General features: G+C 29.1%; 60 protein-coding genes and 1 riboswitch (2 of these 61 running past the window's edge). Of the genes, 4 read left to right on the forward strand and 56 right to left on the reverse strand.

Annotation, left to right across the window (positions count from 1 at the left end; genetic code table 11):
* The 3 genes in view from topA to ACYUEX_RS09320 are tightly spaced (at most 45 nt apart) and all read right to left on the reverse strand, a layout consistent with a single transcriptional unit that may run on beyond the window.
* On the reverse strand, window positions 1–39 hold the 5' end (the start) of the coding sequence (topA, locus tag ACYUEX_RS09310; protein WP_460287795.1) for a type I DNA topoisomerase. 2,052 nt of this gene lie to the left of the window's left edge; only the first 39 of its 2,091 coding nucleotides appear in the window; its start codon is at window positions 37–39; its stop codon lies off the left edge, out of view.
* A 45-nt stretch (window positions 40–84) separates the two neighbouring features.
* Entirely contained in the window at window positions 85–1,122 is a 1,038-nt protein-coding gene (gene dprA / locus ACYUEX_RS09315) for a DNA-processing protein DprA (protein ID WP_460287797.1), read from the reverse strand.
* A 16-nt stretch (window positions 1,123–1,138) separates the two neighbouring features.
* Complete coding sequence (locus ACYUEX_RS09320) at window positions 1,139–2,662, reverse strand: YifB family Mg chelatase-like AAA ATPase (RefSeq protein ID WP_460287799.1); 1,524 nt, start codon at window positions 2,660–2,662, stop codon at window positions 1,139–1,141.
* A gap of 152 nt (window positions 2,663–2,814) precedes the next feature.
* Between ACYUEX_RS09320 and ACYUEX_RS09325 the strand changes: the two genes are divergently transcribed.
* Window positions 2,815–3,186, forward strand: a complete 372-nt coding sequence (locus tag ACYUEX_RS09325; protein WP_460287801.1) for a YraN family protein — start codon at window positions 2,815–2,817, stop codon at window positions 3,184–3,186.
* Here the strand turns inward: ACYUEX_RS09325 and ACYUEX_RS09330 are convergent.
* From ACYUEX_RS09330 to pta, 19 genes are all read right to left on the reverse strand, one after another.
* Entirely contained in the window at window positions 3,173–4,000 is an 828-nt protein-coding gene (locus ACYUEX_RS09330; RefSeq protein WP_460287803.1) for a ribonuclease HII, read from the reverse strand. The two genes, ACYUEX_RS09325 and ACYUEX_RS09330, sit on opposite strands and share 14 nt — an antisense overlap.
* A 4-nt stretch (window positions 4,001–4,004) precedes the next feature.
* Window positions 4,005–4,874, reverse strand: coding sequence for a ribosome biogenesis GTPase YlqF (gene ylqF / locus ACYUEX_RS09335; RefSeq protein WP_460287804.1), 870 nt, complete (start codon window positions 4,872–4,874; stop codon window positions 4,005–4,007).
* Window positions 4,875–5,056: 182 nt separating this feature from the next.
* Window positions 5,057–5,407 carry a 50S ribosomal protein L19 gene (rplS, locus tag ACYUEX_RS09340; protein ID WP_411170519.1) on the reverse strand — a complete coding sequence of 117 codons (351 nt, stop codon included), beginning with the start codon at window positions 5,405–5,407 and terminating at the stop codon, window positions 5,057–5,059.
* A 114-nt stretch (window positions 5,408–5,521) separates the two neighbouring features.
* Complete coding sequence (gene trmD / locus ACYUEX_RS09345) at window positions 5,522–6,235, reverse strand: tRNA (guanosine(37)-N1)-methyltransferase TrmD (RefSeq protein ID WP_460287806.1); 714 nt, start codon at window positions 6,233–6,235, stop codon at window positions 5,522–5,524.
* Complete coding sequence (gene rimM / locus ACYUEX_RS09350; RefSeq protein ID WP_411170517.1) at window positions 6,225–6,722, reverse strand: ribosome maturation factor RimM; 498 nt, start codon at window positions 6,720–6,722, stop codon at window positions 6,225–6,227. Before rimM ends, trmD begins: the two co-directional genes overlap by 11 nt.
* A 232-nt stretch (window positions 6,723–6,954) precedes the next feature.
* Entirely contained in the window at window positions 6,955–7,194 is a 240-nt protein-coding gene (locus ACYUEX_RS09355) for a KH domain-containing protein (RefSeq protein WP_411170516.1), read from the reverse strand.
* A gap of 44 nt (window positions 7,195–7,238) precedes the next feature.
* On the reverse strand, window positions 7,239–7,484 hold the full coding sequence (gene rpsP / locus ACYUEX_RS09360) for a 30S ribosomal protein S16 (protein WP_008678375.1): 246 nt from the start codon (window positions 7,482–7,484) through the stop codon (window positions 7,239–7,241).
* Between the two features lie 34 nt (window positions 7,485–7,518).
* Window positions 7,519–8,871: a signal recognition particle protein gene (ffh, locus tag ACYUEX_RS09365; protein WP_460287808.1), complete on the reverse strand. Its 1,353-nt coding sequence runs from the start codon at window positions 8,869–8,871 to the stop codon at window positions 7,519–7,521.
* A gap of 19 nt (window positions 8,872–8,890) precedes the next feature.
* A complete protein-coding gene (locus ACYUEX_RS09370) occupies window positions 8,891–9,220 on the reverse strand; it encodes a putative DNA-binding protein (RefSeq protein ID WP_411170514.1) in 330 nt (109 codons plus the stop codon).
* A 183-nt stretch (window positions 9,221–9,403) separates the two neighbouring features.
* Window positions 9,404–10,315: a signal recognition particle-docking protein FtsY gene (gene ftsY / locus ACYUEX_RS09375; protein WP_460287809.1), complete on the reverse strand. Its 912-nt coding sequence runs from the start codon at window positions 10,313–10,315 to the stop codon at window positions 9,404–9,406.
* Between the two features lie 10 nt (window positions 10,316–10,325).
* Window positions 10,326–13,889 carry a chromosome segregation protein SMC gene (smc, locus tag ACYUEX_RS09380; protein ID WP_460287810.1) on the reverse strand — a complete coding sequence of 1,188 codons (3,564 nt, stop codon included), beginning with the start codon at window positions 13,887–13,889 and terminating at the stop codon, window positions 10,326–10,328.
* A 189-nt stretch (window positions 13,890–14,078) separates the two neighbouring features.
* Window positions 14,079–15,113 (reverse strand): elongator complex protein 3, encoded by a 1,035-nt coding sequence (locus ACYUEX_RS09385; RefSeq protein ID WP_460287811.1) that lies wholly within the window; start codon window positions 15,111–15,113, stop codon window positions 14,079–14,081.
* The gene (gene rnc / locus ACYUEX_RS09390; RefSeq protein ID WP_460287812.1) at window positions 15,106–15,804 is read right to left on the reverse strand and encodes a ribonuclease III; all 699 of its coding nucleotides are present in this window, start codon (window positions 15,802–15,804) and stop codon (window positions 15,106–15,108) included. Before rnc ends, ACYUEX_RS09385 begins: the two co-directional genes overlap by 8 nt.
* Window positions 15,805–15,934: 130 nt before the next feature.
* Window positions 15,935–16,165 (reverse strand): acyl carrier protein, encoded by a 231-nt coding sequence (gene acpP, locus ACYUEX_RS09395; RefSeq protein WP_322545591.1) that lies wholly within the window; start codon window positions 16,163–16,165, stop codon window positions 15,935–15,937.
* A 76-nt stretch (window positions 16,166–16,241) separates the two neighbouring features.
* Entirely contained in the window at window positions 16,242–17,243 is a 1,002-nt protein-coding gene (plsX, locus tag ACYUEX_RS09400) for a phosphate acyltransferase PlsX (RefSeq protein WP_460287813.1), read from the reverse strand.
* Window positions 17,244–17,300: 57 nt separating this feature from the next.
* A complete protein-coding gene (rpmF, locus tag ACYUEX_RS09405) occupies window positions 17,301–17,486 on the reverse strand; it encodes a 50S ribosomal protein L32 (RefSeq protein ID WP_008678357.1) in 186 nt (61 codons plus the stop codon).
* Window positions 17,487–17,488: 2 nt separating this feature from the next.
* Window positions 17,489–17,998 carry a YceD family protein gene (locus tag ACYUEX_RS09410; RefSeq protein WP_460287814.1) on the reverse strand — a complete coding sequence of 170 codons (510 nt, stop codon included), beginning with the start codon at window positions 17,996–17,998 and terminating at the stop codon, window positions 17,489–17,491.
* A 195-nt stretch (window positions 17,999–18,193) separates the two neighbouring features.
* Window positions 18,194–19,393, reverse strand: coding sequence for an acetate kinase (locus ACYUEX_RS09415; RefSeq protein WP_460287815.1), 1,200 nt, complete (start codon window positions 19,391–19,393; stop codon window positions 18,194–18,196).
* Window positions 19,394–19,419: 26 nt separating this feature from the next.
* Window positions 19,420–20,421, reverse strand: coding sequence for a phosphate acetyltransferase (gene pta, locus ACYUEX_RS09420; RefSeq protein ID WP_460287816.1), 1,002 nt, complete (start codon window positions 20,419–20,421; stop codon window positions 19,420–19,422).
* Window positions 20,422–20,646: 225 nt separating this feature from the next.
* Between pta and ACYUEX_RS09425 the strand changes: the two genes are divergently transcribed.
* A complete protein-coding gene (locus tag ACYUEX_RS09425) occupies window positions 20,647–21,852 on the forward strand; it encodes a nucleotidyltransferase (RefSeq protein WP_460287817.1) in 1,206 nt (401 codons plus the stop codon).
* Window positions 21,853–21,899: 47 nt separating this feature from the next.
* Complete coding sequence (gene ylbJ, locus ACYUEX_RS09430; RefSeq protein WP_460287819.1) at window positions 21,900–23,087, forward strand: sporulation integral membrane protein YlbJ; 1,188 nt, start codon at window positions 21,900–21,902, stop codon at window positions 23,085–23,087.
* On the opposite strand, the gene ACYUEX_RS09435 is transcribed toward ylbJ, so the two are convergent.
* The 6 genes from ACYUEX_RS09435 to ACYUEX_RS09460 all read right to left on the reverse strand — a co-directional run bounded on the left by ACYUEX_RS09435 (window position 23,073) and on the right by ACYUEX_RS09460 (window position 28,853).
* Complete coding sequence (locus ACYUEX_RS09435; protein WP_322458768.1) at window positions 23,073–23,609, reverse strand: ATPase; 537 nt, start codon at window positions 23,607–23,609, stop codon at window positions 23,073–23,075. The two genes, ylbJ and ACYUEX_RS09435, sit on opposite strands and share 15 nt — an antisense overlap.
* A gap of 22 nt (window positions 23,610–23,631) precedes the next feature.
* Entirely contained in the window at window positions 23,632–24,108 is a 477-nt protein-coding gene (gene coaD / locus ACYUEX_RS09440) for a pantetheine-phosphate adenylyltransferase (RefSeq protein ID WP_460288190.1), read from the reverse strand.
* Window positions 24,109–24,125: 17 nt separating this feature from the next.
* On the reverse strand, window positions 24,126–24,680 hold the full coding sequence (gene rsmD / locus ACYUEX_RS09445) for a 16S rRNA (guanine(966)-N(2))-methyltransferase RsmD (protein WP_460287820.1): 555 nt from the start codon (window positions 24,678–24,680) through the stop codon (window positions 24,126–24,128).
* A gap of 64 nt (window positions 24,681–24,744) precedes the next feature.
* Window positions 24,745–26,775, reverse strand: coding sequence for an ATP-dependent DNA helicase RecG (gene recG / locus ACYUEX_RS09450; protein WP_460287821.1), 2,031 nt, complete (start codon window positions 26,773–26,775; stop codon window positions 24,745–24,747).
* Between the two features lie 84 nt (window positions 26,776–26,859).
* Window positions 26,860–28,494, reverse strand: coding sequence for a DAK2 domain-containing protein (locus ACYUEX_RS09455; RefSeq protein ID WP_460287822.1), 1,635 nt, complete (start codon window positions 28,492–28,494; stop codon window positions 26,860–26,862).
* An 11-nt stretch (window positions 28,495–28,505) separates the two neighbouring features.
* Window positions 28,506–28,853, reverse strand: a complete 348-nt coding sequence (locus tag ACYUEX_RS09460) for an Asp23/Gls24 family envelope stress response protein (protein ID WP_411170500.1) — start codon at window positions 28,851–28,853, stop codon at window positions 28,506–28,508.
* A gap of 239 nt (window positions 28,854–29,092) precedes the next feature.
* On the opposite strand from ACYUEX_RS09460, the gene rpmB reads away from it, so the two are divergent.
* Window positions 29,093–29,284 carry a 50S ribosomal protein L28 gene (rpmB, locus tag ACYUEX_RS09465; RefSeq protein WP_008678335.1) on the forward strand — a complete coding sequence of 64 codons (192 nt, stop codon included), beginning with the start codon at window positions 29,093–29,095 and terminating at the stop codon, window positions 29,282–29,284.
* 252 nt (window positions 29,285–29,536) lie between these two features.
* Here rpmB and ACYUEX_RS09470 read toward each other — a convergent pair whose 3' ends face one another.
* The 28 genes from ACYUEX_RS09470 to ACYUEX_RS09605 all read right to left on the reverse strand — a co-directional run.
* Entirely contained in the window at window positions 29,537–30,172 is a 636-nt protein-coding gene (locus ACYUEX_RS09470) for a thiamine diphosphokinase (protein ID WP_460287823.1), read from the reverse strand.
* A 1-nt stretch (window position 30,173) separates the two neighbouring features.
* Complete coding sequence (gene rpe / locus ACYUEX_RS09475) at window positions 30,174–30,821, reverse strand: ribulose-phosphate 3-epimerase (RefSeq protein WP_460287824.1); 648 nt, start codon at window positions 30,819–30,821, stop codon at window positions 30,174–30,176.
* A complete protein-coding gene (gene rsgA, locus ACYUEX_RS09480; protein WP_411170497.1) occupies window positions 30,815–31,684 on the reverse strand; it encodes a ribosome small subunit-dependent GTPase A in 870 nt (289 codons plus the stop codon). The genes rpe and rsgA overlap by 7 nt, the downstream gene beginning before the upstream one ends.
* Window positions 31,685–31,796: 112 nt before the next feature.
* A complete protein-coding gene (gene pknB / locus ACYUEX_RS09485) occupies window positions 31,797–33,761 on the reverse strand; it encodes a Stk1 family PASTA domain-containing Ser/Thr kinase (protein WP_460287826.1) in 1,965 nt (654 codons plus the stop codon).
* 1 nt (window position 33,762) lies between these two features.
* On the reverse strand, window positions 33,763–34,482 hold the full coding sequence (locus ACYUEX_RS09490; RefSeq protein ID WP_460287828.1) for a Stp1/IreP family PP2C-type Ser/Thr phosphatase: 720 nt from the start codon (window positions 34,480–34,482) through the stop codon (window positions 33,763–33,765).
* A gap of 15 nt (window positions 34,483–34,497) precedes the next feature.
* Window positions 34,498–35,529, reverse strand: coding sequence for a dual-specificity RNA methyltransferase RlmN (gene rlmN, locus ACYUEX_RS09495; RefSeq protein ID WP_460287829.1), 1,032 nt, complete (start codon window positions 35,527–35,529; stop codon window positions 34,498–34,500).
* 8 nt (window positions 35,530–35,537) lie between these two features.
* Entirely contained in the window at window positions 35,538–36,857 is a 1,320-nt protein-coding gene (gene rsmB, locus ACYUEX_RS09500; protein ID WP_411170493.1) for a 16S rRNA (cytosine(967)-C(5))-methyltransferase RsmB, read from the reverse strand.
* A 10-nt stretch (window positions 36,858–36,867) separates the two neighbouring features.
* Entirely contained in the window at window positions 36,868–37,566 is a 699-nt protein-coding gene (locus ACYUEX_RS09505; protein ID WP_411170492.1) for a zinc metallopeptidase, read from the reverse strand.
* A 45-nt stretch (window positions 37,567–37,611) separates the two neighbouring features.
* Window positions 37,612–38,538 (reverse strand): methionyl-tRNA formyltransferase, encoded by a 927-nt coding sequence (gene fmt / locus ACYUEX_RS09510; protein ID WP_460287831.1) that lies wholly within the window; start codon window positions 38,536–38,538, stop codon window positions 37,612–37,614.
* A gap of 15 nt (window positions 38,539–38,553) precedes the next feature.
* Window positions 38,554–38,997, reverse strand: coding sequence for a peptide deformylase (gene def, locus ACYUEX_RS09515; RefSeq protein WP_411170490.1), 444 nt, complete (start codon window positions 38,995–38,997; stop codon window positions 38,554–38,556).
* Window positions 38,998–39,008: 11 nt separating this feature from the next.
* Complete coding sequence (priA, locus tag ACYUEX_RS09520; protein WP_460287833.1) at window positions 39,009–41,207, reverse strand: primosomal protein N'; 2,199 nt, start codon at window positions 41,205–41,207, stop codon at window positions 39,009–39,011.
* Between the two features lie 57 nt (window positions 41,208–41,264).
* On the reverse strand, window positions 41,265–42,464 hold the full coding sequence (gene coaBC / locus ACYUEX_RS09525; protein ID WP_460287835.1) for a bifunctional phosphopantothenoylcysteine decarboxylase/phosphopantothenate--cysteine ligase CoaBC: 1,200 nt from the start codon (window positions 42,462–42,464) through the stop codon (window positions 41,265–41,267).
* Between the two features lie 2 nt (window positions 42,465–42,466).
* Window positions 42,467–42,691, reverse strand: a complete 225-nt coding sequence (gene rpoZ, locus ACYUEX_RS09530; protein WP_322546209.1) for a DNA-directed RNA polymerase subunit omega — start codon at window positions 42,689–42,691, stop codon at window positions 42,467–42,469.
* Window positions 42,672–43,310 carry a guanylate kinase gene (gene gmk, locus ACYUEX_RS09535; protein WP_460287836.1) on the reverse strand — a complete coding sequence of 213 codons (639 nt, stop codon included), beginning with the start codon at window positions 43,308–43,310 and terminating at the stop codon, window positions 42,672–42,674. The genes rpoZ and gmk overlap by 20 nt, the downstream gene beginning before the upstream one ends.
* Window positions 43,310–43,579 carry an extracellular matrix/biofilm regulator RemA gene (gene remA, locus ACYUEX_RS09540; protein WP_042396960.1) on the reverse strand — a complete coding sequence of 90 codons (270 nt, stop codon included), beginning with the start codon at window positions 43,577–43,579 and terminating at the stop codon, window positions 43,310–43,312. The genes gmk and remA overlap by 1 nt, the downstream gene beginning before the upstream one ends.
* A gap of 14 nt (window positions 43,580–43,593) precedes the next feature.
* Entirely contained in the window at window positions 43,594–44,475 is an 882-nt protein-coding gene (locus ACYUEX_RS09545) for a YicC/YloC family endoribonuclease (protein ID WP_460287837.1), read from the reverse strand.
* Between the two features lie 307 nt (window positions 44,476–44,782).
* A complete protein-coding gene (locus ACYUEX_RS09550; protein ID WP_460287838.1) occupies window positions 44,783–46,150 on the reverse strand; it encodes an NCS2 family permease in 1,368 nt (455 codons plus the stop codon).
* A gap of 108 nt (window positions 46,151–46,258) precedes the next feature.
* Window positions 46,259–46,360: riboswitch (purine riboswitch) on the reverse strand.
* 72 nt (window positions 46,361–46,432) lie between these two features.
* Window positions 46,433–47,404 carry an asparaginase gene (locus ACYUEX_RS09555; protein WP_460287839.1) on the reverse strand — a complete coding sequence of 324 codons (972 nt, stop codon included), beginning with the start codon at window positions 47,402–47,404 and terminating at the stop codon, window positions 46,433–46,435.
* A gap of 476 nt (window positions 47,405–47,880) precedes the next feature.
* A complete protein-coding gene (locus tag ACYUEX_RS09560; RefSeq protein WP_460287840.1) occupies window positions 47,881–48,276 on the reverse strand; it encodes a PBECR3 domain-containing polyvalent protein in 396 nt (131 codons plus the stop codon).
* A 147-nt stretch (window positions 48,277–48,423) separates the two neighbouring features.
* Entirely contained in the window at window positions 48,424–49,902 is a 1,479-nt protein-coding gene (gene spoIVA / locus ACYUEX_RS09565) for a stage IV sporulation protein A (RefSeq protein WP_460287841.1), read from the reverse strand.
* 175 nt (window positions 49,903–50,077) lie between these two features.
* Window positions 50,078–51,073 carry an NAD(P)H-dependent glycerol-3-phosphate dehydrogenase gene (locus tag ACYUEX_RS09570; RefSeq protein ID WP_460287842.1) on the reverse strand — a complete coding sequence of 332 codons (996 nt, stop codon included), beginning with the start codon at window positions 51,071–51,073 and terminating at the stop codon, window positions 50,078–50,080.
* 2 nt (window positions 51,074–51,075) lie between these two features.
* Window positions 51,076–52,392, reverse strand: a complete 1,317-nt coding sequence (gene der / locus ACYUEX_RS09575; RefSeq protein WP_411170480.1) for a ribosome biogenesis GTPase Der — start codon at window positions 52,390–52,392, stop codon at window positions 51,076–51,078.
* A complete protein-coding gene (locus ACYUEX_RS09580; RefSeq protein WP_460287843.1) occupies window positions 52,392–53,726 on the reverse strand; it encodes a DUF512 domain-containing protein in 1,335 nt (444 codons plus the stop codon). The genes der and ACYUEX_RS09580 overlap by 1 nt, the downstream gene beginning before the upstream one ends.
* 437 nt (window positions 53,727–54,163) lie before the next feature.
* Entirely contained in the window at window positions 54,164–54,820 is a 657-nt protein-coding gene (phoU, locus tag ACYUEX_RS09585; RefSeq protein WP_411170478.1) for a phosphate signaling complex protein PhoU, read from the reverse strand.
* A 23-nt stretch (window positions 54,821–54,843) separates the two neighbouring features.
* Window positions 54,844–55,593, reverse strand: coding sequence for a phosphate ABC transporter ATP-binding protein PstB (pstB, locus tag ACYUEX_RS09590; RefSeq protein ID WP_460288191.1), 750 nt, complete (start codon window positions 55,591–55,593; stop codon window positions 54,844–54,846).
* 44 nt (window positions 55,594–55,637) lie between these two features.
* A complete protein-coding gene (gene pstA / locus ACYUEX_RS09595) occupies window positions 55,638–56,462 on the reverse strand; it encodes a phosphate ABC transporter permease PstA (protein ID WP_411170476.1) in 825 nt (274 codons plus the stop codon).
* 2 nt (window positions 56,463–56,464) lie between these two features.
* Complete coding sequence (gene pstC, locus ACYUEX_RS09600) at window positions 56,465–57,349, reverse strand: phosphate ABC transporter permease subunit PstC (RefSeq protein WP_460287845.1); 885 nt, start codon at window positions 57,347–57,349, stop codon at window positions 56,465–56,467.
* A 61-nt stretch (window positions 57,350–57,410) separates the two neighbouring features.
* On the reverse strand, window positions 57,411–57,671 hold the end of the coding sequence (locus ACYUEX_RS09605) for a phosphate ABC transporter substrate-binding protein (protein ID WP_460287846.1). It continues 588 nt past the right edge of the window; 261 of the gene's 849 nt are visible here — the last part of the coding sequence; its start codon lies beyond the right edge, outside the window — the gene reads right to left on this strand; its stop codon occupies window positions 57,411–57,413.

Here is a 57,671-nt window from a genome sequence, read left to right on the forward strand (position 1 = left end):
CTTTGCAGGTGATTCTACTATTACAAGATTTTGTCCCATACATAAAACTCCAGTAAATTTTATGGAGTTTACACCCCCTTAAATTTATAATGATTTTGCATAATAATTGCCAGGAAGGCAAATAATTTCATTTCTATTTTGCATTTCAAATAATAACTCAAATAATACCTTTCTGTCAACATTTACAGTTTTTATTATATCATCTAAGTGTTTTGGTTCATCATTTATTACCTTTAACAAACTAATTTTATATTCATTTACTTCCATTTTTTTATCTTTTTCTTTATTTATATCAAAAAAATCATATAAATCATCCATTTCAGTAAAAGGTTTTGCTCCGTCTCTTATTAGTTTGTTACATCCTTCACTATTTCCATTTAGGACTGGGCCTGGAATAGCCATTATCTCTTTTCCTATACTTAACGCAAAGTCTACTGTAATTAAAGATCCACTTTTTTTAGTAGCTTCAATTACTATTAATTTTTCACTTATACCACTTATTATTCTATTTCTTCTAGGAAAATTATAAGGCATAGGCGGAGTTCGCGGTAAAAATTCTGAAATTAATAACCCTTCCTTTATAACTTTTTCGTATAAAAACTTATTACTTTTAGGATAAACAATATCTATTCCACAGCCTAAAACCCCTATGGTTTTTCCTCTAAATTCAATAGCGCTCCTTTGTGCCACAGAGTCTATTCCCGATGCTAGCCCACTAACAACAGTGATATTATTTTCACTTAATTCTTTTCCTATTATTTTAGCTACTTCTACACCGTATTGTGTACATTTTCTTGCTCCAATCACTGCTGCTAACCTCTTATTTAATAAATCAATATTCCCTTTATAAAATAATACATATGGAGGATCTGTAATATACCTTAAGCTTTCTGGGTATTCTTTTGACTTAATTGTAATATATCCTATTCCAAAACTATTTATGTAATTCCTAAACTCATTAATTCTTTCATCTGTATTTAGGTCAATTTTAACTTTTTTGAATTCTTTAATTTCATCTTTATATTTTTTAATTGTAGTTTCATCCCCATATTTTTCTATTAATGAAACTTTCTTTTCATTGGATATATTGGCTAAAATAAGCCATAGTTCATCACTGTTCATAAAATCCATCCTTATATTAAATTATTTCTCCCTCTACATTTTTTCTATATCCTAACGCTTCAAAAATATGATGTTCACATACATTTTCAGAGTTTTCTAAATCTGCTATGGTTCTTGAAACCTTTATTATTTTGTCATAACCTCTCATAGTCAAATTAAATTTATCGTAATACATTTTTAATAAGTTTTTTGTTCCTTCAGATATATTAAATAGCCTTTCTATATCTTTCCCCTTTACTTCTGAATTATAATTATACCCGCTATTTTTATATCTAAATTTTTGCACTTCTCTAGCTTCTAATACTTTATCCTTTATTTTACTAGAAGTTAACCTATCTCTTCCTTTAGCTATGTCTTCGTATTTTAATCTAGGTACGTAACTTAATAAATCTATCCTATCTAACAGGGCTCTAGATAATCTATTTAAATACCTCTTTCTTTCACCCTCAGAACATGTACATCCATTTTCATCTATTCCTCCTAAATAAAGTCCACATGGACAAGGATTAAAGGCTCCAACTAATAAAAAATTTGATGGCAACTTATATGTTCCATTTATTCTATTGATATTTATAACTTTTTCTTCTAATGGTTCTCTTAAACTCTCTAATACATCCCTTTTAAATTCTAAAATTTCATCTAAGAAAAGCACTCCATTATGAGCTAAAGTAATTTCCCCTGCTTTTACCTCTTTACCTCCACCAGCTAAAGCTATTCTAGTTATTGTGTGATGCGGATTTCTAAAGGGTCTATTAACCCCATTCTCGCCTGAAAAGATTCCTGAAGCACTATAGATTTTTGCGATTTCTATTTCTTCTTTATACGTAAGAGGTGGTAATATAGATGGTAAGGCCTTTGCAAGCATAGTTTTGCCTGAACCTGGGGAACCAAAAAGCAATATATTATGTATACCAGCAGCGGCTATTTGCATTGCTCTTTTTGATGTATTTTGTCCTATTATATCTGAATAATCTAACAATTCCTTTTTTACACTCTTAATCTCCTTATCAAAAATAAATGGTAATAAATCCTCATTATTAATGAAAGAAATAACCTCTTTTAATGTTTTAAAAGGATAAAAATTACCTATATTAAAGGATCTTAATTCCTTTAAATTATTTAGAGGAAATATAAAATTATTTTTCTTATTACTTTCACCTTCAAAAATTATTGGCAGAATCCCTTTTATTTCTTTTAAATCTCCTCCTAATGAAAGTTCTCCAAAAACTATAAAATCACTTAAATCTTTTTTAGATATTTGATTAGACTCCATTAATATTCCAATAGCTATCGGAAGATCAAGTAATGAACCAATTTTTCTAATATCTGCTGGTGCTAAATTTATAGTTATTCTTCCTAGTGGAAACTCAAATCCACTGTTTATTATTGCTGACCTTACTCTTTCTTTAGATTCCTTTATGGAAACATCAGGAAGACCTACTATATTAAAACTAGGCATCCCTTTATTTATATCTACTTCTACATTTATAAGTATTCCATCAAGTCCATTATGAGTGGCGCTTATTATTTCCATTGACATTATCATCACCTCTTAAACATTATTGACATTATAATTTAATTATTAAACATTAATTTTAAAAAAAATGATTTAAGATATTATTCTTGTCAATATTATAAGATGATGATTATTTAATATTATTTTAAAATAATATAGAATTGTGGTGATATTTTATGAATAGCTATAATAAATGCATAGGTGCATATGGTGAAGACTTAGCTTCATCTTATTTAAAGTCTAAAGGATATTATATATTAAATAGAAACTTTAGAAATAAGCATGGTGAGATTGATTTGATATGCAAGTATAGTGATTTAATTATTTTTGTAGAAGTAAAAAGTAGGTACAATTATTCATACGGAATACCCTCTGAATCTGTTACCTACTCTAAACAAAAACAAATAATTAATTTATGTGAATTTTATATACTTTCTAGAAAATTATTTAACTATAACTGTAGATTTGATGTTATAGAAATATATTTTAATAAAAATAATGAATCTTATTTTTTAAATCATGTAGAAGATGCCTTTAGAGGCTATTAATTGGAAGTATATTTTTTAAAAATGATCTTCTATGTATTTTACATGGTCCAAATTCTTTTAGTCCATCTACGTGCTTATTAGTGCCATATCCAGCATTTTCATCAAAACCATAATAAGGATATTCTTTTGAATATTCCTTCATTAAATTATCTCTATATACCTTTGCTAAAATAGATGCAGCTGCTATTGATGCTGATTTTGCATCTCCTTTAATAACGGATTTATTATGTATATTAATTCCTTTAATTAAATATCCATCTGATAATATAAGCTCCGGTTTTATCTTCATAGATATACATGCCTCTAAAAATATTTTATTATTACAATAAGCTATACCTTTTTCATCAATTTCATTATTTGAACTTTCAGAAATGTAATATGCTAATGCTTTTTCTTTTATTACTTCTGATAAAGATTCTCTTTTCTTTTCTGATAATTTCTTAGAATCATTTAACCAAAGTATCAGTTCATCATCTATTGCATCTAAGTCTAATATTACTGCACATGCTACTATTGGTCCTGCAAGTGGTCCTCTCCCTACTTCATCTACTCCAGCTATATATGAATACTTTCCAAAACCTTTATCAAAATTATACATCGACCTTACTCTTTGGATTTCTTTTTCTATTTTTTCTTTTTCTTTATAAAGCTTTACCCCTAAAGCTTTAACATTTTTTCTCTTATCTGAAGAAAGTAAATTTATTAAATCCATTAAATAAATATTATTTTTTTCTTCACTTACCTTTATATTATCTATATATGATTTTATATCTTTATAACTTAATTTTTGAATATCATTATTTAATAAATCCATTATTTTATTCCTCTAATCCCTCTTCGTCATCTGGGCGCTCAAGTGAAATATTACCTATTTTTCCTCCTCTAAACTCATCTAGAAGAATTACAGATATTCTATTATAATCTATTTCTCCACCTTTAACTAAGCATCCTCTTTTTCTAGCTATACTATTCAAAGTTTCTAGGGGATCCTCATCTATTTTATCGATCTTATATCTTTCCTTTAAATTTTCTCCATAGAAGCTTTGAAGCCTTTTAACTAAATTATAAGAAAGTTCTTCGATGTCCATTATTTCATCTTTTATAGCTCCTGTAAAAGCTAAATTAAGAGCTGTTTTTTCATCCTCAAATTTAGGCCATAAAACTCCAGGTGTATCTAGCATTTCAATGTCCATTTTAGTTTTTATCCATTGTTTGCTCTTTGTAACACCAGGTCTATCACCTGTCTTTGCTATATTATTTTTAGCCATCTTATTTATAAATGTAGACTTTCCTACATTTGGTATACCAACTACCATAACTCTCATTTGTATTTTCACTAAACCTTTAGATTTAAGTCTATCATGTTTTTCTTTTAATAATAAATCTAATGTTGGCTTAATTTGATTTAATCCTTTTCCTGATAAGCAATTTACTTCTATAACTTTTACATTTTCTGAAGATAAATGATTCATCCACATTTTTGTTACTTTAGCTTCTGATAAGTCACTTTTGTTTAAAAGTATTACTCTTGGCTTTCCTTCGCAAAGCTTATCTATATCAGGATTTGCAGAACTTTTTGGTATTCTAGCATCTCTAATTTCAATAATTGCATCTACTAATTTTAAATTTTCTTTTATTTCTCTTTGAGTTTTTTTCATATGCCCTGGAAACCAATTTATTGTAGCCATATTTAAATTCCTCCATATCTAATTAATTATAAGTGTATTATATCCATTTATATTCTCTATATATCAATAATAAACAAATTAACTTTTAATCACATTTTTAATAACTTCATTTTTCAATAAATATATGATCTAAAATAAAGAAAAAGGGACTTATAAAAGTCCCTTACTTAATCATTAGATAATTATCTAACGTTTAATTCTTTAACTTTAGCAGCCTTACCTACTCTGTCTCTTAAGTAGTATAATTTAGCTCTTCTTACTTTACCTTTTCTTACAACTTCCATTTTATCGATAATTGGAGAGTTCATTGGGAAAGTTCTTTCTACTCCAGTTCCGTAAGCAACTCTTCTTACAGTGAAAGTTTCTCTTAATCCACCATTTTGCTTCTTTATAACTGTTCCTTCAAACATTTGTACTCTTTCTCTTGTACCTTCTTTAATTTTAACGTAAACTTTAACGTTATCTCCTACGCTGAAATTTGGAAGATCGTTTCTCATTTGTTCAGCTTCAATAGCTCTTATTATTTCGTTCATTGTGTAGTCCCTCCTTAATATAATATTTAGACGTTCTTAACAAACAATTGACAGAGGACCGCCCGTACTAACACAAAGGTTATTTTAACATAAGTTCTGTTATATTTCAACAATTTATTTATACTTTTCTAGTATTTTTTTATCTTCTTTTGTAAGAGTTATTTTTCTATATAAATCTTCTCTTCTTTCCTTAGTTATTATTAAAGATTGAGCTCTTCTCCATTTCCTTATATTTTCATGATGACCTGAAAGCAATATCTCTGGTACCCTATCTCCTTCAAACTCCTCTGGTCTTGTGTACTGAGGATATTCTAATAATCCATCTGAAAAGGACTCATCCATATAACTTTCTTCTTTCCCTAAAACTCCACTTTTTAGCCTTAAAATGGAATCTATTACAGGAATAGCAGCCATTTCTCCACCAGTTAATACAAAATCGCCCAAGGAAACTTCTGAGTCTATATATTTATATACTCTTTCATCAATTCCCTCATAATGACCACATATAAATATAAGCTCATCTTCTTTAGATAATTCTTTAGCCATCTCTTGATTAAAGGTTTTTCCTCTAGGTCCTAAGAAAACAACTTTCCCTTTATTAGTTTTTTTACAATGTCTTATAGAGTCTACTAATGGCTGAGGAGTCATAACCATTCCAGCCCCACCACCATATGGGTAATCATCTACCTTTTTATGTTTATTTAAAGTAAACTCCCTTATATTTAAAGCTTCTATTTCTACTATATTTTTTTCCTTAGCTTTTCCTATTATACTATGATTAAATATGTCAAACATTTCAGGAAATAATGTAAGAATACTAATCTTCATCTTGCCATTCTCCTACTGGTTTTATTGTAATTTTTCTATTTTCTATATCTATATCTGTAACTATATCTAAAAGTACAGGAATTAATAATTCTTTAGGCTTTCTTATCCAATATACATCATTATTTTTTGTTTGGATTACATCATAAACTTCTCCTAAAGATTTACCTTCTGTATCATAAACATTGCATCCAACAATATCTGCAATAAAATATGTATCTTCTTCTAAAGGAACTGCATATTCTCTTGGAATTTCCATATACTTATTTTTATATTTTTCAGCTTCTTCTATTGTATCTATTCCTTCTAATTTAACTATTATCCTATCTTTTTGATATTTACATCCTTTTATTTTCTTCTCTATTCCATCTATTAATACAAACTTTAAATCATTATATCTTTTGGGATCATCTGTTAAAGCTATAACTTTAACTTCTCCCTTTAACCCATGAGTGTTTACTATTTTTCCAACTCTTAAAATATCTCTCATTTTAGCACCTCTTTTTTAATTAAATTATTTATATTAAATCATTTATTTAACTTAGTATTTTCCATATATACTAAAGTTAAAACACTAACTTTTAATTTAACATATTTAATATTTCTAATACTTCTACAAACATACATAGAAGCATTAGAAATATTATAATTTAAAAATTCAATTTATTTTATTAAACTATCTTTTTATAGTAATTTTATGTTTAAAAAGAGTTAGGATAATCCTAACTCTTTACATCAATAATTTCTACTACTACTTTTTTCTCTTCTTTCATTGCTGCTGCTTTTACAACAGTTCTGATAGCTTTAGCTATCCTTCCCTGTTTACCTATTACTTTTCCCATATCTGCAGGAGCAACCTTTAGTTCCAGAATAATTGATTGCTCTCCTTGGATTTCATTTACATGAACTTCATTTGGATTATCCACAAGGGATTTAGCTATAATTTCAATTAATTCCTTCATAAACACCTGTAATTAAACTAATTACAGAGTTCACCTCCTAAAAATTACTTATTTAATCCTGCTTGAGCAAAAAGTCTCTTTACTACATCTGTAGGTTGAGCACCATTTTGTACCCATTTAGTAGCTTTTTCTTCATTGATTTTAACTTCAGCTGGTTCAGTTAAAGGATTGTAATATCCTATTTCCTCGATGAATCTACCATCTCTTGGAGCTCTTGAATCAGCAACTACTATTCTATAGAAAGGAGCTTTCTTAGCACCCATTCTTCTTAATCTAATTTTTACTGCCATGTATTTCACCTCCTTTTAAAGTGTATCATTTATATTAACTCATAAAAGGTAATTTACCAAAGAATCCTTTTTTAGATTTCTTTTGAAAGGACTTCATTTGTTTCATTTGCTTTCTCATCATATCAAAGCCCTTAATGAGTTTGTTAACTTCTTGTAATGATGTACCTGAACCTTTAGCAATCCTCTTCTTTCTTGAAGATGATCCTGCTATAAGCTTTGGATTTCTTCTTTCCTTTGGAGTCATTGAAAAAATTATAGCTTTAACTCTGCCTAATTGTTTTTCACCAGCATCAAAATCTATATCTTTCATTTCCTTAGGAATTCCAGGCACCATTTCCATTATTTTGCTTAGAGATCCAAGCTTTTTCATTTGTTCCATAGCTGTTAAATAATCTTCATAAGTGAAGTCATTTTCTAACATCTTTGCACTTAATTCTTTAGCTTCTTTATCATCGAAGGCTTCCTGAGCTTTTTCAATTAATGAAAGAACATCTCCCATTCCTAGTATTCTTGAAGCCATTCTATCTGGATAGAAAACTTCAAAATCGCTCATTTTCTCACCTACACCAATGAATTTAATTGGCTTTTCAGTAATATGTCTAATTGATAAAGCAGCTCCACCTCTTGTATCACCATCAAGCTTAGTTAATATAACACCAGAAACATCTAATGTATTATTGAAGCTTTCAGCAACATTTACGGCATCTTGCCCTGTCATAGAATCTACTACAAGTAGTATTTCTTGAGGTTTTACTTCTTCTTTTATAGATTTTAGTTCATCCATAAGATTTTCATCTATATGAAGTCTACCAGCTGTATCTATTATTATAACATTATTACCATTTTCTCTTCCATGAGCTATACCTGCTTTTGCAATATCAACAGGATTAACTTTATCACCCATTTGAAAAACTGGAATATCTATTTGCTTTCCAACTACCTCTAATTGTTTAATAGCTGCTGGTCTATATATATCACAGGCTACTAAAAGAGGTTTTTTATTTTGTTTTCTAAGTTGTAGTGCAAGCTTTCCAGTCATTGTAGTTTTACCTGCCCCTTGTAGTCCAACCATCATTATTACTGTTGGTCCTACAGAGTTAAAGTTTAACTTACTTTCACTACCACCCATAAGATCCGTAAGTTCATCGTTAACAATTTTTATAACTTGTTGAGCTGGAGTTAAACTTTCTAAAACTTCATTTCCAACACACTTTTCACTGACACTTGAAATAAATTTCTTAACTACTTTAAAGTTAACATCAGCTTCAAGTAACGCAAGCTTTACTTCTCTCATAACTTCTTTTATATCTTTTTCAGTTAGCTTTCCCTTGCCCTTAAGTTTTTTGAAAGCTTCCTGCAATTTATCTGATAAACCTTCAAAAGCCACCTTAAACCCTCCTATGATTTTACAAATCTTTTAATATACTTTTATACTTTTTATAATCCTCTTCAGAAATTGAGTATTTATTTTTTAAATCCTCAAGAAGATTTGTAATTATTTTTTCTTGATTAAAACTTTTCTCAAGTAAATTAAGTTTACTTTCATAGGATAGAAATTGTTTATAGCATCTCTTTATTAAATCATGGATAGCCTGACGACTCGTGTTATTCAATTCAGCAATTTCGGCTAAGGATAAATCCTCATTATAATAAAGCTCCATAATTTTATACTGTTTCTCTGTTAGTAATGGACCATATAAATCCATTAATAATGAAATCTCAACCCTATCTTCCATTTCATCACCTTACCCACAAAAGAGATTTTAACAAAACCATCCCAGGCTGTCAAGTATTTTTACTTAACACTTGTAAAAAATTTAATAATCATGAAAAAAGTTAAGAAAACACCTTATTATTAAAACTATTAAAAAGCCTTTCCTTCACTAATTCCTATTTATTTCGGACTTTTTTATTGTTAATTAAAATAATGCTTCTGCAAATCCTTCAGCATCAAACTCTTGTAAATCTTCTATACTTTCTCCAACTCCTATATACTTAACTGGTATATTTAAAGTATTTTTTATAGAAATTACAACTCCACCTTTTGCTGTTCCATCTAACTTCGTTAAAATTATACCATCTATAGGACAAGCCTCCATAAATTGCTTTGCTTGAACTACTGCATTTTGTCCTGTAGTTGCATCCAAGACTAATAAGGTTTCTTTAGCTGCATTACTAAACTCTTTATCTATTATTCTACCTATTTTAGATAACTCATCCATAAGATTCTTTTTGTTATGAAGCCTTCCAGCAGTATCACAAATTAATAAATCAATATTTCTTGATTTAGCTGCACTTACAGCATCAAAAACTACTGCTGCAGGGTCAGAACCTTCCATATGTTTTACTATATCAACTCCAGCTCTTTGGCTCCATACTTCTAGTTGGTCAATGGCCGCAGCTCTAAATGTATCTGCTGCTGCAAGTAAAACCTTTTTGCCTTCTTTTTTATTCTTAGCCGCAAGTTTTCCTATAGATGTAGTTTTTCCAGCTCCATTTACACCTATTACTAATAATACTTTCTTATTATCAGTTTCTTCTTTTTCTTCGGCTCCATCAAGTAGCATATCCTTTATCACCGCTTTTAAAGCAGGATAAACTTCACTTGGATCATTTATTTTTTCTTTTCTAATTTTTGCTTTTAATCTATCTATAATTTCTATTGTTGTATCCATACCTATATCTGACATAACTAAAATTTCTTCTAGTTCCTCATATAAATCATCATCTATAGTTATAGCTAATTTTAATGTTTCGTTAATTTTATCCGTTAACGCGTCCTTAGTTTTTGAAAGTCCTGATTTTAAATTATCAAAAAGTTTTCCAAACATTTTTTACCTCCTAATTATCTTTGCTTAAGTCAACTGAAACTACTTTTGATACTCCTTTTTCTTCCATAGTTATTCCATACATAACATCACTTGCTTCCATAGTCCCTTTTCTGTGTGTAATAACTATAAATTGTATATTGTCTGAAAACTGTTTTAAAAACTCTGCATATCTATATACATTTGCATCATCTAAAGCTGCTTCTATTTCATCTAATATACAAAAAGGTGTAGGCTTCATCTTTAATATTGCAAATAGCAATGCTATAGCTGAAAGCACCTTTTCTCCACCAGACATTAAGTTTATATTTTGAAGCTTTTTACCTGGTGGTTGAACATTTATTTCTATATTAGCTGTTAGCTCATCACCTTCACCTAAAATAAGTTCTGCATTTCCACCCTTAAATAAATCTTTAAAAGTTTCATTAAAGTTTTCATTTAGTATTTTGAAGTTTTCTCTAAATAGTTCTTGCATTTTTGTAGTCATTTCATAAATAACTGTCATTAGCTCGTCTTTTGCTTTATTTAAATCTTCTTCTTGTGCTGACATAAATTCATATTTTTCACAAACCTCTTCATATTCAGCTATTGCTGCTAAATTTACTGTTCCTAATGCTGTTATTTGAGTTTTTAATTTAAATATATCATCTTTAATTTTTGAAATATTTTCTACTTCCAATGCAATTTCCATGGCCTCAGCTAAAGTTAAATCTAATTCTTCATTTAATCGTTTATAGTAATTATCTTTTTCACTTTCTATTTTAGCATATACTATTTCTCTCTTATTTAGCTCACCTTCTAGTGTCCTTAATATCTCTATTAATTCTTTTGCTTCTCCATCTCTTATTTTTAACTTATCTTTTAAAGTTATTCTCTTAACTTCATCAACCTTAAATATATCCTCAAGCTCATTTAATCTTTTATTTATTTCATCTATTAAGTTTACTTTTATTTCTATTTGATTTTTTAAATAGTCTATATTACTTTCTTTTTCATTATTTTCTTCTTTAAGCTTTAATATCTTTTCTTCTTTTTCTTTTTCCTCTTTCTCTTTTCTTTTTATTTCAGACTGCTTTCCATAAACTACTTCATCTAGTGTTGCCTTATTTATTTTCAATTGTATAGCTTCATCTTTTATTTTATCAAACTTATCCTTCTTATCTATCAATAATGCTTGAATTCTCAAAATTTCATTTTTATTTAATAAGCTATCTTCTTTTAATTTGTTTAATAAATCTTCTTTATTTTTTATTTCTTCTTTTAGCTTATTTAAATTTTCATTATTTAAATATAATTCCTTTTTAGAAACTTCAAATGAATTTTTAAGCTTTAACCCCTCATTTTCTAGAGCTTTTATTTCACTTTCATATCTTGTTATATCAATAGTTTTTTCATGAACCTCATCACTTTTATTTAAATTGTCCTCATCAATAGTCTTTATTTCTTCTTTAATATTATTTAGTGAATTATATTCTAATGAATATTTTTCTTTATTTTTTAAGATATTTTCTTCTAATTCTTGAAGTTCTCTTCTTCTACCTAAAATACTAGAGTTATTCTTTTTATAAATACTTCCACCTGTAAGGGCTCCTCCTGGACTAATAACTTCTCCATCTAAAGTTACTATTTTAAGTTTATAGTTTCCAAGTTTTGAAATTTTTAATGCAGAATCCATATCTCTTGCAATTATAGTTTTTCCTAAAGAATAATCCATTATTTCTTTAAATTTAGCATCAAAATCAATTAAATCAGATGCTAAGCCTAAAAAACCTGAAAGATTACTAATTTCATTAGAAATATTTAATCTATTTCCCTTAATAATATTTAAAGGTAAAAAGGTAGCTCTACCTAAAGAATTTTTCTTAAGATAATCTATTAATAATTTAGCTACATTCTCGTCTTTAGTTATTATATTTGAAATAGCTCCACCTAATGCTATTTCTATAGCAGTTTCATATTCCTTATTAACAGTAAATATTTCACCTAGAACCTTAGTACCTTTTCCATAGGATATTTGTCCATTATCTATTCTTTCCATAAGTCTTTTTACTGATAACTGATATCCTTCATAACTTTTTTCTAAGTCTCTTAAGGTAGTAAATTTACCTTCTAAAGTACTAATATTTTTAGATATTTCTCTTATAAGCCCCTCTTTTTTTGCAGAAGAACTACTTAAAAGAGAAAGCTTTTTCTTATTTTCTACTATAGTATTTTTTACTTCTTCTCTTATTCTTTTAGATTCCTGTATACTTTTCTTTAATCCCAATATAGTAGCTAAATTAATACTTATATTTCCTTCTATTGTTTTTAAAGCATTTTTTCCATTTAAGCCTAATTCTTCTTTATTTATTATTTCTTTATTCAGTAAAACTATATTATTGTTTGTTTCTGAAGTCTTTCTCAAAAGCTCAAATTCCTCTTCCTTAAGGTTTTCAACTTCTTTTTCTAAATCTTGAATCTCTTTATTTAAGTGATAAACTTCTTTTTCTAATCTTTTAATATCATTTTCTTTTTGAACTTGTTCTTTTATTTTTTCTTCAAGTTCCTTACCCAACTGATTTTTTTCTTCTAAAGAAATTTTCAAGCTATTTTCTAAAGAATCTTTTTCTAAAGAATCTTTATTTATTATTTCCTCTAAATTTTTAATTCTCTCTTTAAATATCTCTATATTCTTTAGACTTTGGTTTAACTCTTCCTTTTTACTGTAATATTCACTTTTTTCTTTGTTATTCTTGTTTTCTAACTCTTCAATTTTACTTTCTAAAACTAAAAGTTCTTCTTTATCCTTATGTAATTTATTTCTTTTAGTTTCTATATCCTTTTTTCTTTCATTTATATCTTTACTTACATCATTAATTTCATCTTCTATTTTTTTTATATTGTTAACTAATATAGAAACTTCTTTTATTCTTAATTCTTCTGCTAAAGTCTTATATTTTAGAGCTTTTTCTCTTTCAATTTTTAATGGTTCAATTCTTTCTTCATAGGTAGAAATTATATCTCTTATTCTAATTAAATTATTTTCAGTATTAGATAATTTTTTTTCAGCTTCTTCTTTTCTGGATTTAAATTTAACTATACCAGCAGCTTCCTCTAATAATGCTCTTCTATCTTCTGCCTTACCACTTAGTATGGCTTCTATTTTACCTTGTCCAATAAGTGAATACCCTTCTTTACCTATACCTGTATCCATAAATAGACTATTTATGTCTTTTAATCTACATTTTTGATTATTTATTAAATATTCTGTTTCACCTGATCTAAATATTCTTCTTGTAATAGTAACTTCTGAATAATCAGTATCTAATGAGCTATCTGAGTTATCTAATGTAAGTGAAACCTGGGCTAGTCCAACTGGTTTCCTATACTGGGTCCCAGCAAAAATAACATCTTCCATTTTTCCCCCTCTAAGGGTTTTTACACTTTGCTCTCCAAGAACCCATCTTACTGAGTCAGATATATTACTTTTCCCACTACCATTTGGCCCTACTACTGCTGTTACTCCTTTTTTAAATTTTAATTGGGTTTTATCCGCAAAAGATTTAAAACCTCTTATCTCTAGGGATTTTAAAAACATAGATACACTCCTTACCTATATCAATGATACTAATAGACTCATTGAAAACATGATAGCTAAAATTATAGTAATTACATATATCATTTTTTGTCTTGTTTTTTTCTTCATAATTACCACTCCTATTCTTATTTAAGTTTATAGTAAAGATAGTGAAATATCAATAATAAGGTAGGCAAAATCTTGCCTACCTTATATACTAACTTTTTCTATTCTTTTTAGTACAATAACATTAACGCTTCCTCTGCTGATCTTATCCTTGGTAGTTACTAGTATTTTTCCTTTATTATTATCTTTTAAATTATTAAAATAAAGTTTTTTATTCGCATAAAGCTTACTTAGATCCTTTGAGTTTATTTCAATTATTATATCTTCATCACAATTTATAACTGATTTTATTTTATCACAAATTAAGCTTCCCTCTACAAGTTCCCTAAATGCTGGATGAAAAGGTCCATCTATTATATCTTTTCCCCAAGTTATGGTTTCAGTTGGTTGAAGACCAATTCTAATTATGTTAACCTTAGCACTATTATACAACATATATAACTCTTTAGATATTTCAACAGCTTCTTCTAATGAATAAGGCTTATATTGACCTCTCTCATACATATCTGCCATAGGTGTATCTTTAATTACTAGTGAAGGATATATTCTACATATATCTGGTTCCATTTCTATAGATTTTTTCACTGTTTCAATATCTTTTTCAAAAGTATCACCTGGAAGTCCTGGCATTATCTGATGACCTAATGTAATTCCATATTCTTTTATAAGATTAGATGCTTTTTCTACATCTTCTGCACTATGACCTCTTCCTGATAACCTTAATACTTCATCATCTAAAGATTGAACTCCAAGTTCAATTACATCTACTTTATAATCCTTCAAGTAGTCTAATATATATCTATTTATTGCATCAGGTCTTGTTGACATCCTTATTTTATCTATATAGCCTTTTTCTTTATATTCTTTTGCAACTGCTAATAATTCTTTTTGTTTATTTACATCTATAGCTGTAAATGTACCACCAAAAAATGAAATTTCAACAATTGCATTTTTATAATCTATAGTTTTAAGATAATCATCAACTGTATCTTTTACATCTTTATCAGTAACCTCTTCTTGAACAACCTTCGCTATTCTATCCTGATTACAAAATACACACTGATGAGGACATCCTTGATGAGATATAAATATAGGTATAATATAATGCTTTTTACTCATTTAATTCCTCCAAAACTCTTAAAGCTTCTTTTGCTGCATTTTGCTCTGATTCTTTTTTACTATAACCTTCTCCATTCCCAAATTCTTTATCCTCTATTATAACTGACGTGAAAAACTTTCTTCTATGTGGAGGTCCTTCATACTTTAGTAGTTCATAAACTATTGAAACTTCACCTGATTTTTGCATTTCTTCTTGAAGCTTAGTTTTATAATCTAAAACTATATCATTATTTATTGCTTTATCAATTATATCTTTAAAATACCCTATTATAAAATCTTTAGCAAACTCAAGTCCCTTATCTAGATAAATTGCTGCTAATAAAGCTTCAACAGCATCTGCTATTATAGATACTCTTTCCCTTCCTCCTGTTAACTCCTCGCCTCTACTTATTCTTATAAAAAATCCTAGATTTAACTTTTTACCAATTTCATAAAGTGAATTTTCGCAAACTATTAAACTTCTTATTTTTGTTAATTCACCTTCACTCTTGCTTTTATAATTTAAAAATAAATATTCAGTAATACATAATTGAAGAATAGAATCTCCTAAAAATTCAAATCTTTCATTATACTCCTGATCCTTATGTTGATTTGCATAGGAGCTATGAGTCAATGCAGTCTTTAAAAGCTTTGGCTCATTAAATGTTAAACCTATACTCTCCTCAACCTCTTTTATATTAAACTTCGCCATTTTATACACTCCTTGAAGTTTATTCTTCAACTTGCTTTCCAAGAAATTCTTTTTAATAGAGCAAATTCAAGAATAAACCAAATTCTCTGTAAATATTAAATATAAAATCCCGCATTAAAGCGGGATTACATTACTCTTCAACATGACTCTTTAAATACTTAACTACATCTCCAACAGTTTTAAAATTTTCTGCTTCTTCATCTGGAATTTCTGTATCTAACTCATCTTCTAAAGCCATCATAAGTTCAACTAAATCTAATGAATCTGCATTTAAATCGTCAACGAATGAAGAGTCCATTGTTATATCATCTTCGTTAATGCTTAATTTTTCAGCAATTATTTCTCTAACTTTTTCAAACATTTAATTCACCTCCTACATACATCATTTAGATAATATTATATATTATTTATCTAGTCAATATGCATATTGGCATAAATTATATATTATTTTGAAGTTCTGATTTTATTTTTTCTAATACACCCTTATCATAAAAAGTTTTAGTTTGCCTTATAGCATTTTTGAAAGCTTTTCCATCAGAGCTTCCATGTGCTTTTATACAAATACCTTCAACGCCTAAAAATGGTGCTCCACCATATTCTTTATAGTCAAACTTTACTTTTAATGATTTAAATACAGGTTTTAAAAGACCAGCACCTATCTTACTCATTATTCCTGATGATAAAATTTCTTCTTTTATCATTTTTAACAATGTGGATGCTACTCCTTCATACATTTTTAACAATGTATTTCCTACAAACCCGTCACAAACTAAAACATTTACATCACCTTTTGATGTATCCCTTGGTTCTACATTTCCAACAAAATTTAAATTCTTCTCTTCTTTTAATAGCTTATGAACACTTTTAGTTAATTCATTACCTTTTTCTTCTTCTGCTCCTATGTTAACTAGGCCTATAGAAGGATTCTCATTACCTATTACCCCTTGATAATATACTTTTCCCATCTTAGCAAATTGTACTAAGTAATTAGGCTTACAATCAACGTTTGCTCCAGCATCAACTATCATGAAGCTACCATTTTTACCTGGCATAATTGGAGCTAAAGCCGGTCTTTCCACACCTTTTATTCTTCCAACTATAAGTGTGCATCCAGCTAAGAATGCACCTGTACTCCCACCTGATATAACAGCATCACATTCTTTATCTTTAACAAGCTTCAATGCTTTACATATGCTTGAATCCTTTTTCTTCTTTAAAGCCATTACAGGATGCTCATTTGGAGAAATAACCTCTCTTGCATCAACTATATTAACTAGCTTTTCATCATATTGGTATTTCTTAAGCTCTTCTTCTATTTGCTCTTTAGGACCTGTTATATAGTATTCTATTCCTTCGTATTCCTTTAAAGCTTGAATAAGGCCTTCTACTACGGCTTTAGGTGCATTATCCCCACCCATACCATCTATAGCTATCTTCATAATACCATTTCGCCCCTTTTCTTTATATATAAAGAAAAGAAAGTCATTAGACTTTCTTTATTCTTCTACTGAAGCAACTACTTCTTTACCTTTATAGAATCCACAATTCTTGCAAACTCTGTGAGCTAGCTTCATTTCGTGACATTGTGGACACTCAACTATTCCAGGTAAGCTCGCCTTAAAAGTTTGAGCTCTTCTTGAATTTCTCTTTGCTCTATATGTTTTTCTAGCAGGATTTCCCATTACTACACCTCCTTATTTCCAAACAACTCTTGTAACTTTGCCAGTCTTAAGTCTACATCATTTGTCTCACATTGACAAGAACCTTCATTAAGATTTTTACCGCATTGGTAGCAAAGTCCATTACAGTCATCTGTGCAAAGTCTCTTAATAGGTAAGGTTGAAATACTAATACTTTCAACTATTTCAGCAATATCTAATGTATCGCTATCTACAAAAATAATCTCTTCATTATCTTGAAGTTCCTTATTATTTGTAAACCTTTCTTCTATATCAATATCTATTGGATAGATAAAGGTCTCTAGGCATCTTGAACAATTAAGTTTCAATTTTGTCTTTATGGAAGCTCTTAGAGTTAAAACATCTCCAACAGAGGTAACATTTCCAACTACATTTACAGCTTCTACAGCTTCAATTTTTTCTCCATCAAAATAAAGTGGAGCTAATTCATATGTTATATTGATTTCTTTTTTTCTTTTATTTAATGAAATTAAGTCTGAAAATTGTATAATCATATGTATTTGCTCTAGACTATGTCCTCATATCCTTTAGGATACATTATACACATTATGTGTATAGCTTGAGCAAAGCTTCATTTCACTCCTTAGATAAATATTTGCCGAATAAACACAATTTATTATATAAAGTGCACCATTAAAAGTCAAGCAATTTATTGTAAATTACCCAACTAATAATTATGCACCTTAAATCTATTTGCTTATTAATTCAACAGTATCTCTTGCTATTACTAATTCTTCGTTAGTTGGTATAACAAAAGCTTTTACCTTACAACCTTCTTTTGATATTTCTCTTACCTTTCCTCTAACGTTATTTCTTTCAGTATCTACTTCTACACCTAAGAACTCTAGGCCCTTTAAAATTGCCTCTCTAGTTTCTGGACCATTTTCTCCAACTCCAGCTGTAAATACTATAGCATCAACACCACCCATAATAGCAGCATATGATCCAATTGTAGCTCTTACTTTATATTCAAATATAGAAAGTGCTAACTTTGCTCTATGAACGCCTTCTTTAAATGCAGCATCTTCTATATCTCTAAAGTCGGAACTAATTCCTGATATTCCAAGAACACCTGATTTTTTATTTAGCAAATCATTAGCTTCATCAATAGATAAACCTTCTTCTTTCATTAAGAAAGTAACTATAGCTGGATCTATATTCCCACTTCTTGTTCCCATTGCAACACCTTCAAGTGGAGTAAAGCCCATTGATGTATCTATAGAAACCCCATTCTTAATAGCACATAAACTTGCACCATTTCCTAAGTGACATGTAACTATTTTTAATTCTTTTATGTCTTTACCCATAACTTCTGCAACTTTTTGTGATACATATCTATGTGAAGTACCATGGAATCCATATTTTCTTATTCCGTGTTTTTTATATAATTCATATGGTAGTGCATATAAATATGCCTCTTCTGGCATAGTTGAATGGAATGCATTGTCAAAAACTGCTACCATCGGAATATTCGACATTAATTCTTCGCAAGCTTCTATACCAATTACGTGTGCTGGATTGTGAAGTGGAGCTAATTTAAAGCATTCTCTTATGTAATCTTTAACTCCTGCATCTATAACTACTGAACTCTTATACTTTTCTCCTCCGTGAACAACTCTATGTCCAACTGCTGTTATTTCATCCATTGATGAAATAACTCCGTTTTCTCTATCTACTAAAGCATCTAAAACTAGCTTTATAGCAACTTTATGATCTTCCATAGGTTGTTTAACTATATATTTATCTCTGCCTTCAACCTTTTGAGTTAAAACTGATCCTTCAATTCCTATTCTCTCTACTAATCCTTGAGCTAATGATTCTTCAGTAGTCATATCTATTAATTGATATTTAAGTGATGAGCTACCGCAATTAATTACTAAAACTTTCATTTTCTCTTACTCCTTCCTAATAATTATTATTTTTGAGCTTGTGCTTGAACTGCTGTTAATGCAACAACATTAACTATATCATCAGAGCTACATCCTCTTGATAAATCATTTATTGGCTTTGCAAATCCTTGACACATAGGTCCAATGGCTTCTGCATTAGCAAATCTTTGAACTAATTTATATCCTATATTTCCACTTTGTAAATCTGGGAATACAAGAACATTAGCCTTTCCTGCAACACTGCTATTTGGAGCTTTTTGAGATGCTACTTTTTCAACTATAGCTGCATCTAATTGTAATTCTCCATCTATTAATAAATCTGGTCTTAATTCCTTTGCAAGCTCTGTAGCTTTTCTAACCTTATCTACCATTTCATGATCTGCACTTCCCATAGTTGAGAATGAAAGCATAGCCACTTTTGGTTCTATTTTACAAAGTTTTTTAGCAGTATCTGCTGTTGCTATAGCTATTGCTGCTAATTGTTCATAAGTCGGATTTGGATTAACTGCACAGTCTGAGAATAGAAGCATTCCTTCTTCTCCATACTTTGAACCAGGTACCATCATTATAAAGAAGCTTGATACAACTGATACTCCTGGTGCAGTCTTTATTATTTGTAATCCTGGTCTTAGTAAATCTCCGGTTGTATGTACTGCTCCTGAAACCATTCCTTCTGCATCGTTTAATTTAACCATCATAGTTCCAAAATATAATGGATCTCTTACTATTTTATCAGCTTTTTCTAAAGTCATTCCCTTATTTTTTCTTAATTCATAAAACTCATTAACATAAGCTTGTAATCTTTCTGAAGTGTTAGGATCAACTATCTCTACCCCTTCTAAATTTACCCCTAATTCACTAGCTTTTTCTTTAATTTTACTGTTATCTCCAACTAAAATTGGATATGCTAAACCAAGCTCTTGTATTCTTTGAGCTGCTACTAAAGTTCTTTCCTCATCCCCTTCTGGAAGAACTATTTTTTTTCTGTCAGCCTTAGCTGCATCCCATAATTTATTCATAAGTTCCATAATTATTTCTCCTTTCAAAAAGATACTAACTCATCTTCATATACTAATATACTCCTAAATAACTATAGTTTTCAACATAAAAATATCCGAAAGATTTAATTCTTTATATTATAAATATTCAGAATTTTTCTCATTATATAAATAACCTACATATTATACTTTAATCTTTCTATAAAATCTTATTATGATATAATATTTTTATATTTCCCATTAAGGAGTGTATTTATGAATATAACAGGAATAATAACAGAATATAACCCTTTCCACAACGGTCATCTTTATCACTTAAATTCTGCAATAAAAGAAACAAACGCTGATGGAATAGTATGCATAATGAGTGGTAATTTTGTTCAAAGAGGTGAACCAGCATTAATTGATAAATGGAAACGAGCAGAAATGGCTATTTTAAATGGAGTTGATTTAGTTTTAGAATTGCCTACATTTTACGCTTTATCTTCTGCAGAATTTTTTGCAAAGGGCTCAATATCTATTCTTGACTCAATTGGAGTAATCAATAACATATTTTTTGGTAGCGAATGTGGTAATATAGATATTTTAACTAAAATTGCAAAAACTTTAGTTTCTGAATCTAAAGAGCTACAAGATGAAATAAAGGAAAACTTAAAGACTGGAATTACTTATGCAAAAGCTAGAGAAATATCTCTTATAAAAATTTTAAATGATAAATCAATGGAAGAAGTTTTGTCAAGCTCTAATAATATTTTAGCAATAGAATATATAAAATCCTTACTTAAATTAAATAGTGCTATTTCTCCTCTTACATTAAAACGAGAAGGCTCAAATTATAACGATAAAAAGTTAACTGACAAATATGCTTCTGCAACTAGTATAAGAGAGAGTTTTAAAAATAATTTATCTCTAGGGGACCTAAAAAATTATTTACCAAGTAAATCATTAGATATATTATCTTCTCTAAAAGAAAACTCCTACCCTTTTGTTTTCGAAAAAGATATGTATCCGTACATTAAATATAAACTCCTTGCTAATTGTATAAATTTTAACAATCTTTTTGAAATAAGAGAAGGATTAGAAAATAAATTTTTAAAAGAAATTTATTATAGTAATTCTTACGAAGATTTAATACTTAAAATAAAAAGTAAAAGATATACTTACACTAAAATATCTAGATTAATGGCTCAAATATTTTTATCTTTAGATGAGTTTTCCTATGATGATTTAATAGATGAAAATAACCTTTATGCTAGAGTATTAGGATTTAATAGTACTGGAAGATCCATATTAAAAGAAATGAAAAAGAAATCTAGTATTCCAATAATAACTAAGGTACCAAGGAACATATCTAATCCCCTATTAAAATTAGATATTCAAGCTACCAAGGCTTATTCTTTGTTAAATAGCTCCCTTAATCCATTAAGTGATTATTTGCAATTACCCATAATAAAAGATTAATATTAAAAAGTCATAGGCATATAAATACTATATAGGAGGTAAATTTTATGTTTAGTATTTTTATTTTATGGCTTTTTATTTTTTTTCTTGTGGCATTATTATTAAAGCTATTAGATGTAAAAAAAAATTATATTATATGTTTTGCGATTACCATCTTTATAATTATATTTGTAATTAATTTAGAAGTTAGTATATCAGCAGCAATTAGTGGAGCTAAGTTAGTGGTTGTTGCAATACTCCCAACCATATTTCCATTTAGTGTCATATGTAATTTGTTAATTTATTATGATGGAATAACTCTTTACTCGAAGATATTAGGACCTTTAATTTGCAAGCCACTAGGCCTTTCAAAAAGTTGTTCTTTCCCTTTAGCTGCAAGTTTTATATGTGGTTATCCATTAGGAGCAAAATATTCTTCTGATATATATGATCTTGGATATATACATAAAAGTGAATACGAAAGACTATTAAATATAGCATCTAATGCTGGCCCTATATTTATACTAGGATCTGTCTCAGCTTCTATGCTTTATGACGTAAAACTTGGTTATATCCTATTAATAGCTAATTACTTATCTATAGTAGCTGTAGGTTTTTTAACAAGAAAGAGCTCTAAAAATATAACATACCTAAAAAAAATGGAAAGCACTTATAAAGAAAATCCTTTTGGAACTAATTTAAAAAATGCAATTGAAAGTGCAATTTCTACCACTATAAATGTAGGAGCCTTTGTTATAATATTTTCAGTATTTATAAGCATAATAAAAAGCAACACTTATATAAGTACTGCTTTTGAAAACTTAGAAAACTTAATAAAATTACCTAATGGAATCTTATATAACCTTTTTTTAGGTAGTATTGAATTTACAAACGGTTGTAAATTAATTTCTACTTCTAATATCTCCATGAGCTTAAAACTAAGTATGATGAGCTTTATTTTATCATTTTCAAGCTTATCAGTAATTGCTCAAGTAAGTTCTATTGTAAGTAAAAATAATCCTAACATGAAAAAATATATTTTTTATAAATTTATTCAAGGAATAATAAGTTTTATAATAACTTTTATTTCAAGTAATATAATCCCACTTTCTACTACTACATCAAATATTACTAATAATAAAATATATAATATTTTTTCATTTTATAAACTTTTTATTCCTTTTATAATATTCCTTTTACTAACACTTTTAATATCTATGTTATTAAAACATGTTAGTATATTACATTCCTCTTAACTCAGAAATATTTTCTTTAATTTTTGATCCAGTTTTACTTAGATCTTCATCAATTTCTTTTGCTACTAACTCGAAGGATTTTTGCATATTTTCAATTAATAGGTTTCTTTTTTCTTCAATTTCCCTATCTAATTGAGCCAAAATTTCTGTTGAATACTCTCTTGATCCAATTCTAATTGCCTTGGCATCTCTTTGAGCTAGGGCAATTATTTCATTTGCTCGAATTTTAGCTTCCTTAACTATATCATGATTTTCGATATTTTGCTTCATTATTTCCATTGTTTCTCTTTTTACAGTTTCGTACTCCTTTTGAGCATCTCCAAGTATTCTATCTTTTTCTGTCATCACCCATTGTGCTTTTTTTAATTGATCTGGTAGATAATTTATAACTTGATCTATTACTTCTAAAAATTCTTTTTTATCAACTACACTTTTCCCTGTTATAGGCACTTTAGGTGCTGTTTCTATTAATTCTTCTAAATACTCTAAAAGTTCTATAATATTAACTTCAATCTTCTCCATCCCTCTTCCCCCTTGGTAAAAATTATCTAAACTTATCCTTAACTTCTAAAATTAATTCTTCAGGTACAAGCCCTTTAATGTTTCCACTAAACTTCGCTACTTGCTTTACTGAAGATGAGCTTACATAAGAATATGCTGAAGAAGTCATCATAAATACAGTTTCAATATCTGGATCAAGCTTAGAATTCATAAGTGCCATTTGAAACTCATATTCAAAGTCAGATACCGTTCTAAGCCCCTTTAAAATAACTTTTGAATTATGCATTCTTGCAAAATCTACTAATAATCCATCGAAACTTAATACTTCTACATTTTTTAAATTCTTCGTAACCCTCTTAATTAACTCAACTCTTTCTTCAATATTAAATAAACATTTTTTATCCACATTGACTAAAACTGCAACTATAAGCTTATCATAAATTTTGGCTCCTCTAGTTATAATATCTAAATGTCCATTTGTAATAGGATCAAAGCTCCCAGGATAAACTGCTATATTCATGTTTTTCACCTTTTTATTTACTCCTCATATTTATAAAAACATACTGTTGTATTACCATATTTTCTACTTTGTAATAATTTAATATCTTTATATCCATGATATATATCTTCTATAGAATCTATCTTTGTTACTATTATTCCATTATCTTTGAGCATATTATGTTCTTTTACTATTTTTAATGCTTCTGGAATCATCTCCTTGCAATAAGGCGGGTCTATAAATATAATATCAAAACTTATTCCCTTTTTACTTAACATTTTTAAAGCTTCGTATGAATCCATATTTAATGGAGTACAAAAGTTTTCAAATTTTAAATTTTCGATATTTTGTTTTAATAAAGGAAATGTTGAACTACTTTTATCTATTAGATAAACTTCTTTCGCACCTCTACTTGCTGCTTCTAAACCAAGGCTTCCTGTCCCTGCAAAAACATCTACAGCAATTGCTTCTGGTATGTATCCTTGAATTATACTAAACATAGCTTCTTTTACTCTATCTAAAGTTGGTCTCGTTTCCATAGTTGCAGGAGGTATTAAATTTCTTCCTCTTGCTTTTCCTGCTATTATTCTCATTTAGTTTCCTCCTTAGGTACTATCATTTCAATTTTATCATAATATTTCTTTATATACAATTTTTTTAATTAAAACAAATATATCGACTCCATCTTTCAATAGAATTTGATATTTCATTACATAATTTTAAATGTTCCATTTCTTTTGAACTAACTAATATATTGGCTTCATACCTTGCACACTTTAATATATCTATATCTTCATATATATCTGAAAGGACTAACCCTATATCCCCACTTTGTTTTAATCCAAACATTTCTCCTGCTCCCCTAAGCTTTAAATCCTGCTCAGATATGTAAAAACCATCTGTCGATTCTGTCATTATTTCCATTCTCTTTTTTGTTCTTTCATTTTTTGCCTTACCTATAAGAACACAATAAGACTCGTATTCTCCTCTACCTACTCTTCCCCTTAATTGATGAAGCTGAGCTAATCCAAATCTCTCTGAGTTTTCTATTATCATCATAGAAGCATTTGGAACATTTACCCCAACCTCAATAACAGTTGTGGAAATTATAACATTTATCTTATTTTCTTTAAATAATCCTATTCTCTCATCTTTTTCCTTCGGCTTCATTTTACCATGTAATATTTCAACACCTATATTCTTAAATACTCCATTTTTTAGCTCTTCATAAAGTTTTTCTACAGAATTTAGCTCCATCTTTTCATCATCTTCTATTAATGGACATACTATATACACTTGCCTTCCCTTTTTTATTTCATCTAAAGCTAAATTATAGGCTAACATTCTATCATTTTCTGAATAAAACCTTGTATCTATCTTTTTTCTTCCTGGTGGCAACTGGTCAATTATTGAAACATCTAAGTCTGAATACATATATAAGGCTAATGTTCTAGGTATAGGAGTTGCTGTCATAACTAAAACATCAGGTCTCCTCCCCTTATTTATAAGTTTATTTCTTTGTTCTACTCCAAATCTATGCTGCTCATCTGTAACAACCAGACCTAAATTAGTAAAGTCCACATCTTCTTGAATTAAGGCATGTGTTCCTATAACTATAATCGGCTCTCCTGTTGCTATTCTTTCTTTGATTCTTCGTTTCTCTTTTAAACTGGTACTTCCTGTTAACAATTCAATTTCTACGTTAAAACCTTTTAAAATTTTTGATGTTTCAGCATAATGTTGATTTGCTAAAATTTCTGTTGGTACCATAAGAGAAGCTTGATAACCATTTTTAATTACATTGAACATTGCTATTATAGCTACTATGGTTTTACCACTTCCAACATCTCCTTGAACTAGTCTATTCATTGAATATTTACTTTTTTGATCTCTTAAAATTTCTCTAACAACCTTAGTTTGAGCATCTGTTAAACTAAATGGAAGCATTTCTTTTAATGTAGATAATTCATTATGCCAATAAAATGAAATACCGTCATTGCTTCTTAGCTTACTTTTAAGTAATAAAAGTTTCATTGAATAAGTAAATAGTTCTTGAAACTTTAATCTTACTATTGCTTTTTCTAATTCTCCTTTACCTTTTGGAAAATGTATTTCTCTTATAGCTTTATCTAATTCTATCATTTTATATTTATATAATATTTCTTTAGGCAAATTATCAGTTATCAAAACCTTATCTAATATTTGATTTATTAGCTTTGTTATTATTTTATCTGTTAAATCACTCTTCAATGGATATTTGGGTATTATTTCACTTTTTTTAGCATCACTACATCCAATCATTGGATTTATTACTTCTAATGAATTACCTACTCTTTTAAATTTCCCTACTAAATCGTAAGGTTCATTTAATTTATAAGAATTCTTTATATACCTTTGATTAAACCATTTTCCAATAACTATATGTCCTTTGTAATCAAATTTTATTGTAGTTATTATCTTTCCAGTTTTAGTTTTAACATCTCTATCATATCCTATTACCCTACAAGTTAAAATTTGCTTTTCTTCACCATCTATTTCGTTAAAATCTATATCCCCTTTAATAAATTCATAATCCCTTGGAAAATATAAAAGTAAATCATATATTGTAAAAATCCCACATTTATTAAGCTTTTCAGTAAGCTTTGGTCCTACTCCTTTAAGAGCAGATATTTCCATTGATATATTCATTTGCTCACCTCAAAATTTTATTCATAAATATTAAAGCACAAGTCTCTACTTATGTAAATAAAGTAGTAACTTGTGCTTTTATAATTATTCCACTGACATTAAGAAATAGTAAAGCGGTTGTGCTCCTCTATAACATTGAACATCTAAATTTTCATATTTATCTTCAATTTTCTCTACAAATTCTTCTGCTTCTTCTTCAGTTACATCTGCTCCATAGAAAATTGTTATAAGCTCACTTTCTTCATCTATCATATCTGAAAGTATTTCTTCTGCAACATCACAATATGATGTTCCAACTTTCTTTATTTTCCCTTCAATTAGTCCAAGCATATTACCTTCTTTTATTTCTATGCCATCCATTTCTGTGTCTCTAACTGCATAAGTTACAGAACCTGTCTTAACCATTTCTATTGCATTTTTAAGATTTTCTAAATTTTCATCTACTTCTGCTTCTGGATTAAACATAGTTATGCATGTTATTCCCTGTGGAATTGTAGTTGTTGGTATTACCCTAACATCCTTATCTGATATTTCAGCTGCTTGATTAGCTGACATTAGTATATTTTTGTTATTTGGTAAAATAAATATATGCTCTGCATTTAACTTTGAAATACACTCCATTATATCTTGAGTTGAAGGATTCATTGTCTGACCACCTTCAATTACATATTCAACACCTAAATCTTTAAATATATTAGTTATACCTTCTCCCATAGCTACTGATACAAAAGCATATTTTACTTCTTCGCTTTCTTCTGTAGCTGCTTCTCCTTGATTATATTCTTCTTTAGTTAAAAGAACTTCTCTATGTTCTTCTCTCATATTATCTATTTTTATTTTAGATAATTCCCCTAATTGAACAGCTTTTGCTAAAACAGAACCTGGATCATTTGTATGAATATGTACCTTTATTACATCCTCATATCCCACTACTATAGTTGAATCACCCATTTTTTCTATATCTGCTCTAAAATTATTTGCTTTATCTGCATCTGCTAAAATTATAAATTCAGTACAATATCCAAATTTAATATCTATGTCTTCTGTTCCTTGAGCACCTTGCATTTTAGCTTCAGCTGGTTTAATATCTTTTATTTCTGCCTTTATGTCATTTTTCAAGGCATCATACATACCTTTAAGAATTATATAAAGCCCCATTCCGCCTGAATCTACAACCTTTGCTTTTTTTAAAGCTGGTAATAATTCTGGAGTTTTATCTAGCATTACTTTAGATTCTGTTACAATTACATCCATAAAGCTAACTATATCTTTTACATCTGTATCAATAGCTGCATCAGCTGCTGCTCTAATAACAGAAAGAATCGTTCCTTCTGTAGGTCTCATAACAGCTTTGTAAGCCGCATTACTACCTTCCTTAAAAGCTATTGCAAGTTCCACAGTATTTACTTCTGTCTTTCCTTCTAAGCCTTTAGAAATACCTCTTAATATTTGAGAAAGAATTACTCCTGAATTTCCTCTTGCTCCCATTAAAGCTCCTTTAGCTAGCTTTTTAGAAGTTTCACCTATTGATTCAGAATTTAATCCTTCTATTTCCTTAACTGCAGCTTTAAATGTTGCTGACATATTTGTTCCTGTATCTCCATCTGGAACTGGGAACACATTTAAAGCATTAACGTATTCGCTTTCTTCTAACAATTTATTGCTAGCATTAACAACCATGTTATAAAAATCATGGCCATTTATTTTCTGATATTTCATCTTTTTACCTCCTAGACTCTAACTGCTTGAACATTTACTGTAACAGATGAAACTTTTAATCCAGTAAAGTTTTCCACACTATAACGTACCTTTTGTATTATGTTATTTGCAATTACAGAAATCTTTGTTCCATATTCAACCATAACATATAATTCTATAACTAATTTATCTTCATTAAATTTTAGTTTAACACCCTTACTTAAATTTTCTATTCTCATTAATTCCCATAAGCCTTCAGTGGCATTTTTAGAAACCATACCAACTACTCCATAACATTCCATAGTTGAAAGACCAACTATCTTAGCAAGTACCTCCTCAGAGTAATGTATATTTCCAAATTCGTTTGAATATCCTACCATATAGAATCCTCCTTATAAATATCCTTATACTATATTTTATATTAGTTACATTTATTATTCAAGTAAATATTACACCGCTTATTATATGGAGTTAGCTATTATTATATAAATATTTCTATAATTAAAAAGTTTTTTCTTTTTTTTCTCATTTTCTCTTGCTTTTCTCACACTTACTATGTTAAAATTTAATCTGTCCTATTGAAGAGAAATTATCTTCAAAAATAAGGAGGTGTTTTCAAGTGGCAAGAAGATGCGAAGTTTGTAATAAAGGGGTTGTATCTGGAACTCAATACTCCCACTCACATCGTCAATCAAAGAGAACTTGGGCTCCTAACATAAAGAGAGTAAAGGCTTTAGTTAACGGAACACCAAAAACAGTTCATGTATGTACAAGATGCCTTAGATCTGGTAAGGTTCAAAGAGCAATATAAGTTCAAATAAAAAATGCAATTGAATTAACAATTGCATTTTTTATTTTATAAAGAATTTGTTCCGTATTAAGCTTTTTATTTTTCCTATGTAAGCTTATTTTTTTCTTTTAAAAAATCTTATAAAATTTGAAATAAATTTTGGTAACTTTATAGCTATTATTTTCATAAGTTCTCCCTCCAATAAAAAATCACTCACCTATTTATTTACATTATATGCAAATAAATAAAATGAGTGATTAATTTTTTTATATTTTAATCTCTTGTATAAAGAACCATTAAAATTCCACTATCAAATGTTACCTTAATATCTTTACCAACAAATTCATTGGAGGTTGTCAATCCATCTCCTAAAGATAAATCATAATTGAAAAGTTCATATTTAGCTCCACTTACAGTAAGACTTTTAACAATTTCTGAATATGCATGAAAGGATACTATATCTCCTTTACTTCCTTTTAATAAAATATTTTTATCTGTTAGAAACATTTTATTATTATCATCAACTATTTCAACATAGACTTCTTTTTTTAACCCCTTAAGCATAAGACCAATATTACTTAAAGAGTGATCATATCTTGTTCCTGTTACACCTAAAAGTAATATTTTCTTTGCTCCTTTTTCAATAGCTAATTCAAAAGCAATTTCAGTATCTGTAAAATCTTTTTCTTTCTTAAATGTTATTTTTTCTACTCCTGAAGCTTCCATAGAGTTTATTACATCTATATTTGCCGAATCAAAATCACCTAATATATAATCTGGAGAAATACTATATTCATACAGAATTTCACAACCCTTATCAGCACCTATTATAATATCAGCACCCTTAACTGCTTCTAATAGTATGTCTTTAGATGGTGACTTTCCTCCCGATATTATTACAGCTTTCATTTTATTCTCCTCTTAGAGCTTTTATATTTTCTTTTAAATTTCCATCGCCAAAAATAGCTGAACCTGCAACTAAAACATTCGCTCCTGCATCTACTATAACTTTAGCATTTGTTTTATCTACTCCTCCATCTACTTCTATTAGTAAGCCTTTATTAGACGATAAACTCATTTCTTTAACTTCTTTTATTTTGTCTAAAGCGTAAGGTATAAATTTTTGACCTCCAAAGCCAGGATTAACTGACATTATAAGAACTAAATCTAATTTATTTATAATATCTTTTAAGACAAAAGTTGGTGTTCCTGGGTTTAATGAAACCCCAGCTTTTACACCTTTTGATTTAATGTATTCTATAGCTCTATCTATATGCTTTTCAGCTTCATAATGTATAGTTATTATATCTGCTCCAGCTTCTATAAAATCATCTATATATCTTGATGGATTTTCTATCATCAAGTGAACATCAAATACCTTATTAGTTTTATTTCTTATTGATTTTATAACTGGTAATCCAAGACTAATATTAGGTACAAAGTTTCCATCCATAACATCTATATGAATAAGATCAGCACCTGCCTTATCTAAGTTTATAATTTCTTCACCTAACTTTGAAAAGTCTGCTGATAATATTGATGGTGATATCTTTACCATTTGTATTTTTCCCCCTCTAACAATTCTTCTAGTATTCTTATATAAAAATTATATCTTGTTTCGTTAATTTTACTTTCTTGTAATGCCTTTTTTACTGCACATTCAGGCTCTTTATTATGAAGGCACCCTCTAAACTTACAGTTATGATTATATTCTTCAAATTCTGGAAAACAATATCTAAGTTCTTCTTTTTCCATAAAACCTATTTCTATATTTGAGAATCCTGGGCTATCTACTAAATATCCATCTTCTATTTCTATAAGCTCACTATGTCTTGTAGTATGTTTTCCTCTACCTATTTTTTCTGATACAACTCCAGTCTCCATATGAATTCTATTAATAAGTGTATTTATAAGAGTGGACTTACCAGCACCTGATGGTCCACATAAAACTGTTTCATTATTTTTTAATCTTTCTTTAAGGAGTTCTATACCTTCTCCCTTTTTAGCATTTATAAATAAAACGTCATATCCTATATCATTAATTTTTTTCTTAACTTCTTCTTTTTCCTCTTCTGTTGCCAAATCTACTTTATTTAAGCAAACTATTGCCTTTATATTATTGTATTCACATAAAATTAGAAATCTATTTAAAAGATCAAAGTTAATGTCTGGACTTTTTATTGCAAACACAACAAAAGCTTGTGTAACATTTGCTACAGTAGGCCTTATAAGCTCTGATGTTCTATCAAAAATATCTTCAATTACTCCCTTTGAATTAGAAACACTTATATCCACACTATCTCCAACCATAGGCTTCATATCCTTATGTCTAAATTTCCCTCTAGCCTTACATTCTATAATACCTTCTATAGTTTTAACATAGTAAAACCCACCAATTCCCTTTATTATTTTTCCTTCCATGCTTCCTCCAAATAATTTAATCTTTATATTTATAATAAACAGATTTCATCAAAAAATGCAAATAATTTTTACATAAAATAAAAATCAGCTTTTTAGCTGATTTTTATTTTAATTACTGATTTCCATTATTGCCACTATTATTAACGTCTGGCTTTTGGGGCTTATCTGACTTTTTTGCTTTAATTTCTACAGTTTGCCCTTCTTTTATTTGGGTAGTAAAGCTTTCAACAATATCTCCACTTCCAATTATCTTGTAGCTTATATTATTTCGATCAAGTATTGTTTTTGCCTCATTTACTTCCATTCCTACTTCAATTCCTAATGAAGCAATATCTATAGTTTTTTCCTCAAATTTTCCTACTGTTAAAGTTATTGGAGTTCCTTCAGTACGTTTAGAACCTGAATCAGATTGCTTTAATATTATACCATCTTTAGATTTATCATGAGTTACTTCATAGTCAACATTTACAGTAAGCTTAAGCTTTTCTAGTGTATCTCTACCTACAGATTCTTTTTGGCCAACTACCTCAGGTACATCTACAAGCTTAACTTCTTGACCTTTACTTATAACTAATTCTATCGAAGTATTCTTATTTATTTTTGTTTCAGCTGCTGGGCTTTGCCTAATTAAATATCCTTTTTCTACAGAATCGCTAAATTCTTCTTTAATATTATAATTTTTAAGCCCCTTAACATCTAAAGTTTTCTTTATATCTGTAACTTCATAATTTCTAAAATCAGGCATATTTACTTGCTCTTCTCCTGCTGAAACAACAACTTTTATAGTTGAATCCTTCTTTACTTTTGTCCCTGATTTAGGGTCAACTTCTAATATAGTATTCTCTGGCTTATCACTTTTCTTTGTATCTTTTACTTCTAGTTTTAAGCCTAGTTTAGAAATCTCTGATTTAGCTTCATCTACAGTTTTTCCAACTATATTAGGTACTTCAACTTCCTTACTACTTCCCTTTCCACTAGCTAAGAAAAATCCTACAGATCCTAGAATAATCACTGCAATTATAATACCAATTGCAATTAAAGCTTTTTTTATTCCATTTTTATTCTTACTTTTCCTTTTATTTGAAAAATCATCCTCATCTTCAAAATCATCGTCATCATAATCTTCTTCAAAGTCATCATCATAGTAATCATCTTCTAATTTAGAAACATGGGATGTCTTTTGATTTTGAGCGTTTATTGGTGTCATAATAATAGTGTGATCACTATTATCTACTACTGAATTACCAATAACTACGTCAGGATTTTCTTGTATTTTTTGCAAGTCCTGAATTATTTCCTTAGAATTTTGATACCTTTTTATAGGCTCTTTTTCCATTGCTTTAAGTATTAATTTATTTAAGCTATCTGGAATAGCAGAATTAATATTTTTAGGTGAAACAGGTTGTTCTTGCAAATGCTTTAGTGCTACTGTAACTGGAGAATCCCCTTCAAAAGGCAATCTTCCTGTTACCATTTCATATAAAACTATACCAAAAGAATATATATCAGATCTGAAATCTATATAAGTTCCTTTTGCTTGTTCAGGTGAAAGATAATGTGCTGATCCAATAATACTTGTAGTATTCGTTATAGTTTGAGAATCCGTAGATTTAGCTATTCCAAAATCGGTAACTTTTACTTCTCCAGATTCAGTAACTAATATATTTTGTGGTTTTATATCTCTATGAATTATATTATTTTTATGTGCGCAATCTAAAGCTTTTGCTATTTGAAGTGCTATTTTTATAGCAGTATTATAACTAAGCTTCCCACTATAATTAATAAGTTCCTTTAATGTTTTTCCACTTATATACTCCATTACTATATAGTCCATTTCATCTTGAGTTCCTACATCTAAAACATTAACTATATTAGTATCTGATAAATTTGCAATGGCAGTTGCTTCTCTTTTAAACTTCTGGGAAATCTCTTCATTGTCTGCAAATTGCTTTTTTAATATTTTTACTGCAACATATCTATTTAGCTTATTACATTTTGCTTTATAGACTTCAGACATCCCACCTTCCCCTACTTTTTCAAGAAGCTCATATCTACCACCTAGTATGATTCCATTCATATTACACCTCTCCTCCAAATAACATTACAGTTATATTGTCTCTTCCACCTTTACTTCTTGCTAGTTCAACAAGTTTATCACAAATATCCTGTAAGTCTTTTTCTTCTATTTCAAATGATAAAACCTCTTCTAAGTTTATTTCATTAGTTAACCCATCAGTGCACATAACAAAAAAATCAAATTTATTTTGTTTTAAGTTAAATATATCTATTTCTACAACTTCCTCTGTCCCTATTGCTCTCGTTATAACATTTTTTTGAGGATGCTTTATAGCTTGTTCCTCTGAAATACTACCACAATCTAAAAGTTCCTGAACTAACGAGTGATCTTTCGTTATTTTTGTAATACTATTAGATTTTATCCCAAAGCAACAACTATCTCCAACATTAGCTATTTGAATATTATTTTTAGTTATTAAGCATGCAACTATTGTTGTTCCCATGCCATTATAAGTTTCCTTACAATGAGATAAATTATATACCTTCAAATTTGCATGCTTAATAGCATCCTTTAATATATCTTTACTACTTCCATTCTCAAAATTATCTTTTATGTATTTTATTAAGGATTTAGAAGCAGTCTTGCTAGCAATTTCACCAGCATTATGCCCTCCCATTCCATCTGCTACTACATAAATTTTAAAGTTATCTTCTTCATAAAATTCTGCATAATCCTCATTTAGGTTTCTTACGTTACCAACGTCACTTTTTATACCAACCATAAACACCCACTCCCCCTATTTTTTAGCCTTTAAGAAATTTCTCCTTAACTGACCACAAGCCGCGTTAATGTCACTACCCATTTCTCTTCTTACTGTAACTTCGATTCCATTCTCACTTAATATCTTTTCAAATTCCTCTATTGTCTTTTTTGACGGCCTTTCTAGTGTGTTTTCTTTTATTTCATTAACAGGTATAAGATTAACGTGACAAAGTCTACCCTTTAACAATTTTGAAAGAGATTTTGCATCTTCTTTTCCATCATTTATACCTGATACTAATGAATATTCAAAAGTTATACGTCTTCCAGTTTTCTCAATATAATAATCGCAAGCATCTAATATTTCTTTTATAGAATATTTATTTGCAATTGGCATTATTTCTCTTCTCTTTTCATCACTAAAAGCATGTAGTGATATGGCTAATGTTATACTATACCCCTTGTCTGCTAGCTCATAAATCTTAGGAACTAATCCACATGTTGAAAGAGTTATATGTCTTTGACCTATATTTAGTCCATATTCAGCATTTACTAAATCTAAAAATTTAGTAACATTTTCGTAATTATCAAGGGGCTCCCCACTCCCCATTAATACTATATTAGAAATTCTCTCTCCAATAATCTTTTGAGCTATTATAACTTCTGATAAAATTTCACCTGCAGTTAAATTTCTAACTCTACCTTCTAAAGTTGAAGCACAAAACTTACATCCCATTCTACATCCAATCTGTGTAGAAATACATATAGAATTCCCATGCTTATATTTCATTATTACACTTTCAATGATGTTTCCATCATTGAAAGCTAATAATAATTTTTGTGTACCATCTAATGTAGATTCAAAACTTTCTATTACTTCTGGAATTCCTATATGAAAATTCTCCTTAAGCTTTTCTACTAACTTCTGTGGTAAATTTTTCATTTCTTCAAAATCCCATACATTTTTGTATATCCAAGAAAAAACTTGCTTTGCTCTAAAAGCACTTTCTCCATTTTCCTTCATCCATAAGGAAAGTTCTTCTAAACTATAATTTAATATATTATTCATTATATCACCTATTTTATCTTCTTTATTTTTCCCATAAAGAAACCATCCATAGAATCACTTGGTAATATAGTTAAACTTCCATCTCCATTATATATAAAGTTATTGTTGTTCCCTATATATATTTTTTCTATAGCTGCATCGTTATGCTTTGATAAAAACCATTGTATATTTTCTTCATTTTCTTCTTTATTTAATGTGCATGTAGAATAAACAAGAGTTCCACCTGGTTTCAAGTATTGCCAAGCATTTTCCATTATTTCCCTTTGTATTGGAACTAAATCTTTTAATTGTTGTCTTGTTTTATTCCATTTTATTTCTGGTTTCTTTCTTATTATTCCAAGTCCTGAACAAGGTACATCTATTAAGACTTTATCTCCATAACTTATATAGTTAGAATCAAGCTTAGTAGCATCCATAGTTTTACACACTATATTACCTAACCCTAATCTATTTGCATTTTCTTCTATAAGAGATAATTTGTGTTCATGTAAATCAAAGGCTAATACTTCTCCTGTGTTACATAATAACTCAGCAATATGAGTAGTTTTTCCACCTGGTGCTGCACAAAGATCTAAAACTTTATCTCCTTCTTTTAAATCTAGTAATGGTGCAACAATCATCGCACTTTCATCTTGAACTGTTATAAGTCCTTCTTTAAACAATTCATTATCTTCTATTCCTTTTCCACCCTGTATAGCTATAGCTTCTGGACATGCATATCCTTCTTCTATATTATATCCAGTATCTTCAAGTCTTCTATAAACATCATCGTAGTCAGACTTAAATTCATTTACTCTAACAGTAACTTTTGGTGTTTCATTTAAGCCTGCCATTAATCTCATAGTTCTTTCTTCACCATATTGTTTTATGAAAAGTCTTATCATCCATGGTTGAAAAGAAAATTTGTATGCAAGTTCATCTATTCTATTTCCTGGAACTAAAATTTCCTTTTCATCTTTTATATAGTTTCTTAAAATACCATTTACAAGCTTAGATGATTCTAAAGAAACTTCTTTAGCCTCTTCAACTGCTTCATTACAAGCTGCATATTCTGGTATCTTATCTAAAAAGTACATTTGATAAATTGCTACTCTTAATATATTTAATACAGTAGTATCAATTAGGTTTATATCCTTAACAAAATTTCCTATTAATACATCTAAGGTTCTTTTTCTTCTTAAAGTTCCATAAACAATTTCTGTTATAAGTCCTTTATCCTTATCTTCTATTTCTCTGCTACTAAGTTCATTTGAAAGAACTAAATTAGAATATGCTCCTTCTTCTAAAACTCTTTGTATTATTTGTCTTGCAAGTTTTCTACTGTTCATTCTTCACCTCTTAATTATCGTTATATCTATTATTTATAGCTATTAATCTTAATAACTGAGAAATAGCCATAAGCGTTGCTGCTACATATGTCATTGCAGCTGCATCTAGAACTTTTTGTGCTCCTTTTAATTCATCTCCATATAAAAATGTTCTTGTTTTTAATATATTCAATGCTCTTGTAGATGCATTAAACTCCACTGGAAGAGTTATTAATTGATAAATTACTGCTCCTCCAAAAAATATTATTCCAACCTTTGCAAATAAAGGATTGCCTAAGAATATACCTATCATGAATAACCATATTGATAAGCTACTTCCTATATTAACAGCTGGCGCTATTCTAGTTCTTAAAACTAAAGGGGCATAATGAGTTTGATGTTGAATCGCATGCCCACATTCATGAGCTGCTATACCAGCAGCTGCTATAGTTGCTCCATCATATACTTCTGGTGAAAGTCTTATAACTCTTGCTGATGGATCATAATGATCTCCAAGGTGTTTCCCATATCTTTCTATTCTTACATCAAAAAGACCTGCACCATCTAATATACTTCTTGCAACTTCACTTCCAGTAACACCACTTAAGGTTCTAACAGTTCTATACTTTTTGTAAGCACTATCTATCTTAAATTGTGCCCAAAAAGCTATTATTATAGCTGGTATTAAAATTATATATGTTGGATCAAATAAAAATCCTGGGTAAAACATAAAACCCTCTCCTTTTATATAAATTTTAAACTATACTTATGTTGATTAAATAACCTTCTTATTTAGTTCTATTTCATTACCATTTATATACTGCTCTATAGTTAAAGGCTTTCCATTTGGAAATTGAATTTTTTTAATTAATAATACTCCTGAGCTAGTTGAAACTTTCATTCCTTCTTTGGATACACTAATTATAGTTCCTGGCTCTTTATTACTAGCTTCTGATAAAATTTTACTTTCATATATCTTCATAGATTTTCCATCATAAGTAGTATGTGCAATTGGCCATGGATTTAAGCCTCTAATTAAATTATGAATATCCTTAGCAGAATTATTCCAATTTATTTTTCCTAATTCCTTATTTAACATTTTAGCATAAAATGTTTCTTCACTTTGTTTTTCCGGAGTAATTTTACCTTGTACTAATCCCTCTATAGTATTTATTAAAAGATCTGCTCCTCTATTCATTAAGATATCATGTAAATCACCTGTTGTCATATCATCAGTTATTTCTACCTCATCTTTAAGAAGCATATCTCCAGTATCAAGTCCTACATCCATTAGCATAGTAGTATTACCTGATTTCTTTTCACCTTGTATTATAGCCCAATTTAAAGGAGCTGCTCCTCTATACATTGGTAATAATGATGCATGTAAATTTATACATCCATATTTAGGTATATCTAATACTTCTTTAGTTAAAATTTGCCCAAAAGCTACTACTATTATAAAATCTGGCTTTAATTGTTTTAGATAATCTAAAGCCTCTTTGTCTTCTTTTAGCTTAACTGGCTGAAAAACAGTTATATTATTTTCTAAAGCTACCTCCTTAACTGGAGAGTAAGCCATCTTTTTTCCTCTTCCTTTTGGTTTATCAGGTTGAGTAAATACACTTTCGACTCCATACGTCTCTATTATTTTTTTTAAAGATGGTACTGAAAAATCTGGAGTTCCCATAAATACTATTTTCATGTTAATCCTCCTTTGCTATTTTAGATAATCTACAAATAAAGTCCCATTTAAGTGATCATTCTCATGAAGTACAGCTCTTGCTAAAAAGTCTGTTGCTTCTAATATAAATTCTTTACCTTTTTCATTTAAAGCTTTTACCTTTACATAGTTAGGACGTTCAACATCTGCAAATTCTCCTGGTACACTTAAACATCCTTCTTCTCCCATTTGAGTTCCTGAAACCTCTAGTATTTCTGGATTTATAAAAACTCTAAGACCATAATCATCATATATATCTATAACAAATATTCTTTGAAGTATTCCAACTTGAGGTGCTGCAAGACCAACTCCATCGGCTTCATACATAGTATCTGCCATATCATTAATTAACTTTAATGTTCTCGGTGTTATTTCAGTAACAACCTTACACTTTTTCCTTAATGCTTCATCGCCATTTTTTCTTATATTTCTAATTGCCATTTTATTACCTCCTAAGTCAAGTTATTTGGATTAATATCAATAGTTACTTTTACTTCATTATATACATTCTTGTTTAATTGATAAAGTTTATCTTTTATTTTTTTGCAAAAATCTAAAGATAAATCACCTTTAAATAATATTTGCCATCTGTAATTATCTTTTATTTTAGATATAATACATGGAACTGGTCCTAACATTTCTACATTTAGATAATCTTCTTTAATTTTTTCTAAATCATTTTTTAATATATTCATAAACTCTTTTAATGATTTTTCATTTTTTGAAGACCCATTTAATAATAGTATTCTACCAAAAGGAGGGTAATACATCAAACCCCTAGCTGTAAATTCTTCATTATAAAACCCTTCATAATCATAATTTTTTGCATAGATTAAACTATAATGTTGTGGATTATATGTTTGAACTATAACTTTACCTTCTTTGCTTCCCCTTCCAGCTCTTCCTGCAACTTGTGTTATTATTTGAAAAGTTTTTTCTGCTGATCTATAGTCTGGTATGTTTATTGACATATCAGCAGCTAAAACACCTACTAAAGTAACATTTTTAAAGTCTAATCCCTTTGATATCATTTGTGTTCCTATAAGTATATCTCCTTCTCCACTTTTAAAAGAGTTATAAATATCTTCATGAGAATTTTTATTTCTTGTTGTATCTACATCCATTCTTAAAACTCTTGCATCTTTGAAGTACTTTTTAACTTCTTGTTCAACTCTTTCTGTTCCTGCACCAAAATGCTTTACATATTTACTATTGCATTTTGGACAAACTTTTTGCTGTTTTTGCGCAAAGCCACAATAATGACATACTAGGTATCCATTTCTATGATACGTCATAGATATGTCACATTTATGACATTTAAATACATATCCACAACTTCTACATGATACAAAAGTTGAAAAGCCTCTTCTATTTAAAAATAGAATAACTTGTTCTTTTCTATTTAAAGTTTCTTTAATTTCTAAGAAAAGTTTTTTACTAAACATAGATATATTCCCACTATTTAATTCTTCTCTCATATCAACTACATCCATTATAGGCATGGGCTTATTATCTATTCTATTATTTAACTCTATTAGTTCTATTTCTCCTATAATAGCTCTATAGTAAGTTTCTATAGAAGGGGTTGCAGATCCTAATATGACTTTACATCCCCTTATCTTACTGATAAATTCTGCAACTTCTCTGGCTTGATACTTCGGATTTTGTTCTGACTTATAAGTATTTTCATGCTCTTCATCTATTATGATTAAACCTAAATTTGAAACAGGTAAAAATAAAGCACTTCTTGCTCCTATAACAAGCTTAGCCTTTCCAGCTTTAACTCTATACCATTCATCATATCTTTCACCATCTGATAATCTACTATGGAATACTGCTACTTCCCGTCCAAATCTTCCTTTAAACCTTTCAATCATTTGAGGCGTTAAAGAAATTTCAGGAACTAATACTATTGAAGATTGCCCTTTAGAAATGGCTTCATTTACAAGGCTCATATAAACCTCAGTTTTCCCAGAACCAGTTACACCTTTTAATAAAAATACATTATTAGAAGATTTTTTTATTATGTCTATAGCATTATATTGATCATCATTAAGCCTTGGCTCTTTATAATATTTATATTCTTTGCAGTTATACCTATATACTATTTCTTCTTCTACCTTTAAATAACCATCTTTTATTAATTTATTAATTTTATATAGAGAAAGTGAATAAATGTTTGTAAGCTCACTTTTATTATATTTTCCATTGTTACACCTTACAAAATTTAATATATCTCCATACTTCTTCTCAATTTCTTCACTATAATTAGTATTCTCAACTGCTATAACCATTTTAGATTTATTTTTAGCACCTTTTAATATTCCTTGAGGAATAAGCAATCTAATAGCATCTATATATTTACACAAATAATTTTCTCTTATAAAGTTTATAAGCTTTAAATCATCTATACTTAAAAGCGGTTCTATAGATTCTATATTTTTTATCTTTTTTATTTTTATACCTTCTATTTTTTCTTCTATTATAGACACTACAAATCCATCTGCAATAGAATTTTTAATTCCAAAAGGCACCTTTACCCACTGACCAATTTTTATATCCTTCTTGATTTCCTCTGTTACTTCATAAGTAAATGGTTTATCTATATCTAAAGCATCACTATTTATCACAACTTCTGCATATATTTTCAAATTTATCACCCTTTTATTAGGTAGTATTTTTCCCTTATAATAAGAAGAAAGCGCATTTTAGCGCTTTCCTAATATAGTTTCAAAGATCTTTGATGCAACTTCTTTTTTACTCATCTTATCTAAATATATTTCTTCTCCACCTTTTGAAATGATAATAACTTTATTATCATCACTTCCAAATCCAGTGTCAGCACTTGTAATATCATTTGCTACTATATAATCTAAATTCTTTCTTTCTAATTTCTTTTTTGCATTTTCTACTACATTATTACTTTCTGCTGCAAAACCTACAAGAATTTGATTATTTTTCTTTTCACCAAGAATTTTTAATATATCATTATCTCTTACAAAGGTTAAGGTTAAATCCCCTTCTCCTTTTTTTATTTTCTCATTACTATAATTTTTTATTTTATAGTCTGCAACTGCTGCAGATTTAATAACAATATGACTTTCTTCAAAATTGTCTAAAATTGCATTTTTCATTTCTTCATTTGTTGTTATATTTATTACTTTTATTCCAGCAGGTGGATTTATATTAGTAGGCCCCGATACTAATGTAACATTAGCACCTCTACGATTAGCTTCTTCTGCTATATAATACCCCATCTTTCCTGTTGATCTATTTGTAATAAATCTAACTGGATCTATTTTAGAATAAGTAGGCCCTGCACTAATTAAAACATTTTTACCTATTAAATCTTTAGACTGTTCTTTTTCATTTAGAGCCTCTAATACTCTTTCTACAATTGTATTTACATCTGCCAACTTTCCTTTTCCTAAGTCCCCACAAGCAAGCCTTCCCGAAGCTGGTTCTATAAATTCATATCCATATTTTTTTAACTTTTCTATATTATCTTGAACTATTGGATTTTCATACATATTAGTATTCATAGCAGGTGCAAAAATAACTTTTGCTCTGGTTGCCATAATAGTTGTAGATAACATATCATCAGATATTCCATTTGCAACTTTACCAATTATATTTGCAGTAGCTGGTGCTACTAAAAAAACATCTGCTCTTTTTGCTAGTGATATATGCTGTATTTCAAAAGCCTTTGGTTCAGCAAACATATCTGTTACCACCATATTTTGACTTAATGATTGAAATGACAATGGAGTTACAAACTTAGTTGCAGAATCAGTCATAATAACTCTTACATCAATATCCTTTTTCCTTAAAGCACTTATAATATCTAAAGCCTTATAAACTGCAATTCCTCCACTTATACCTATACATACACACTTTTTATTATTCATTTTTATTTTAAACCTTCTTTTGTAGATGTAGCTTCATATCCAACTTCACCTTCATTAACTTCATTTATAGCAATAGTTAGAGGCTTCTTTGATTTTGTTGCAACTAATGGCTCACTTCCATTTATTATTTGTCTTGCCCTTTTTGAAGTAACTATTACTAATGAATATCTATCATCTACCTTTTTAAGTAAATCCATTATTGATGGATTAATCATAGAGTTGTTCATGAATTAAACCCTCCTTAGAATCTAAAATTGTATTTTCTTTTATTCTATCAACTCTGCATTTTTCTGCAGCTATAATTGACTCAACTTTTGATACCGCTATATCCAAAGTATCATTTACTACAGCATAATTATATTTTGAAACATAGTTTATTTCTTTATATGCATTTTTAAATCTTGTCATTAAAGATTCCTCTGTTTCACTACCTCTTTTTATTATTCTTTGTTTTAATTCTTCCATTGAAGGTGGAAGTATAAATATAAATACACCTTCTTTAAAATTCTCTTTTACTTGTAATGCTCCTTGTATATCTATTTCTAATATAACATCTTTTCCTTCTTCAAGCATTTTTTCAACATTAACTTTCGGAGTACCATAAAAATTTCCATGGACATTAGCATATTCTAAAAATCCATTTTCTTTTACTTTTGATTCAAAAACTTCTTTTGTAAAAAAGTAATAGTTTACTCCCTCTACTTCTCCTACTCTTGGAGCTCTTGTGGTAGCTGAAACTGAAAGATAAATATTTTTATCTTTCTCTAATAAGGCTTTACAAATAGTACCTTTTCCTGCTCCCGAAGGACCTGAAATAACTATTAAAACCCCTCTATTGCTCTGCATTATTCATCAACCTCATCTACTGCCTCATCTTTAACTACAAGTCTATGTGCTACAGTTTCTGGCTGAACTGCTGATAGTATAACGTGATCACTATCTGTTATTATAACAGCTCTTGTTCTTCTACCATAAGTGGCATCTATTAACATTCCTCTATCTCTAGCCTCTTGTATTATTCTTTTAATAGGTGCTGACTCTGGACTTACAATCGCAACAAGTCGATTAGCTGAAACTATATTACCAAATCCAATATTAATTAATTTTATACCCATTACTTTCCTCCTAATTATTCTATATTTTGTGATTGTTCTCTAATTTTTTCTATTAGATTTTTTATGTTAATGACATAGTTTGTCATATTCATATCGCTTGATTTTGAAGCTATTGTATTAGCTTCTCTATTCATTTCTTGGATTATAAAGTCTAATTTTCTTCCTATTTGGCCCTCTTCATTAAATGTTTCTCTCATCTGATTTAGGTGACTCTTAAGCCTAGTTATTTCTTCATCTACAGCTGATTTATCTGCTATTATAGCTATTTCTTGTGCTATTCTAGCTTCATCTATTTCTATTCCATCAAGTAAATCTTTAAGCTTATTTTCAAGCTTCTTCTTATATGTATTTGGTACTGTATCTGCTATTTCTTCTATTTTATAAACTAATGATTCTATTTCATTTAGCTTGCTTAAAATATCTTCTTTAAGTTTTTCACCTTCATTAATTCTCATATTATCCATCATAATAAGAGCTGAAGCTATAAGAGGTTTTATTACTTGCCAAATCTCTTCTATAGAACTTTCTTCTTCTACAATTGTTATAACATCTGAAAACCTAGCAATTTGAGTTGCTGTTATATCATTTTTTACACCTAAATTTCCCTCTATTTCTTTTAAACAATTATAATAACTCTCTGCAAGCTTTAAGTTTAGCCTTGCTACCCCTTCACCAGTTGAATAACTTTTTTGATTAATAAATATATCTACTTTTCCCCTAAAAAGCTTCATATTAATCAATTTTCTAATTTCCTCTTCTAAAGAAATTATACTTTTAGGTAATCTGATATTTATATCTAAGTACCTACTATTTACACTCTTCATTTCTACTGAAAATAAATATTTATTTCCTTCTTCACTGCTAGCTCTGCCAAAGCTAGTCATACTTTTAACCATATATGCCTCCAAAGTTTATCTTTTATTCTTTATATATATTGTTCCTATAAATTCTTATTAACTTATATAAATTAGAACTATAAAATCCTTATATTAATTAACAAACTTCTTTAGAACATATATATATTAGTTCATATATAATTTAACTGTCAATATAATGTTCACAAATTGTTAACATTTTATTTTTCAATAACTAAAAAGAAGTAGAAAAGTTAATATTCTACTTCTTTTTAGGCTTATTAATATAAAATACTTTTTTAATTTATAAAATTGAACATTTTAAATATATTTTATATTTAATTACGTCTTATAAAACAGTTAGCTTAAATATAAAAATTATAGCAAGAATTATCATAACTACTGAAACCTTTGTTTTGCTTTCTTTATTTTTACAGAATATATTATGAACTAAATTTATAATTACATATGATAATATTCCTATAGTTAAACCATCACCAATACTATAAGTTAAAGCCATAGCTGTTATTGTTAAAAAGGCTGGAACACCTTCTGTTATATTTGTAAAATCTATTTCCTTTACAGCTCCAAGCATTAAATATCCAACATAAATTAATGCAGGTGCAGTTGCACAAGATGGTATTGCTATAAAAATTGGTGAAAAGAACATTGATAATAAGAATAATATTCCTGTAGTTATAGCTGTATATCCCGTTCTACCCCCTGCTGCTACTCCTGTTGAGCTCTCAACATATGTTGTAACAGTTGAAACCCCCATAACTGCTCCAAATGTTGTTGCTATAGCATCAACTAATAAAGCACGTCCAGCATTAGGAAGATTACCATCTTCATCAAGCATATTTGCCCTTGATGCTACTCCAACTAAAGTACCTACTGTATCAAAAAAATCTACAAACAAGAAAGTGCAAACGATAACAATAAATTTACCTATATTTTCTAGGTTCGCTATATGAGAGAAATCTAACTGCCCTGCTATTGGTGCAATACTCTCAAACTTAAATATACCCTTAGGTAAATATATTCCAATACTAGATGCTGCTTCTGGATTTATTAAAGCGTATCCCCAAGCTAGTAAAGTACTTGTAACTATACCAAATAAGATAGCTCCTTTAACATTTTTCTTGTCTAAAACAGCTATTATTACAACTCCTACTAATGCTATTACAACTGTTGGAGTAAACTCCCCCATGCTAACTAATGTTGCATCATTTTTTACAACCAAACCTGATCCTACCATTCCTATAAAGGCTATAAAAACACCTATCCCTGCCGTTACAGCATGCTTCATAGTCATTGGAATCGCATTTACAACAGCTTCTCTTACTTTAAATAGAGATAACAATATAAATATAATACCTTCAATAAAAACTGCTGTTAAAGCTGTTTGCCAAGAAATTCCCATTCCTATTACAACTGAAAAAGCAAAGAAAGCGTTTAGTCCCATTCCTGATGCTAAAGCAAAAGGTAAATTAGCAAATAACCCCATTAAAATACAAGCCATAGCTGCTGTTAAACATGTAGCTGTAACTAATGCCCCAGCAGGCATTCCAGTTTGAGATAGTATATTAGGATTTACAGCTATTATATAAGCCATAGTTAAAAAAGTTGTAACACCTGCTACAATTTCCCTTTTAAAATTTACATTTTCATTTGATAGTATAGGCAATAAGCCTTGCTTTTTTGATGAGTTTTCCATTACAATCCCCCTAATATTTTATATATATAAAAAGTCGCTATAAATTATCTAAATAGATAACTCATAGCGACTTTTCACCAAATATAAATTATATAACTATAAAACTATATAATTCACACTTTTACTCATAGTCAAGATTTTTACGGTATCCTGGTAGAAACTAATGACCCTTATTGTCACTATTATATGAGGTATCTCTTACGAATATTATTATACCCTAAATTTTGTAAACCTGTCAACCGAAACGTATAAATTCTTATTATGTTAATCTAAAATTCGTATTTATTGTTGAAAAAAGTCTTTTATATCAATTTCTTTTTTACTTGAAATAGCTACTAGAAGCTTTATCCTCGCTTTTTGTCCAGGCATACTCTCTTCAAAAAGCACCCCTAAATCCTTAAGCATCTTACCTCCACCTTCATATCCATATGATTCATATACTCTTCCTTCAAAACATCTAGAAACTACAACTACAGGAATATTTCTATTCAACGTCCTTTTTATTCCATCAACCATAGTTGGTGGAACATTTCCTCTTCCCATTGCTTCAATAACGATTCCTTTATATCCTTTATCTATAAAATAATCTATGTAATCAGAATCCATTCCAGCTACGCATTTAATTAAAGCAACATTTCCCTCTATGCTATCAACATTATAAGCTTTATATTTCTTTGTGTTTCTATAAAATAAAACCTTATTGTTGTCTACTATTCCTATAGGTCCAAAGTTAGGAGTTCTAAATGCATTAAGCGCCATAGAATTTGCCTTAGTTACCTCTGCTGCTGAATTTAATTCACCATTAAAACAAACTAAAACTCCTCTCCCTTTTGCATCTTCAGAAATAGCAGTACATATTGATGTTGCTAGGTTAAAAGGTCCATCATATCCAAGTTCTGAACTGCTTCTCATTGCACCAGTTACTACTATAACTTTTTCTGTATTTATTGTTAAATCTAGAAAATATGCAGTCTCTTCTAAAGTATCTGTTCCATGGGTTAATACAACTCCCTCAATATCTTCTCTATCTACTAATCCTTTTATAAATTTGCTAAGCTCTAACATATTTTGAATTGTCATATGTGGAGAAGGTTTACTAGAAAAACTATACGACTCTACCTCTGCAAATTCTTCTATCCCAGTTACCATAGACATTATTTCTTCACCAGTTAAACTAGGGACTGCTGCCTTTATTCTTTCATCAACTTTCATAGATATTGTTCCACCATTAAAAACTACTGCTACCTTTTTCATACTTCCCCTCCTAAAGTTAATAATTAAATATTTTACCTTATTTAAATGTAATATCTGCAGCTATTACATTATAAGTTCTTTAATTTAATATAATTATATATAAAAAAGTCGCCAAGACGAGCTTGCCGAGTCGTCGACTTTTTTCACGCATGTGCATTTCCGAAGCTTGCCTGAGGAAAATCTTGCACGCGCACTTTATTCTATTTTTTTACTCTATAGGGCTAACTTTAATAACTTATACGCTATAAATAATTTATTCACAGATTTTAAAAATATAATTTCCTATGGAGTAAAATAAAAACTCTTGGATAGTCCAAAAGTTTAAAAATAGATTATTGGTAGGTCGACTTATCCTACATCTCTTATTACTGATATTTCAGCGTGTGAGGAGCCATTTCTCACCTCAATAATCATATTTATTTTAAGCCAATATAAATATTATAGCTTTGGGATTAAAATGTTTCAACTTTTATTTATTATTTCCATCTTATAAGCTTTCCACTATATAGTTTGTTATTTATTTTTACATCGCTTATAGGATACATTGTAGAAACATATATATAATCTCTTTTATTATCTATATCTATACCTATTAGTATATTGGTATCTACTTTTTTTATTAATTCAATGTGAGTTCCCTTTTCAGTTAGCTTATATACCCCTATATAATCTGGATCTTCAATTATTTCTCTCATGAACTCTATTAAATTTCCAGATATTTTTTTACTTAAGTGTTTACCATGTCTCTTTTTAATATGCTTTATTACTCCTGGGGATGCATAGATGGTACCTGTAAATTTTACCCCTAAGTTTTCTGCCATTTTTTCTTTAAAATATCCTACTCTCTTATAGGCACAAAATTTTTCTTCCATAAATATCCCTCAATTCTGTATAGTGTATATTAGCTTTAATTTTTAAACATTCTATATAATATATTATTCATTGATGATACATAAATTTACTAATATTTTAATAGACAAAAAAAGAGGCTAGTCAAATTTATGACTAACCTCTTTATATTATAGTATTATGCAGATTAAACCACCGCTACCTTCATTTATTATCTTTTGAAGGGTTTTTTGAATTTTTATTTGGACATCATCTGGCATTTTATATAATTTATTTTGTAGGCCTTCTTTAATTAATACCTCTAAAGGCTTTCCAAACATATTACTTTGCCATAATGATGCAGGATCCTTTTCAAATTGCTCCATTAATGATTTTACCAATTCTTCACTTTCTTTTTCTGATCCCATTATAGGGCTTATTTCAGTTTTAATATTGGCTTTTATAAAATGTAATGACGGAGCTGATGCTTTTAATTTAACTCCAAACTTAGTTCCTTGTTTAACCATTTCTGGCTCTTCAAATTTCATTTCTGCTAGTTGTGGTGCTACAAGACCATATCCGGTCTCTCTTACATCAATTAACGCATCCTTTACTTTATCATATTCTTTCTTAGCAAAATTAAGTTCTTTTATTAATGATAATAAATCACTTTCTGATTGAACATTTAAATCGCAAATTTCACTTAATATGTTATAGAATATTCCATCTTTAGGTTTCATTGTAATTGTAGCTGTACCCTCTCCCAAATTAACTGAACTCATCTCTGTTGGAGCTAAATTCTCTTCTTCTTTTAATAAATTTAATGTAGACCTAATATCTCTAACCTTGCTTATGTTTTCACACATTTCTTTTACTATATTAAAGAAATTTTTCTTAAGCCAATGCTCAGGCTCTAGTTTCTCAACCCAACTTGGCATATTAATATTTATTTCCTTTACAGGGAACTCCTTAAGTACATGCTTAAATATATCTTCTACATCATTTTCGTTCATGTTTGCTACATCCATAGCTTGAACTGTAACATCATATTTTTCTTCTAAATCTTTTTTCATTGCTCTTGTTTCTGGAGCATTGACATATTTAGTGTTAAGTACAACTATAAAAGGCTTATTCATAGCCTTTAACTCTTCTATTACTCTTTCTTCTGCTTCTAAGTACTCACCTCTTTCTATGCCTGTAATACTACCATCAGTTGTTACTACAAGGCCTATGGTTGAATGATCTGTTATAACTTTTCTAGTTCCTATTTCTGCTGCATCTTCAAAAGGTATTTCGTATTCATACCATGGAGTATTTACCATTTTAGCTTCTTCACCATCCATATATCCTACTGCACCTTTTACAATGTATCCGACACAATCAACCATTCTAACTTTAAATTTTATGTCCTCATCAATAGTTATTTCTACTGCCTCATTCGGAATGAATTTAGGTTCCGTTGTATGAATACTCTTTCCTGATCCACTTTGAGGTAATTCATCCTTTGCTCTTTCTTTCTTATAGTTATTATCAATCTTTGGTATTACCATAAGGTCCATGAATTTTTTAATAAATGTTGACTTACCTGTTCTAACAGGACCAACAACACCTACGTATATGTCTCCCTGTGTTCTTTCAGCTATATCCTTGTATATATTAAAACTGTCCACGGTGTACCCTCCCATTTATTTTTAACACTATATATATATTCAAGGATATAAAAAAATATACAACTTTTTAAAATTTTAATTCTTCCCTGAATTTTATATATAATAATATATTATTTTAAATTAGATAATATTACTTAACAATAAAGGAGAAGTAAAATTTACTTCTCCTTTATTGTTAATATATTTCGTTTTTTCTTTCTCTTTCCATTAAATCTACAACAGCCTCTTTAGGATTTTTATTTTGAAACAATATTTTATATAGAATATCTGTTATAGGCATCTCTATATTTAAGTCTTCTTTTAATTCATAGAAAGCCTTGCAAGCTTTAATTCCTTCTACTACCATTCCAACTTCATTTATAGCTTGATCAGTTGTTTTTCCTTCACCAATTAAAAATCCTGCTTTTCTATTTCTAGAATGAAGACTAGTACATGTTACTATAAGGTCTCCCATTCCAGTTAGGCCAAGAAATGTCTCAGCTTTTCCACCTAGTTTCATTCCTATTCTAACTATTTCAGCCATACCTCTAGTCATAAGAGCTGCTTTTGAATTATCGCCATACCCAATTCCATCACAAACCCCAGCTGCTAATGCTATTATATTTTTAACTGCACCACCAATTTCAACACCTACTAAATCATCATTTGTATAAACTCTAAAGTTTCTATCTATAAATAGATCTTGAACTTTTTTTGCAGCCTCCATATCACGCGAAGATACAACAACTGTTGTTGGTATATTAAAAGCTACTTCTTCTGCATGACTAGGCCCAGATAATATTACAGCTTTATTATTAGGTAATTCCTCTTCTATAACTTGAGACAATCTTAAATTACTCTTCTCTTCGATTCCTTTTGCTATACTTATAATAATAGCATCATCGTTTATTTTTCCTTTTAATGATTTCGCTACAACTCTTATTACATGAGATGGAACTGATAAAACTATAAAATCTGCATCTCTTATAGCATCATCTAGATTAATATAAGCAGTGACATTTTCAGGTATATGTAAATTTTTAATATATCTATCATTTTTTTTATTTATATTAATATCATCAACTACATGTTTATCTCTATCATATATACTAACTTTATTTCCCTTGTTAGCTAATAATATTCCTAGAGCAGTACCAAAGCTACCTCCTCCTAAAAAAGTCACATTCCTCATAATTATTCCTTCCTCTCCCTATATTCTACTTGAATACCTGTTCCACTAAAATCAAAACTTTCTCTTAATTGATTTTCTAAATATCTTTCGTAAGAAAAATGTGTTGCACTTGAATCATTAACAAAGAAAATAAACTTTGGAGGCTTTGAAGCAACTTGAGTTGCATAGTATATCTTCATTCTCTTTAGACCTACTATTGGAGGTTCTTTCATAAGAACTGCTTTGTTTATAACTTCATTTAATATCCCAGTAGGAATTCTCTTTGAATAGTTATCATAACATTCCTTTGCAATTTCTAATACTTTATGTGTTCTTTGTCCTGTCTTAGCAGATATAAATAAATATTTTGCATATTTTAAGAACTTAAGGCTCATTTGTAAATCTTCTTTATATCTTTGCATTGTTTTATCATCTTTTTCAATTAAATCCCATTTGTTAACTATAACCATTATAGCCTTATTCATTTCATGAGCATATCCTATTATTTTTTCATCTTGCTCAGTTACGCCTTCTGTTGCATCAATCATCAAAATACATACATCTGCTCTTTCTATTGCAGCATATGTTCTAATTACTGAATATCTTTCTATTTCCTCTTTTACTTTGCTTTTTCTTCTAAGTCCTGCTGTATCAACTAGAATAAATTTTCCATGCTCTGTTTCTAAATTGCTATCTATAGAATCTCTTGTTGTTCCAGGTATATCTGAAACTATTAATCTATCTTCTCCAAGTAATTTATTTATTAAAGAAGATTTTCCTACATTTGGCTTACCTATCATGGCTATTCTTATAAATTCATCATCTTCATCATCTTCATTATATTTATCAAAGTTTTCAACTACTCTATCTAGCATATCTCCAAGGCCTAATCCTTGTGATGCTGATATTGTTACTGGATCTCCTATACCTAAGTTATAGAACTCCCAAGCATTATCTTCCTCTTTTAAAGAATCTACTTTATTAACAACTAAAACAACTTCTTTTTTGCTTTTTCTAAGCATACTTGCTACTTCATGGTCAGCGGGTGTTAATCCTTCTTTACCATCAACAACAAACACTATAACATCTGCTGTTTCAATAGCTATATTAGCTTGCCTTCTCATTTGTTTAACAATTATATCTTCTCTTTCTGGTTCTATACCACCAGTATCTATCATTGTAAAATTATAGTTAAGCCATTCAGCTTGAGCATATACTCTATCTCTAGTTACACCTGGAGTGTCTTGAACTATAGATATCCTTTGCCCTGCTAACCTATTAAATAAAGTAGATTTACCTACATTTGGTCTTCCAACTATAGCAACTATCGGTTTACCCATTATTTTTCCTCCTCACAATTTGCATTTATTATGTCAATAAGGTCATCTCCTGTATAATCACAAACTATCACCTTAACGCCTAACGCTTTTTCTAAATCTTCAATTCTTAAATCATCCAGCATAATCATATCTGCCGGCCCAAGCTCATAACCTTTTCTAAACATATTATTTGGCATAATTAAATAATCTGTTTTTATCTTTCCTTTCAATTGATCTATTATATCAGTTCCAGTTAAAAGTCCTGCTACTGTTATAGTATTTCCAAAGAAATTATTAGTAACCTTATATACATCTATTTCAATATTAGCATTATTCTTCATTATAAGATCTGCGGATCTTTTTATCTCATCGTAAGCTAATTCACCAGTTACCATTGAAAAACTTCCCTTGGAAGTTTTATCTAGAAACTCTACCGATCTTTGAACAACCTCTCTAAAGTATCTAATCATACCTACTCCATCTTCTAACTGATCATATTCTGAGTAAAATTCTTCATTGGGAACATCTAAGCCAGCTACTATATAAAACTCATCTGATAATCTAACAAATGGAGCTCCTGTTTCTTCTATAAATTTCTTTTGTAGATCTTGAATCATCGTAATTTCATTCTTTGATGTTTCTTTTGTAAATGTATCTACATGAGGTAAGTTTTCTCTAAACTTAGTAATTCCTATAGGTACAACTGCAACATTTTTTACATATGGATGTAATTCGTATAAATCAGTTACAGTTTTTCTTAATTCTTCTCCATTATTTACATTAGGGATACATACTATTTGCGCATGCATTTCAATTTCTGCATCTCTTAGCTTTTTAAGCCTTTCCATTATAGCTCCAGCAAATCTATTTTTCAACATCATTACTCTTAGATCTGGATTAGTTGTATGTACTGAAATATTTATAGGACTTATCTTATATCTTATTATTCTATCTATGTCTTCATCTTTCATATTAGTTAAGGTAACAAAGTTACCTTGTAAAAATGATAATCTTGAATCATCATCTTTAAAATATAAAGTATTTCTCATACCTTTAGGAAGCTGATCTATAAAGCAAAACATACATTTATTTGAGCAACTTTTTGCTTTATCCATTATCCCACCTTCAAATTCAAGGCCTAAATTTTCTCCATATTCCTTTTCAATTTCGTATTCCCATACCTCACCATTAGGCTTTTCAATTTCTAGAAGAATTTCTTCGTCTACTGCTAAAAATTTATAATCTATAATATCATCTATAGGCGTACCATTAATTGATAATAATACATCATCAACTTCTATCCCAACCTCTTCTGCAATACTTCCAAGGTCTACTTTTTTAATTAAATTTTTCATATTTTTTCACCTCAATGTCTTAAACATATTCTCTTTAATCATGTCATTCTATATAATAATTTTCTCCATTTATAAAAGAAAATATCTAAAATTCTCATGAATAAGCCATTTTATACTTAAAATAAAGGCTTATATTCCTATTGAGCAAACTTCACCCAAGTATAATAATCACTTGATGTTATATTACATTAATAATAATATCTAGTCAATAAAAAAGTCGCCAAGGCGAACTTGTCGAGCCGTGGACTTTTTAGCGCATGTGCATTTCCGAAGCTTGCCTGAGGAAAATCTTGCATACGCACTAAATTCGCATTTTTACTCTTTAGGATATACCTTTAATAACTAAATATCTCAAAATAGTTGTCTACAATAAATATAAAAACATAACTTCCTAAAGAGTAAAAAACATCCCCATTATAGGGGATGTTTCATTTTATCTATTCGTTTAAGTCAACATAGTTACCCTTCTTAGAGAATATTATCCATTCGCATATGTTTGTTACATGGTCTCCAATTCTTTCTAAGTACTTTGATGCAAATAGTATTTGTGTTCCTTGATTTATCATTGATTCATCTGTTCCCATTTTCTTTAATACAATTGCAAACATCCCTCGATAAATTTCATCTACTCTATCATCCATATCACAAATTTCATATGCAGCTTTTTCATCTCCATTTACATAAGCCTCAATTGCCAGCTTTATCATACTTGTAATTATATCAACTATTTGCCAAACTGGAGCTATTTCATTTGAAAAGTTAACACCTTTAACTCTTGGAACTATTTTGCAAATATCTACTGCATAATCTGCCATTCTTTCAAGATCAGTTACTATTTTAGATGTAGTATATATACTTCTTAAATCTCTTGCAACTGGTGATTCAGTAGCCATAAATTTAATACACTTTTCTTCTATTTCCCTTTGAAGGTTATCTACTTTATCATCGTTTTTTATAACCTCTTTAGCTAGATCTGAATTTTGATCTTTAAGTGCAATCATACTATCATATATTTGTTTTTCTACTAAGCTAGCCATCTCAATAAGTTCTGAGTTTAGCAATTTTATCTTATTGCTCATTACTTCTCTCATCATTTTAAATCACCTCTTATATATTTTTAACCGAATCTTCCAGTAATATAATCCTCTGTTCTCTTATCCTTAGGTTTATAGAATATATCTTCGGTATCTCCATATTCTATTATTTCACCATTTAAGAAAAATGCTGTTTTATCTGCAATTCTTCCTGCTTGTTGCATATTATGCGTTACTATTATAACTGTATACTTCTTTTTTAATTCTTCCATTAACTCTTCCATTTTATTAGTTGAAATAGGATCTAATGCAGATGTTGGTTCATCCATTAATATAACTTCAGGTGAAACTGCTATGGTTCTAGCTATACATAACCTTTGTTGTTGACCTCCTGATAAACCTAAAGCACTTTTTTTCAATCTATCTTTTACTTCATCCCAAAGTGCTGCACCTTTTAAGCTTTTCTCTACTATTTGATCTAGAGTTTTTTTATCTTTTATTCCATGAAGCCTAGGACCATATGCTATATTATCATAAATTGACATCGGAAATGGATTTGGTTTTTGAAAAACCATTCCTACTTTCGTTCTCAATGCAATTACATCTTTACTTTTATAAATATCGTCTCCATCAACTAATATTTCTCCATCTATTTTAACGTTATCTATTAAGTCATTCATTCTATTTAAAGTTCTTAAAAATGTTGATTTACCACAACCAGAAGGTCCAATAAATGCAGTAACTTTATTTTCCTCTAAATCTATATTTATATTTTTTAATGCTTGATTTTCACCATAATATAAGTTTAAATTTCTTACTTTTATTTTAGGCATTACTTCCTTTGACATCCTTACACCTCTTAGTTTTTTATTCTTAATTAGTAATTTGCCTTACTAAACTTCTTAGTTATTAATTTTGCTGAGATATTTAACACTAGTATTATAACAATTAAAACTATTCCAACAGCAGCAGCCTGTTCTATATCACCTGCTTCCTGAGTAACTAAATAAGATTGAACAGTTAATGTTCTCGCACTAGACATTATACCTTTAGGCATTTTTGCAACAGTACCTGCTGTTAAAAGTATTGCTGCTGACTCTCCAACTACACGTCCTACTGAAAGTATAACTCCAACTAATATACCTGGTATAGCACTTGGAACTACAACTTTATAAAGGGTTTGGAACCTTGTAGCTCCAAGTCCTAGTGAAGCTTCCTTATATGAAGAAGGAACTGCTTTTAAGGCTTCTTCTGTTGTTCTAATTATAACTGGTAATATTATAATTGAAACTGTTAAAGATCCTGCTAATAAAGAATATCCAAATTTTAAAGTAACAACAAAAAATATTGATCCAAATAATCCATATACAATAGATGGTATTCCAGATAAGCTTTCTGTTGCAAATCTTATTAACTTTACCATTTTCCCTTGTTTTGCATACTCTGTTAAATGAATTGCTGCAAGTACTCCTATAGGGGTTGCTACTATTATAGATATAAAAACTGTATATAAAGTAGCTACTATCATAGGTAAAATTCCACCATTACCCGATGCTGAATAATTTTTAGTTAAAAAATCTATACTTATGTGCTTATATCCTTTAATAAATATAAAGCCTAAAATGCATATTAATATTCCAACTGTAAGTCCAGCAGAAATCCATAATAGCCCTTTTAAAATATTTTCTTTTAATTTTCTCATCTTTAATTACCTTCCTTATTAGAAAGTTTACTTAATACTAAATTTAATAATAAAATAAACAAGAATAATATAACCCCTGTTGCAAATAACATTTCCTGATGAGTTCCAAATGCATAACCCATTTCTAATGCTATATTAGTAGTTAATGGTCTAACAGGATCTGTTAATAATTTAGGAATAATAGGTGAGTTTCCTGCTACTAATATTATTGCCATAGTTTCTCCTATTGCTCTACCTATCCCTAGCACTATAGCTGCTAAAATACCAGACTTTGCAGCTGGTACAACTACTTTAAATGTAGTTTCTATATGTGAAGCTCCAAGAGCTAAAGAGCCCTCCTTATAATGTTTAGGAACTGCTCTTATGGCAGTTTCTGAAACTGTTACTATTGTTGGTAGCATCATAACAGATAAAACTATTATAACTGCTAAAAGGCTTTGTCCCTTTGGAAGATTGAAAGTATTCATAATCCATGGTACTATCACTGCCAGCCCAAAGACACCATATAGAACAGAAGGAATACCAGCTAATAATTCTACTGATGCCGATATTATTTTGCCGACCCTTTTTGGGGCAATCTCAGCTATAAATATAGCTGTTAAAATCCCAACTGGTACCCCTATTATAAGAGAACCCAGTGTTCCAAATATAGAAGCTAAAACCATTGGCAAAATACCGAACTTTTCTGATGTAGGTATCCATTTTGTCCCAAATAAAAATTCTTTAAATGAATATCCTTTACTAATAAAAGGTGTTAATCCCTTATAAAATACAAAACTTATAATTAATAACAAACTTATTACTGCAATAAGAGCACTTACTAAAAATACTCCTTTTGATACATTCTCTACTATATACTTACTATTATTCTTTTTAACATTCAACATGCTTAACCCTCTCCTATGAAAGTAAGAATGCCCTTAAAGGAGCATTCTTGATAACCTAAAGTTATTTAACTGGAATTAACTTATTTTCTTTAACTATTGTTTGCCCTGCATCGCTTAATATAAAGTCTATTAGCTTTTGACCATCTTCTGTTAAGTCTCCCTCTTTTGATAATACTAAGAATGGTCTTGAAATCTTATATTGACCTGATTTCACTAAATCAGCATTAGGCTCAATTCCTTCAACATTAACTATATTAACTTTATCATCTAAATATTCAAAGGATACAAACCCTATTGCATTTTCATTTCCAGCTACCATTTC

The sequence above is a fragment of the Clostridium sp. CTA-7 genome (assembly GCF_054768095.1).

What these genes read in the sequence shown, in the direction of transcription:
- rpoZ (WP_322546209.1), bottom strand. Translation starts at nt 42,691, where the DNA reads ATGAACAACTCTATGATTAATCCATCAATAATGGATTTACTTAAAAAG.
- coaBC (WP_460287835.1), bottom strand. Translation starts at nt 42,464, where the DNA reads ATGAATAATAAAAAGTGTGTATGTATAGGTATAAGTGGAGGAATTGCA.
- rsgA (WP_411170497.1), bottom strand. Translation starts at nt 31,684, where the DNA reads ATGGAAGGAAAAATAATAAAGGGAATTGGTGGGTTTTACTATGTTAAA.
- ylqF (WP_460287804.1), bottom strand. Translation starts at nt 4,874, where the DNA reads ATGGCTACAATAAATTGGTTTCCAGGGCATATGAAAAAAACTCAAAGA.
- ACYUEX_RS09320 (WP_460287799.1), bottom strand. Translation starts at nt 2,662, where the DNA reads ATGTCAATGGAAATAATAAGCGCCACTCATAATGGACTTGATGGAATA.
- ACYUEX_RS09580 (WP_460287843.1), bottom strand. Translation starts at nt 53,726, where the DNA reads ATGAAAAATTTAATTAAAAAAGTAGACCTTGGAAGTATTGCAGAAGAG.
- ylbJ (WP_460287819.1), top strand. Translation starts at nt 21,900, where the DNA reads ATGTTTAGTATTTTTATTTTATGGCTTTTTATTTTTTTTCTTGTGGCA.
- ACYUEX_RS09385 (WP_460287811.1), bottom strand. Translation starts at nt 15,113, where the DNA reads ATGAGTAAAAAGCATTATATTATACCTATATTTATATCTCATCAAGGA.
- trmD (WP_460287806.1), bottom strand. Translation starts at nt 6,235, where the DNA reads ATGAAGATTAGTATTCTTACATTATTTCCTGAAATGTTTGACATATTT.
- rplS (WP_411170519.1), bottom strand. Translation starts at nt 5,407, where the DNA reads ATGAACGAAATAATAAGAGCTATTGAAGCTGAACAAATGAGAAACGAT.
- pta (WP_460287816.1), bottom strand. Translation starts at nt 20,421, where the DNA reads ATGGAACTTATGAATAAATTATGGGATGCAGCTAAGGCTGACAGAAAA.
- ACYUEX_RS09425 (WP_460287817.1), top strand. Translation starts at nt 20,647, where the DNA reads ATGAATATAACAGGAATAATAACAGAATATAACCCTTTCCACAACGGT.
- pstC (WP_460287845.1), bottom strand. Translation starts at nt 57,349, where the DNA reads ATGTTGAATGTTAAAAAGAATAATAGTAAGTATATAGTAGAGAATGTA.
- rpsP (WP_008678375.1), bottom strand. Translation starts at nt 7,484, where the DNA reads ATGGCAGTAAAAATTAGATTAAGAAGAATGGGTGCTAAGAAAGCTCCT.
- plsX (WP_460287813.1), bottom strand. Translation starts at nt 17,243, where the DNA reads ATGAAGATAGCTATAGATGGTATGGGTGGGGATAATGCACCTAAAGCC.
- ACYUEX_RS09555 (WP_460287839.1), bottom strand. Translation starts at nt 47,404, where the DNA reads ATGAAAAAGGTAGCAGTAGTTTTTAATGGTGGAACAATATCTATGAAA.
- rpe (WP_460287824.1), bottom strand. Translation starts at nt 30,821, where the DNA reads ATGGTAAAGATATCACCATCAATATTATCAGCAGACTTTTCAAAGTTA.
- rimM (WP_411170517.1), bottom strand. Translation starts at nt 6,722, where the DNA reads ATGAGAGATATTTTAAGAGTTGGAAAAATAGTAAACACTCATGGGTTA.
- dprA (WP_460287797.1), bottom strand. Translation starts at nt 1,122, where the DNA reads ATGAACAGTGATGAACTATGGCTTATTTTAGCCAATATATCCAATGAA.
- ACYUEX_RS09560 (WP_460287840.1), bottom strand. Translation starts at nt 48,276, where the DNA reads ATGGAAGAAAAATTTTGTGCCTATAAGAGAGTAGGATATTTTAAAGAA.
- rsmB (WP_411170493.1), bottom strand. Translation starts at nt 36,857, where the DNA reads ATGAACAGTAGAAAACTTGCAAGACAAATAATACAAAGAGTTTTAGAA.
- ACYUEX_RS09370 (WP_411170514.1), bottom strand. Translation starts at nt 9,220, where the DNA reads ATGGAAGATAGGGTTGAGATTTCATTATTAATGGATTTATATGGTCCA.
- ACYUEX_RS09325 (WP_460287801.1), top strand. Translation starts at nt 2,815, where the DNA reads ATGAATAGCTATAATAAATGCATAGGTGCATATGGTGAAGACTTAGCT.
- der (WP_411170480.1), bottom strand. Translation starts at nt 52,392, where the DNA reads ATGGGTAAACCGATAGTTGCTATAGTTGGAAGACCAAATGTAGGTAAA.
- ACYUEX_RS09455 (WP_460287822.1), bottom strand. Translation starts at nt 28,494, where the DNA reads ATGAAATATCAGAAAATAAATGGCCATGATTTTTATAACATGGTTGTT.
- def (WP_411170490.1), bottom strand. Translation starts at nt 38,997, where the DNA reads ATGGCAATTAGAAATATAAGAAAAAATGGCGATGAAGCATTAAGGAAA.
- ACYUEX_RS09435 (WP_322458768.1), bottom strand. Translation starts at nt 23,609, where the DNA reads ATGGAGAAGATTGAAGTTAATATTATAGAACTTTTAGAGTATTTAGAA.
- rnc (WP_460287812.1), bottom strand. Translation starts at nt 15,804, where the DNA reads ATGGCGAAGTTTAATATAAAAGAGGTTGAGGAGAGTATAGGTTTAACA.
- ACYUEX_RS09415 (WP_460287815.1), bottom strand. Translation starts at nt 19,393, where the DNA reads ATGAAAGTTTTAGTAATTAATTGCGGTAGCTCATCACTTAAATATCAA.
- coaD (WP_460288190.1), bottom strand. Translation starts at nt 24,108, where the DNA reads ATGAATATAGCAGTTTATCCTGGGAGCTTTGATCCTATTACAAATGGA.
- rlmN (WP_460287829.1), bottom strand. Translation starts at nt 35,529, where the DNA reads ATGAATAATATATTAAATTATAGTTTAGAAGAACTTTCCTTATGGATG.
- smc (WP_460287810.1), bottom strand. Translation starts at nt 13,889, where the DNA reads ATGTTTTTAAAATCCCTAGAGATAAGAGGTTTTAAATCTTTTGCGGAT.
- recG (WP_460287821.1), bottom strand. Translation starts at nt 26,775, where the DNA reads ATGAATATATCAATGGAAATATCTGCTCTTAAAGGAGTAGGACCAAAG.
- ACYUEX_RS09550 (WP_460287838.1), bottom strand. Translation starts at nt 46,150, where the DNA reads ATGGAAAACTCATCAAAAAAGCAAGGCTTATTGCCTATACTATCAAAT.
- ftsY (WP_460287809.1), bottom strand. Translation starts at nt 10,315, where the DNA reads ATGTTTGGAAAACTTTTTGATAATTTAAAATCAGGACTTTCAAAAACT.
- fmt (WP_460287831.1), bottom strand. Translation starts at nt 38,538, where the DNA reads ATGAAAATAGTATTTATGGGAACTCCAGATTTTTCAGTACCATCTTTA.
- pstB (WP_460288191.1), bottom strand. Translation starts at nt 55,593, where the DNA reads ATGCCTAAAATAAAAGTAAGAAATTTAAACTTATATTATGGTGAAAAT.
- ACYUEX_RS09490 (WP_460287828.1), bottom strand. Translation starts at nt 34,482, where the DNA reads ATGGTTGGTATAAAAAGTGACGTTGGTAACGTAAGAAACCTAAATGAG.
- phoU (WP_411170478.1), bottom strand. Translation starts at nt 54,820, where the DNA reads ATGATGAGAGAAGTAATGAGCAATAAGATAAAATTGCTAAACTCAGAA.
- remA (WP_042396960.1), bottom strand. Translation starts at nt 43,579, where the DNA reads ATGGGTATAAAATTAATTAATATTGGATTTGGTAATATAGTTTCAGCT.
- ACYUEX_RS09330 (WP_460287803.1), bottom strand. Translation starts at nt 4,000, where the DNA reads ATGGATTTATTAAATAATGATATTCAAAAATTAAGTTATAAAGATATA.
- pstA (WP_411170476.1), bottom strand. Translation starts at nt 56,462, where the DNA reads ATGAGAAAATTAAAAGAAAATATTTTAAAAGGGCTATTATGGATTTCT.
- ACYUEX_RS09545 (WP_460287837.1), bottom strand. Translation starts at nt 44,475, where the DNA reads ATGGTTAAAAGTATGACTAGCTTTGGCAGAGCTAGCAGTGAAGAAGGA.
- acpP (WP_322545591.1), bottom strand. Translation starts at nt 16,165, where the DNA reads ATGTTTGAAAAAGTTAGAGAAATAATTGCTGAAAAATTAAGCATTAAC.
- ACYUEX_RS09355 (WP_411170516.1), bottom strand. Translation starts at nt 7,194, where the DNA reads ATGAAGGAATTAATTGAAATTATAGCTAAATCCCTTGTGGATAATCCA.
- pknB (WP_460287826.1), bottom strand. Translation starts at nt 33,761, where the DNA reads ATGAATGGAATCATACTAGGTGGTAGATATGAGCTTCTTGAAAAAGTA.
- ACYUEX_RS09570 (WP_460287842.1), bottom strand. Translation starts at nt 51,073, where the DNA reads ATGAGGAATGTGACTTTTTTAGGAGGAGGTAGCTTTGGTACTGCTCTA.
- rsmD (WP_460287820.1), bottom strand. Translation starts at nt 24,680, where the DNA reads ATGAGAATAATAGCAGGAAAAGCAAGAGGAAGAAATTTAATACCTCCT.
- ACYUEX_RS09470 (WP_460287823.1), bottom strand. Translation starts at nt 30,172, where the DNA reads ATGAAAGCTGTAATAATATCGGGAGGAAAGTCACCATCTAAAGACATA.
- ACYUEX_RS09460 (WP_411170500.1), bottom strand. Translation starts at nt 28,853, where the DNA reads ATGGTAGGATATTCAAACGAATTTGGAAATATACATTACTCTGAGGAG.
- ACYUEX_RS09410 (WP_460287814.1), bottom strand. Translation starts at nt 17,998, where the DNA reads ATGATTATACAATTTTCAGACTTAATTTCATTAAATAAAAGAAAAAAA.
- ACYUEX_RS09505 (WP_411170492.1), bottom strand. Translation starts at nt 37,566, where the DNA reads ATGTTTTACCCAGGATTTTTATTTGATCCAACATATATAATTTTAATA.
- rpmF (WP_008678357.1), bottom strand. Translation starts at nt 17,486, where the DNA reads ATGGGAAATCCTGCTAGAAAAACATATAGAGCAAAGAGAAATTCAAGA.
- gmk (WP_460287836.1), bottom strand. Translation starts at nt 43,310, where the DNA reads ATGCAGAGCAATAGAGGGGTTTTAATAGTTATTTCAGGTCCTTCGGGA.